At 62.6% G+C, this 55,905-nt stretch carries 55 protein-coding genes (1 of these 55 cut by a window edge); 27 read left to right on the top strand and 28 right to left on the bottom strand.

Going from position 1 to position 55,905, the window contains the following annotated elements; genetic code table 11:
- Positions 1–1,145 carry the 3' portion of a dihydroorotase gene (locus tag ACCO56_RS11545; RefSeq protein WP_433640692.1) on the top strand. It extends 190 nt beyond the left edge of the window, so 1,145 of the gene's 1,335 nt are visible here — the last part of the coding sequence; the start codon falls outside the window, past its left edge; it ends in the stop codon at positions 1,143–1,145.
- A gap of 130 nt (positions 1,146–1,275) precedes the next feature.
- On the opposite strand, the gene ACCO56_RS11540 is transcribed toward ACCO56_RS11545, so the two are convergent.
- From ACCO56_RS11540 to ACCO56_RS11525, 4 genes are all read right to left on the bottom strand, one after another.
- Positions 1,276–2,085 (bottom strand): hypothetical protein, encoded by an 810-nt coding sequence (locus tag ACCO56_RS11540; protein WP_433640691.1) that lies wholly within the window; start codon positions 2,083–2,085, stop codon positions 1,276–1,278.
- A 79-nt stretch (positions 2,086–2,164) separates the two neighbouring features.
- Complete coding sequence (locus tag ACCO56_RS11535) at positions 2,165–2,422, bottom strand: hypothetical protein (RefSeq protein ID WP_433640690.1); 258 nt, start codon at positions 2,420–2,422, stop codon at positions 2,165–2,167.
- Positions 2,423–2,605: 183 nt separating this feature from the next.
- On the bottom strand, positions 2,606–2,986 hold the full coding sequence (locus tag ACCO56_RS11530) for a TIGR02301 family protein (protein WP_433640688.1): 381 nt from the start codon (positions 2,984–2,986) through the stop codon (positions 2,606–2,608).
- Between the two features lie 50 nt (positions 2,987–3,036).
- Positions 3,037–3,441 carry an NUDIX hydrolase gene (locus ACCO56_RS11525; protein ID WP_433640686.1) on the bottom strand — a complete coding sequence of 135 codons (405 nt, stop codon included), beginning with the start codon at positions 3,439–3,441 and terminating at the stop codon, positions 3,037–3,039.
- Between the two features lie 255 nt (positions 3,442–3,696).
- On the opposite strand from ACCO56_RS11525, the gene ACCO56_RS11520 reads away from it, so the two are divergent.
- A complete protein-coding gene (locus ACCO56_RS11520) occupies positions 3,697–4,470 on the top strand; it encodes an SOS response-associated peptidase (protein WP_433640684.1) in 774 nt (257 codons plus the stop codon).
- Positions 4,471–4,477: 7 nt separating this feature from the next.
- Here ACCO56_RS11520 and ACCO56_RS11515 read toward each other — a convergent pair whose 3' ends face one another.
- Complete coding sequence (locus ACCO56_RS11515; RefSeq protein WP_433640682.1) at positions 4,478–4,627, bottom strand: transcriptional regulator; 150 nt, start codon at positions 4,625–4,627, stop codon at positions 4,478–4,480.
- 381 nt (positions 4,628–5,008) lie between these two features.
- Here ACCO56_RS11515 and cysS point away from each other — a divergent pair, with 381 nt between their 5' ends.
- The 8 genes from cysS to rarD all read left to right on the top strand — a co-directional run bounded on the left by cysS (position 5,009) and on the right by rarD (position 12,084).
- Positions 5,009–6,505, top strand: coding sequence for a cysteine--tRNA ligase (gene cysS, locus ACCO56_RS11510; RefSeq protein ID WP_433640681.1), 1,497 nt, complete (start codon positions 5,009–5,011; stop codon positions 6,503–6,505).
- A 235-nt stretch (positions 6,506–6,740) separates the two neighbouring features.
- A complete protein-coding gene (locus ACCO56_RS11505) occupies positions 6,741–7,145 on the top strand; it encodes an endonuclease domain-containing protein (RefSeq protein ID WP_433640679.1) in 405 nt (134 codons plus the stop codon).
- Positions 7,142–7,525, top strand: a complete 384-nt coding sequence (locus ACCO56_RS11500) for a VOC family protein (RefSeq protein WP_433640677.1) — start codon at positions 7,142–7,144, stop codon at positions 7,523–7,525. The genes ACCO56_RS11505 and ACCO56_RS11500 overlap by 4 nt, the downstream gene beginning before the upstream one ends.
- Positions 7,526–7,532: 7 nt before the next feature.
- The gene (locus ACCO56_RS11495) at positions 7,533–8,024 is read left to right on the top strand and encodes a GFA family protein (RefSeq protein WP_433640899.1); all 492 of its coding nucleotides are present in this window, start codon (positions 7,533–7,535) and stop codon (positions 8,022–8,024) included.
- Positions 8,021–8,503 (top strand): GFA family protein, encoded by a 483-nt coding sequence (locus ACCO56_RS11490; protein WP_433640675.1) that lies wholly within the window; start codon positions 8,021–8,023, stop codon positions 8,501–8,503. Before ACCO56_RS11495 ends, ACCO56_RS11490 begins: the two co-directional genes overlap by 4 nt.
- A complete protein-coding gene (pip, locus tag ACCO56_RS11485) occupies positions 8,500–9,483 on the top strand; it encodes a prolyl aminopeptidase (RefSeq protein WP_433640673.1) in 984 nt (327 codons plus the stop codon). Before ACCO56_RS11490 ends, pip begins: the two co-directional genes overlap by 4 nt.
- Positions 9,480–11,096 carry a citramalate synthase gene (gene cimA, locus ACCO56_RS11480; protein ID WP_433640671.1) on the top strand — a complete coding sequence of 539 codons (1,617 nt, stop codon included), beginning with the start codon at positions 9,480–9,482 and terminating at the stop codon, positions 11,094–11,096. Before pip ends, cimA begins: the two co-directional genes overlap by 4 nt.
- 82 nt (positions 11,097–11,178) lie before the next feature.
- Entirely contained in the window at positions 11,179–12,084 is a 906-nt protein-coding gene (gene rarD, locus ACCO56_RS11475) for an EamA family transporter RarD (RefSeq protein WP_433640669.1), read from the top strand.
- Between the two features lie 18 nt (positions 12,085–12,102).
- Here rarD and ACCO56_RS11470 read toward each other — a convergent pair whose 3' ends face one another.
- Positions 12,103–12,714, bottom strand: coding sequence for a TIGR00730 family Rossman fold protein (locus ACCO56_RS11470; protein ID WP_433640667.1), 612 nt, complete (start codon positions 12,712–12,714; stop codon positions 12,103–12,105).
- Positions 12,715–12,858: 144 nt separating this feature from the next.
- On the opposite strand from ACCO56_RS11470, the gene ACCO56_RS11465 reads away from it, so the two are divergent.
- The 5 genes from ACCO56_RS11465 to pssA all read left to right on the top strand — a co-directional run bounded on the left by ACCO56_RS11465 (position 12,859) and on the right by pssA (position 18,463).
- A complete protein-coding gene (locus ACCO56_RS11465) occupies positions 12,859–14,232 on the top strand; it encodes an Ig-like domain-containing protein (RefSeq protein WP_433640666.1) in 1,374 nt (457 codons plus the stop codon).
- A gap of 41 nt (positions 14,233–14,273) precedes the next feature.
- On the top strand, positions 14,274–14,642 hold the full coding sequence (locus ACCO56_RS11460) for an ArsR/SmtB family transcription factor (protein ID WP_433640664.1): 369 nt from the start codon (positions 14,274–14,276) through the stop codon (positions 14,640–14,642).
- Between the two features lie 7 nt (positions 14,643–14,649).
- Positions 14,650–16,530 carry an ABCB family ABC transporter ATP-binding protein/permease gene (locus ACCO56_RS11455; protein ID WP_433640662.1) on the top strand — a complete coding sequence of 627 codons (1,881 nt, stop codon included), beginning with the start codon at positions 14,650–14,652 and terminating at the stop codon, positions 16,528–16,530.
- Positions 16,531–16,826: 296 nt separating this feature from the next.
- Positions 16,827–17,525 carry a phosphatidylserine decarboxylase gene (locus ACCO56_RS11450; RefSeq protein WP_433640661.1) on the top strand — a complete coding sequence of 233 codons (699 nt, stop codon included), beginning with the start codon at positions 16,827–16,829 and terminating at the stop codon, positions 17,523–17,525.
- Between the two features lie 110 nt (positions 17,526–17,635).
- Positions 17,636–18,463, top strand: a complete 828-nt coding sequence (gene pssA, locus ACCO56_RS11445) for a CDP-diacylglycerol--serine O-phosphatidyltransferase (protein WP_433640659.1) — start codon at positions 17,636–17,638, stop codon at positions 18,461–18,463.
- On the opposite strand, the gene ACCO56_RS11440 is transcribed toward pssA, so the two are convergent.
- The 8 genes from ACCO56_RS11440 to ACCO56_RS11405 form a co-directional block, all read right to left on the bottom strand.
- Positions 18,460–20,688 (bottom strand): AMP-binding protein, encoded by a 2,229-nt coding sequence (locus tag ACCO56_RS11440; RefSeq protein WP_433640658.1) that lies wholly within the window; start codon positions 20,686–20,688, stop codon positions 18,460–18,462. The genes pssA and ACCO56_RS11440 overlap by 4 nt on opposite strands.
- 372 nt (positions 20,689–21,060) lie before the next feature.
- Positions 21,061–21,963, bottom strand: a complete 903-nt coding sequence (locus ACCO56_RS11435) for a DMT family transporter (protein ID WP_433640656.1) — start codon at positions 21,961–21,963, stop codon at positions 21,061–21,063.
- 88 nt (positions 21,964–22,051) lie between these two features.
- A complete protein-coding gene (locus tag ACCO56_RS11430; RefSeq protein ID WP_433640654.1) occupies positions 22,052–22,672 on the bottom strand; it encodes a hypothetical protein in 621 nt (206 codons plus the stop codon).
- A 207-nt stretch (positions 22,673–22,879) separates the two neighbouring features.
- Positions 22,880–23,626, bottom strand: coding sequence for an SDR family NAD(P)-dependent oxidoreductase (locus tag ACCO56_RS11425; RefSeq protein ID WP_433640652.1), 747 nt, complete (start codon positions 23,624–23,626; stop codon positions 22,880–22,882).
- An 84-nt stretch (positions 23,627–23,710) separates the two neighbouring features.
- A complete protein-coding gene (gene purF, locus ACCO56_RS11420; RefSeq protein ID WP_433640650.1) occupies positions 23,711–25,183 on the bottom strand; it encodes an amidophosphoribosyltransferase in 1,473 nt (490 codons plus the stop codon).
- 76 nt (positions 25,184–25,259) lie between these two features.
- The gene (locus ACCO56_RS11415) at positions 25,260–25,862 is read right to left on the bottom strand and encodes a CvpA family protein (RefSeq protein WP_433640649.1); all 603 of its coding nucleotides are present in this window, start codon (positions 25,860–25,862) and stop codon (positions 25,260–25,262) included.
- A gap of 45 nt (positions 25,863–25,907) precedes the next feature.
- Positions 25,908–27,308, bottom strand: coding sequence for a DNA repair protein RadA (gene radA / locus ACCO56_RS11410; RefSeq protein ID WP_433640648.1), 1,401 nt, complete (start codon positions 27,306–27,308; stop codon positions 25,908–25,910).
- A gap of 26 nt (positions 27,309–27,334) precedes the next feature.
- Entirely contained in the window at positions 27,335–28,822 is a 1,488-nt protein-coding gene (locus tag ACCO56_RS11405; protein ID WP_433640646.1) for a replicative DNA helicase, read from the bottom strand.
- A gap of 275 nt (positions 28,823–29,097) precedes the next feature.
- Here ACCO56_RS11405 and ACCO56_RS11400 point away from each other — a divergent pair, with 275 nt between their 5' ends.
- On the top strand, positions 29,098–29,928 hold the full coding sequence (locus ACCO56_RS11400; protein WP_433640645.1) for an AraC family transcriptional regulator: 831 nt from the start codon (positions 29,098–29,100) through the stop codon (positions 29,926–29,928).
- A 9-nt stretch (positions 29,929–29,937) separates the two neighbouring features.
- Here the strand turns inward: ACCO56_RS11400 and ACCO56_RS11395 are convergent, their stop codons facing one another.
- The 6 genes from ACCO56_RS11395 to rpsF all read right to left on the bottom strand — a co-directional run bounded on the left by ACCO56_RS11395 (position 29,938) and on the right by rpsF (position 34,352).
- A complete protein-coding gene (locus ACCO56_RS11395; protein WP_433640643.1) occupies positions 29,938–30,921 on the bottom strand; it encodes a small ribosomal subunit Rsm22 family protein in 984 nt (327 codons plus the stop codon).
- A 6-nt stretch (positions 30,922–30,927) separates the two neighbouring features.
- Positions 30,928–31,251: a YnfA family protein gene (locus ACCO56_RS11390; protein ID WP_433640641.1), complete on the bottom strand. Its 324-nt coding sequence runs from the start codon at positions 31,249–31,251 to the stop codon at positions 30,928–30,930.
- A gap of 128 nt (positions 31,252–31,379) precedes the next feature.
- A complete protein-coding gene (locus ACCO56_RS11385; RefSeq protein WP_433640640.1) occupies positions 31,380–32,663 on the bottom strand; it encodes a class I SAM-dependent methyltransferase in 1,284 nt (427 codons plus the stop codon).
- Positions 32,664–32,853: 190 nt separating this feature from the next.
- Positions 32,854–33,429 carry a 50S ribosomal protein L9 gene (gene rplI, locus ACCO56_RS11380; protein WP_433640638.1) on the bottom strand — a complete coding sequence of 192 codons (576 nt, stop codon included), beginning with the start codon at positions 33,427–33,429 and terminating at the stop codon, positions 32,854–32,856.
- A 213-nt stretch (positions 33,430–33,642) separates the two neighbouring features.
- Positions 33,643–33,891 (bottom strand): 30S ribosomal protein S18, encoded by a 249-nt coding sequence (gene rpsR, locus ACCO56_RS11375; RefSeq protein ID WP_072603868.1) that lies wholly within the window; start codon positions 33,889–33,891, stop codon positions 33,643–33,645.
- Positions 33,891–34,352, bottom strand: coding sequence for a 30S ribosomal protein S6 (gene rpsF / locus ACCO56_RS11370; RefSeq protein ID WP_433640637.1), 462 nt, complete (start codon positions 34,350–34,352; stop codon positions 33,891–33,893). Before rpsF ends, rpsR begins: the two co-directional genes overlap by 1 nt.
- A 406-nt stretch (positions 34,353–34,758) precedes the next feature.
- Between rpsF and ACCO56_RS11365 the strand changes: the two genes are divergently transcribed.
- The 8 genes from ACCO56_RS11365 (at position 34,759) to gmk (ending at position 43,182) form a co-directional block, all read left to right on the top strand.
- Positions 34,759–36,765, top strand: coding sequence for a putative bifunctional diguanylate cyclase/phosphodiesterase (locus ACCO56_RS11365; RefSeq protein WP_433640635.1), 2,007 nt, complete (start codon positions 34,759–34,761; stop codon positions 36,763–36,765).
- Between the two features lie 81 nt (positions 36,766–36,846).
- Positions 36,847–37,785, top strand: a complete 939-nt coding sequence (fabD, locus tag ACCO56_RS11360; RefSeq protein ID WP_433640633.1) for an ACP S-malonyltransferase — start codon at positions 36,847–36,849, stop codon at positions 37,783–37,785.
- Between the two features lie 57 nt (positions 37,786–37,842).
- On the top strand, positions 37,843–38,580 hold the full coding sequence (gene fabG, locus ACCO56_RS11355; RefSeq protein WP_433640631.1) for a 3-oxoacyl-[acyl-carrier-protein] reductase: 738 nt from the start codon (positions 37,843–37,845) through the stop codon (positions 38,578–38,580).
- Positions 38,581–38,767: 187 nt separating this feature from the next.
- A complete protein-coding gene (locus ACCO56_RS11350) occupies positions 38,768–39,004 on the top strand; it encodes an acyl carrier protein (protein WP_019170544.1) in 237 nt (78 codons plus the stop codon).
- 38 nt (positions 39,005–39,042) lie between these two features.
- Entirely contained in the window at positions 39,043–40,305 is a 1,263-nt protein-coding gene (gene fabF / locus ACCO56_RS11345; RefSeq protein ID WP_433640628.1) for a beta-ketoacyl-ACP synthase II, read from the top strand.
- A 99-nt stretch (positions 40,306–40,404) separates the two neighbouring features.
- Positions 40,405–41,571 (top strand): endolytic transglycosylase MltG, encoded by a 1,167-nt coding sequence (gene mltG / locus ACCO56_RS11340; RefSeq protein WP_433640626.1) that lies wholly within the window; start codon positions 40,405–40,407, stop codon positions 41,569–41,571.
- 63 nt (positions 41,572–41,634) lie between these two features.
- A complete protein-coding gene (locus tag ACCO56_RS11335) occupies positions 41,635–42,522 on the top strand; it encodes a YicC/YloC family endoribonuclease (protein WP_433640624.1) in 888 nt (295 codons plus the stop codon).
- A 3-nt stretch (positions 42,523–42,525) separates the two neighbouring features.
- Complete coding sequence (gene gmk / locus ACCO56_RS11330; protein WP_433640622.1) at positions 42,526–43,182, top strand: guanylate kinase; 657 nt, start codon at positions 42,526–42,528, stop codon at positions 43,180–43,182.
- A gap of 6 nt (positions 43,183–43,188) precedes the next feature.
- Here the strand turns inward: gmk and rsmA are convergent, their stop codons facing one another.
- The 7 genes from rsmA to ACCO56_RS11295 all read right to left on the bottom strand — a co-directional run bounded on the left by rsmA (position 43,189) and on the right by ACCO56_RS11295 (position 52,001).
- Positions 43,189–44,013: a 16S rRNA (adenine(1518)-N(6)/adenine(1519)-N(6))-dimethyltransferase RsmA gene (gene rsmA, locus ACCO56_RS11325; RefSeq protein WP_433640620.1), complete on the bottom strand. Its 825-nt coding sequence runs from the start codon at positions 44,011–44,013 to the stop codon at positions 43,189–43,191.
- Positions 44,010–45,020, bottom strand: coding sequence for a 4-hydroxythreonine-4-phosphate dehydrogenase PdxA (pdxA, locus tag ACCO56_RS11320; protein WP_433640617.1), 1,011 nt, complete (start codon positions 45,018–45,020; stop codon positions 44,010–44,012). Before pdxA ends, rsmA begins: the two co-directional genes overlap by 4 nt.
- A 34-nt stretch (positions 45,021–45,054) precedes the next feature.
- Entirely contained in the window at positions 45,055–45,993 is a 939-nt protein-coding gene (locus ACCO56_RS11315; protein WP_433640615.1) for a SurA N-terminal domain-containing protein, read from the bottom strand.
- A gap of 228 nt (positions 45,994–46,221) precedes the next feature.
- On the bottom strand, positions 46,222–48,648 hold the full coding sequence (locus ACCO56_RS11310) for an LPS-assembly protein LptD (RefSeq protein WP_433640613.1): 2,427 nt from the start codon (positions 48,646–48,648) through the stop codon (positions 46,222–46,224).
- Entirely contained in the window at positions 48,648–49,730 is a 1,083-nt protein-coding gene (lptG, locus tag ACCO56_RS11305; RefSeq protein WP_433640610.1) for an LPS export ABC transporter permease LptG, read from the bottom strand. Before lptG ends, ACCO56_RS11310 begins: the two co-directional genes overlap by 1 nt.
- Before the next feature lies 1 nt (position 49,731).
- Complete coding sequence (gene lptF / locus ACCO56_RS11300; RefSeq protein WP_433640608.1) at positions 49,732–50,934, bottom strand: LPS export ABC transporter permease LptF; 1,203 nt, start codon at positions 50,932–50,934, stop codon at positions 49,732–49,734.
- A gap of 182 nt (positions 50,935–51,116) precedes the next feature.
- A complete protein-coding gene (locus tag ACCO56_RS11295; protein ID WP_433640605.1) occupies positions 51,117–52,001 on the bottom strand; it encodes a phosphatase PAP2 family protein in 885 nt (294 codons plus the stop codon).
- Between the two features lie 175 nt (positions 52,002–52,176).
- Between ACCO56_RS11295 and ACCO56_RS11290 the strand changes: the two genes are divergently transcribed.
- Genes ACCO56_RS11290 through ACCO56_RS11280 form a run of 3 tightly spaced genes read left to right on the top strand, consistent with a single transcriptional unit; the run spans position 52,177 to position 54,791 of the window.
- On the top strand, positions 52,177–53,673 hold the full coding sequence (locus ACCO56_RS11290) for a leucyl aminopeptidase (RefSeq protein ID WP_433640603.1): 1,497 nt from the start codon (positions 52,177–52,179) through the stop codon (positions 53,671–53,673).
- A 31-nt stretch (positions 53,674–53,704) separates the two neighbouring features.
- Entirely contained in the window at positions 53,705–54,154 is a 450-nt protein-coding gene (locus tag ACCO56_RS11285) for a DNA polymerase III subunit chi (RefSeq protein ID WP_433640601.1), read from the top strand.
- A 16-nt stretch (positions 54,155–54,170) separates the two neighbouring features.
- Positions 54,171–54,791: a hypothetical protein gene (locus ACCO56_RS11280; protein ID WP_433640598.1), complete on the top strand. Its 621-nt coding sequence runs from the start codon at positions 54,171–54,173 to the stop codon at positions 54,789–54,791.
- A gap of 19 nt (positions 54,792–54,810) precedes the next feature.
- Here the strand turns inward: ACCO56_RS11280 and ACCO56_RS11275 are convergent, their stop codons facing one another.
- The gene (locus ACCO56_RS11275) at positions 54,811–55,617 is read right to left on the bottom strand and encodes a crotonase/enoyl-CoA hydratase family protein (protein WP_433640595.1); all 807 of its coding nucleotides are present in this window, start codon (positions 55,615–55,617) and stop codon (positions 54,811–54,813) included.
- Positions 55,618–55,905 lie beyond the last annotated feature (288 nt).

Raw genomic sequence — 55,905 nt, 5'->3', positions numbered from 1 at the left:
ATTTTCGTGAACCGGGACTGGAGCACAAGGAGGATCTCGAGACGGGCTCGCGCGCGGCCGTGCTGGGCGGTGTGACGGCCGTCTTCGAAATGCCCAACACCAAGCCGCTTACGACCAGTGCGGAAGCCCTTGCCGACAAGGTCTCGCGCGGCCGGCATCGCATGCATTGCGACTTCGCCTTCTGGGTCGGCGGAACGCGCGACAACGCAAATGATGTGGGCGAACTCGAGAGGTTGCCCGGAGCCGCCGGCATCAAGGTGTTCATGGGATCCTCTACAGGCGACCTCCTCGTGGAAGACGACGAGGGCGTCCATTCCATACTGAAGAACACGCGCCGCCGGGCCTCCTTCCATTCCGAGGACGAGTTCCGGCTGAAAGAACGGCTTGGCGAACGGATCGAAGGCGATCCCTCTTCCCATCCGGTCTGGCGCGACGAGACAGCGGCCCTGCAATGCACCCGGCGCCTCGTGGCGATCGCGCGGCGTGCGCGTGCGCGCATCCATGTGCTTCACATCTCGACCGCCGAGGAGATCGATTTCCTGGAGGCACACAAGGATGTCGCGACCTGCGAGGCGACACCGCATCACCTGACGCTGAGCGCCGACGACTATGCCTCGCTGGGCACGCTGGTCCAGATGAACCCGCCCATACGGGGGCAGCGACATCGCGATGGGGTGTGGCGCGGGGTAACGCAAGGCATCGTCGACGTGCTCGGCTCGGACCATGCTCCGCACACGCTCGAGGAGAAGGCGAAACCCTATCCGTCCTCGCCGTCGGGCATGACCGGTGTCCAGACGCTGGTTCCGATCATGCTCGATCATGTCAACAGCGGACGGCTGACGCTCGAACGATTCGTGGATCTCAGCAGCCATGGTCCGCAGCGTATCTTCGGCATGGCGCGGAAGGGGCGCATCGCCGCCGGCTATGATGCCGACTTCACCGTCGTCGACATGAAGCGTCGCGAGACGATCCTCAACGAACAGGCGGGATCGAAGGCCGGCTGGACGCCGTATCACGGCCGGCAGGTTACCGGCTGGCCGGTGGGCACGATCATCCGCGGCAAGAGAGTCATGTGGGAGGCGGAGATCGTCACGGCGGGGCAGGGCGAGCCCGTGCTCTTCTCCGAGGCTTTGCCGGCCGCCTGACCGGCTCGTTGGTGCGTCCTTCGAGGCTCGCTTCGCTCGCACCTCAGGATGAGGGAGATCGGCGCCACGTCCCCTCATCCTGAGGTGCGAGCGAAGCGAGCCTCGAAGGACGCAGGGCGGGGCAGCCGGTTCAATCGCCGGCTACGAAGAACTCCCAACGGCCGTCCGGCGAGATGGCGGTGCGATAGAACGTATAGGCGCCGGAAGCCTTCATCTCTTCATAGTCGTAAGCCGTGACGATCTTGAAGAGTTCCACGCGCTGGCGCGAATCGAGGCGCTCCAGCGGGACGGCCACGAAATAGGGCCAGACATAGAGCTCCTCCGGCTTGCCGGCATCGAGATGCACGTAGCCGGCGTTCAGCACCTCTTCGAGTATGGCGAGAAGCTCTTGCCCGTCGCTGTCGCTGTAGCCTTCCTTGAGGAATTCGATCGGGTCGCCTTCGACTCCGCCAAGCGAGAGCAGGGTGCCGTCCGAGCCATTGCCGATCAGCGGGCGCAAGGCTTCGATATCGCCGCCCTTGGCGGCCTCGATGATCAGATTGCGCATGCGCTTGACCGGTTCCGGCAGCCGGTCGACGTCATACATGATTTCCGGCAGCGGCGCGTTCGGATCGATCTCCGGCCTGCCGAGTTGTTGCTTGCCGGCCTCATCGTCGCCGCTTTCCGCGCCCTCCTCGGATGGCACCTCGGGCTCATCCGTCGCGGGCGGAGTAGCTTGTGCCGGATCGGAAGAGGGCGCCCCATCTGCCGGCGGGAGAGGCTGCTTCTCGACCGCTTCATCGGTCGGCGGCGTCACCTGTTCCTGCTTGATTTCGCTCAGGGCCGAAGCATCCACGGTCGCCGACAGGACCGCGCTCGAAAGCAGAAAGGTGCCGGCTAGCAGCCGAACGGCCGCGCTGCCTGCATTGAAGTGCGATGCGCCGAAAATGTGACTTGCCATGCTTATCCAACCTGTATGGGCGGGCGAACACCGCCCTGCCTTCGGGACCATATACAGGAGAAATCGGCCGGCAGGTGTGTCAATGACGCCGCAGCAGCGGCTCAAATTCTCCGGCGATCACCTTCTCGCGCATACGGTCGAGAAGCGCGAGGGCAGCGGATTCGCCGCTGGCGCGAAGCAATTCGCCGAACGCAGTGGAAAGCGCGGCCTCGGCTATGATCTCAGGTTCGATACCGGCCGAGAGGCCCTCTGCCCAGGCTTCGTTGTGGCTCTCCACGGCCGTCAGGCGCTTTTCCTCGCGCACCAGTGCATCGATGTCGTTGATGCCCCGTTCCATATACTGCCTTCCACCCTCTTCAAGCGGCGATCCTGACAATGCGGATCAACTTGAGTCGTCCCGATTAATGCCCCGTTAAGGCTTTCTACCACAGCCCATCACGCTTGTGCGCCGTGCTTGGCGAAAAAGTTAACAGGTCCTTACCCCTCTCTTTCGCCATCAATCCGTCAATAAAAAGGCGGTTCAGTTGCCAAAACGCGAGGCAATGTCTCGGCTTAGCGCCTCGCCTTCCTTCATATAGCGGCTGATCGCCTCGGTGGCCGAGGACGTGCAGTTCGCGTAGATCCCGTCGAAAGAGCGGTAGCCCCGGTTGAAGTTGGCCACGAAACGGGCGCGCCGCGCAGGATCGGGATTCTCCGCGGCCAGAAGCTTTTCCATTTCGTCGCGCCATTGATTGCCGCGCTCGCCGCACAAGTTCCTGAGATAATGGAGAGAGCCCAGAACCTCGGCGAGACGCATCAGCTTGGGTTCGAAAGGAGCTTCCACCACGGGAGCCTGCGCGACGGCGCCGCCCGCTCCGAGGAGGAGGGCCAGAGTGGCTGCTATGGCGGGTCGAAGGATCATGGGCCCTTGTGACTGATAGCGGGAGCGCTCGCAAGCGGTCAGGCAGCCGATCAACATTCCAGAACTTCGCTCGCCACATCCAGCACGAAGTCGGAGAGAAGCATTGCCCTCATCGCCTCGAGGTCGAACCAACCGGCTTCCTCCGCATCGTCTCCGGCAACCGCTTCGCCAGCGCCGTGGCTGGCGGCAAAGACGTGAAGCCGGTAGCGATGCAGTCGATCACCGTGCCTGCCTTCGATGAGGTAGTCCCGCACGAGTTCGAGGTCATGAACGTGGAGCCCGGTCTCTTCGTGAAGTTCGCGGCGAGCAGCGTCTTCCAGACTTTCACCCGGTTCGACACGCCCGCCGGGAAAAGCATAATAGCCGCGGGACGGCTCACGCCCGCGTTTTACCAGAAGCACCGTGTCGCCGCGCCGAACCGCCACGGACACGGCGGGAATCTCGTCATTTTCCATGGGATCTTCCAAGCGGGTTCAGACAAGCGTCACACGGTTTTCCGACAAAAGCTGCGGCAAGAGAAGGGCTCGCAGGTGAAGCAACGGCGAAAAACCCCAACTTGCTAAGCCACGACCGGCATTTCTGTGGAAGGTGCCAAGCGCGACTTTCGATTGAGGGTTGCGAGATCGATGCCGGCACGACACCATCCGGCGCGGGGGCGTGCGCCGCCCGAACATCATTTAAGGACAGGAACGGGCTTCGAGGAACCAGATATGTGCGGACGATTCGCGCTGACAGCCACGCCCGATCAGACGGCTGCTTTCGCCGGCCTGGCCGAACTCGAGGATTTCCCGGCTCGCTACAACATCGCTCCGACCCAGCCGATCCTGACCATAATCGCAGGGGAGCCGAGGGCACCGGGCTCCAACCTGCCGGATCGGCGGGCAGTTCTGGTGCGCTGGGGACTCATTCCCGCCTGGGTCAAGGACCCCAAGGATTTTCCGCTGCTGATCAATGCGCGTTCGGAAAGCGCTGCCGAAAAAGCTTCTTTCAAGGTCGCCATGCGCCATCGTCGGGTCCTGATCCCGGCGTCGGGGTTCTATGAATGGAGGCGCAGCGGATCGAACCAGCTTCAGGCCTATTGGGTGCGGCCCAGGCGCGGCGGCCTCGTTGCCTTCGCCGGGCTGATGGAAACCTGGAGCGAACCAGGAGGCTCCGAGATCGATACGGGAGCCATCTTGACGACGTCCGCCAATGCCGACGTCGCTCATGTTCACGACCGCATGCCTATCGTCATCGAGCCCGACAGTTTCTCGGCCTGGCTCGACTGCCGGAGACGGGAGCCGCGCGACGTGGCCTGCATGCTCCGCCCTGCGGAGGAAGGCTTGTTCGAGGCGATCCCTGTCTCGGATCGCGTCAACAAGGTCGCCAATGTCGGGCCGGACATCCAGGAACGCTTCGACGCGCCGGTCCAACCAGTCGTCTCGCGGGCAGATTCCGCGAAAGCCGCCAGAAACGTGCCCGACGGCCAGATGTCTCTCTTCTGATCCGCTCTCAGCCGGCCTTCGAGGGCTTCGCCGCTTTGCGCTTCTTAGTGTGCAGGAGCGCTGCAACGATAGCGGCCGGTCCGATCGCGCGATAGTGGCTGGCGAGAGCCGCGTGCTGGCTACGCGCGCGTTCGGCTTCGCTCTTGGTCCGGGTCATCTTTCTCTTCCCTTGGGTAAGCGTTGCTCTGAAAGCTGCAAATGGGTATCGAATTCGACCAAATCGTGACTTTTGGCCGGTTCGGGCATTCTTTTGCCGATCCCGTTTTGTGGACATGTTTAATAAAAGCTTAGCGGAACGATCCTCCGCCTTCGGCGTTGCGCTCCTTCGTGACATTGCAGCTTGACGGCCGTAGGGGGCGGGAGCGATAAAGCGGGCCATGAAAACGTCCTTCGCCATTATCGGCATTTGCATTATTGACTAGCGCACGCGCTGGTCCGGACGTTTTCGCCCCTTTTCCGAAAGACAAGCAAACGCCCAGGCCAGCAGGCCGGATTGCGTGCGTTCGACGCACGCCCGGAAACAAAGGCTTGGAGATACATGTCTGACACGTCCAAGGGGTTGCGGCTCTACAACACGCTGACGAGGGTGAAGGAAGACTTTGTCCCGATCGATCCCCGCAATGTGCGCATGTATGTCTGCGGCCCCACCGTCTACGACTATGCGCATATCGGAAATGCCCGGCCGGTGCTCGTCTTCGACGTGTTGTTCCGCCTGCTTCGCCACCTCTATGGCCCGGAGCACGTCAACTATGTCCGCAACATCACCGACGTCGACGACAAGATCAACGCCCGCGCCGCGCGCGACTTTCCGGACCTGCCGCTCAACGAAGCGATCCGCCGGGTGACTGAGAGGACCGCGCGGCAGTTCCACGAGGACGTGGCCGCGCTTGGCTGCCTGCCGCCGACCGACGAGCCGCGAGCGACTGAATATATTGATGAAATGCGCGCCATGATCGAGCGGCTGGTCGCGCGGGGTGTTGCCTATGTTGCCGAGGACCACGTGCTTTTCTCGCCGTCGGAGATGAACAAGCGCGCCGGCCCCCGCTATGGATCTCTGGCGCGTCGTTCTCTTGACGAGATGCTTGCCGGGGCCCGTGTCGACATTGCTTCCTACAAGCGCGACGAGATGGATTTCGTGCTGTGGAAGCCGTCGAAGGAAGGCGAACCCGGTTGGCCGTCACCTTCCGGCATTGCCGTGCCGGGCCGTCCGGGATGGCATATAGAATGCTCGGCCATGTCCATGGCGAAGCTGCTGGAGCCCTATGGGGGCGGATTGCAATGCGACGATCCACTGAAGAACATCTTCGATATCCATGCCGGTGGCATCGATCTCGTCTTTCCCCATCACGAGAACGAGATCGCGCAATCCTGCTGCGCCTTCGGGTCGGAGCGCATGGCGAATGTCTGGATGCACAACGGTTTCCTTCAGGTCGAGGGGCAGAAGATGTCCAAGAGCCTTGGGAATTTCGTGACCATCCACGAACTGTTGAGGATGGAGACGTTCGGTGGACGACAATGGCCGGGCGAAGTGCTGAGGCTGGCCATGTTGATGACCCATTATCGGCAGCCGATCGATTTCACGGCGAGCGCGTTGTCGGAGGCGGAGCGGACGCTCGATGCCTGGTACCGTGCCGTCGGGGATACGCAGGTCTCGGACGTATCCTGCGAGGAGACTGCCGATGCCCTGCTCGACGATCTGAACACGTCCAAGGCAATCGCCGCGCTGCACGAACTGCGCGCCGAAGCATCGAAAGGATCGCCCGAAGCGAAAGTCCGGCTCAAGACGAGCGCGGCTTTGCTGGGGCTGCTGGGGCAAACCGAAACGGAATGGCTGGCCGGTAAGGCCGAGACCGCTCACATAGACGGCAAAGAGATCGAAGCGCGCATAGCGACACGGCTTTCCCTGATCGCTGCCAGGAATTGGCCCGAGGCCGACCGGATCCGCAATGAACTGCTCGCCCAGGGAGTGCAACTGAAGGACGGCAAGGATCCCACCACCGGAGAGCGTGTGACGACGTGGGAGGTGAGAAGGTGAGGGGAATTGCGTTCATGGTCGGGTTGGCGGGACAGCACCCCCCTCTGTCCTGCCGGACATCTCCCCCTCAAGGGGGCAGATCGGCTGGCTGCTCGATCGGCTCCAGGTTAAGAAAGCTGCCCCGCAACCCAGGCTGGCGCGGTGGGCAACCGCCGCTAATCTCCCCCCTTGAGGGGGAGATGCCCGGCAGGGCAGAGGGGGGTAGGTCCACGACGCCCCTACTCGGGAGAAATAAGTGAGCCACGCCTCTGTCCCGAGCACGCATCGCCAGTTTGCACGAAAAATGCGCAAATCTATGACCGATGCAGAACTCAAGCTGTGGAACGAAATTCGTGCCCACCGGCTCATGGGATTGGGTTTCCGCCGCCAATTGCCCGTTGCCGGATACATTGTCGACTTCGCCTGTCCGGCGAAGAAACTAGTTGTTGAGGTCGACGGCTCCCAGCATGGCACCTCAGACCAGGCCGAAGCTGACCAAACACGCACCGCAAAACTCGAGCGCCTTGGCTGGACGGTCCTGCGTTTCTGGAACGACGACATCCTTCGCGACATTGACGGCGTGTGCCAGCATATCGTCGCTACGGCCGGGCTTGGCGATCCTCGGCCGCTAGAACTCAACAACAAGGAGACAGCAGCATGATCGATCATATCGGCATCACCGTTTCCGATTTCGATGCCTCCAAAGCCTTCTACGACAAGGCGATGGCACCCCTGGGCGCATCGCTTCTCCATATGGTTCCGGCTGAATATACGGGCGGGAGCAAGGTGGGTGGTTATGGGCGTGATCGCCCTGTTTTCTGGCTGCATGAGGCTACGCCGACGGGCCCCGGCCGGCATTACGCCTTCACGGCCCGCAGCCGGGCGGAGGTCGATGCGTTCTATGCCGCCGCGATCGCTGCCGGCGGCAGGGACAATGGCGCGCCGGGGCCGCGTCCGCACTATCACCCCGATTACTACGGCGCCTTCGTTTTGGATCCGGACGGCAACAACGTCGAAGCCGTTTGCCACACTGCGGAGTAGGGCAATGATGAGTCTCGACAACAGGCCTGTCTATTCCGGTGGCTGCCAATGCGGTTGCGTGCGCTTCCATGTCGAAGGCGCGCTAGGGGACGCCTCCGTCTGCCATTGCCGTATGTGCCAGAAGGCGAGCGGCAGTTTCTATCTGCCGCTCGTTTCCGTTCGCGGCGCGAAGCTCACCTGGACACGAGGCACGCCCAGGAAATTCCAATCCTCCAACTTTGCGTTCCGCGGTTTCTGCGGGGATTGTGGCACGCCGCTCTTCTATGAAGCGCCCGATGGCATCGCGCTGGCCATCGCGACCTTCGATCATCCAGAGGAGATAGCGCCCACCATCCAGTGGGGCATCGAGGCCAAGCTTCCCTATGTGGATCAAGTGCCCGGCCTGCCGGGCGAGGAAACGATGGCCGACGCGGCGGAGGCTCCATTCCTCGCCGAACTCGTTTCCTACCAGCACCCCGACTACGACACCGAAACCTGGCCTCCGAAGGAAAGATCATGAGCGAGCCCCAGACAGTGAGGACCGGCGGCTGCCAGTGCGGCGCAGTCCGTTTCCGCATTCATGGCGCCCTCGGTCGGCCTTCCATTTGCCATTGCCGCATGTGCCAGAAGCAGTTCGGCTCGTTCTTCTCGGCCCTGGTCACGGTTCCCCCTGAGGGTGTCGAATGGATCCGCGAGGCGCCCAGCTACTTCCAGTCCTCCGTGAATATCGACCGCGGCTTCTGCAAGGAATGCGGCACGCCCTTGACCTATCGCCATCCCGGCGGGCTGGAGATTGCCATCGGCGCCTTCGACGATCGTTCCGACCTCGCGCCGCAGATCCAGGTGAATCATGCTGCGCGTCTGCCCTGGGTCGACAAGATCTTCGACGCGCCGGTCCACGAGGATCCCGACTACTACGGGAGGCAGGAAGAGATCATCTCTTTCCAGCATCCCGATCACGAGACGACCAACTGGCCGGCACAAGGCTTGAAACTATGACTGACGTTTTGCGCACCCTCTATCCCGAGATAGAACCCTTCGACAGCGGCATGCTCGATGTGGGAGAGGGGCATCGCATCTATTGGGAGCGTGTCGGCACCAGGGGCGCCAAGCCTGCCGTCTTCCTGCATGGCGGGCCGGGTGGGGGCATCTCGCCGAAGCACCGGCGGCTCTTCGATCCGAGCCTTTACGACGTCATTTTGTTCGATCAGCGCGGCTGTGGACGCTCGACGCCGCATGCGGAGTTGGAAGCCAACACGACCTGGCACCTCGTCGCCGACATCGAACGGCTGCGCGAAATGGCCGGGCTCGACAAATGGCTGGTGTTCGGCGGCTCCTGGGGCTCGACGCTCGCGCTCGCCTATGCCGAGCAGCATCCGCAATCCGTCAGTGAACTTGTGCTGCGTGGCATCTATACGCTCACCAGGGCCGAGCTTGCCTGGTACTATCAGTTCGGCGTCTCGGAGATGTTCCCGGACAAATGGGAGCGTTTCGTCGCGCCGATCCCCGAGGCCGAGCGTGGCGACCTGATCGCGGCTTACCACAAGCGTCTCACCGGTGCCGACCGCAAAGCCCGGGTCGAGGCCGCGCGCGCCTGGAGCCTCTGGGAAGGCGAGACGATAACGTTGCTGCCGGAGCCGGAGACCAGCGACAAATTCGGAGAGGACGATTTCGCCATCGCCTTCGCGCGCATCGAGAACCACTTCTTCGTCAATGCAGGCTGGCTGGAGGAGGGACAGTTACTTCGGGACGCGCATCGGCTGCGCGATATTCCAGGCGTCATCGTGCATGGCCGCTACGACATGCCGTGTCCGGTCCGCTTTGCATGGGCGCTGCACAAGGCCTGGCCCGAGGCCGAGTTCCATCTGATCGAAGGCGCCGGCCATGCCTATTCCGAGCCGGGGATACTGGATCGGCTGATCCGGGCGACGGACAAGTTCGCCGGCAAGGCGGAACCGACTGTTTCGGTGTCGCGATGAGCAAGCAACGTCTTTATCTCTTCGACACCACCTTGAGGGATGGGCAACAGACTCCGGGCATCGATTTCTCGGTGGAGGACAAGATCGCCGTTGCCGGCATGCTGGATGCGTTCGGTATCGACTATGTCGAGGGCGGCTACCCCGGCGCGAACCCCACGGACACGGCCTTCTTCGCCGAAAGACGCACCGAACGGGCCCGTTTCGTCGCCTTCGGCATGACCAAGCGTGCCGGGATATCCGCCTCCAACGATCCGGGGCTCGCTGTCCTGGTTCAGGCGAAGTCCGACGCAATCTGCTTCGTCGCCAAGAGCTGGGACTATCATGTTCGCGTGGCGCTGGGCTGCACGGAGCAGGAGAATCTCGACGCTATCCGGGCTTCGGTCGAAGCGGCGCGTTCCGCCGGCAAGGAAGCGATGGTGGACTGCGAACATTTCTTCGACGGCTTCAAGGCCAACCCTGCCTACGCGCTGGCCTGCGCAAGGACGGCTTACGATGCCGGCGCGCGGTGGGTGGTGCTGTGCGACACCAATGGCGGCACCTTGCCGTCCGAGGTGCATTCCATCGTCGGGGAGGTGATCGCGTCCGGCGTATCCGGCGAGAATCTCGGCATTCACGCGCATGACGACACCGGCCAGGCCGTGGCCAACTCTCTGGCCGCTGTGGAAGCCGGCGCGCGTCAGATCCAGGGAACGCTGAACGGTATCGGTGAACGTTGCGGCAACGCCAACCTCGTCTCGATCATTCCGACGCTCGTCTTGAAGCCGGCTTTCGCCGAACGTTTCGAGACCGGTATCTCGCCAGAGGCGTTGGCAGGAATTTCGCGCCTGTCGCGCGCCTTCGACGAATTGCTGAACCGCGCGCCGGAACACCAGGCCCCCTATGTCGGGGCGTCGGCCTTTGCCACCAAGGCCGGCATTCACGCTTCGGCGATCGCCAAGGAGCCCCAGACCTACGAGCACGTGCCGCCGGAATCGGTCGGCAACCGTCGCAAGGTGATGGTGTCCGACCAGGGCGGCAAGGCGAATTTCGTTGCCGAGCTCAAGCGCCGCGGCATCACGGTGCCGAAGGACGACCGGCGGCTCGATGCGCTCATCGCGCTGGTCAAGGAACGTGAGGCCGAAGGCTACGCCTATGAAGGGGCGGATGCGAGCTTCGAACTGCTTGCCCGCCGGATGCTGCACATCGTTCCGGAGTTCTTCCATGTCAGCTCTTTCCGCTGCATGATCGAACGGCGCTTCGACGCCAACGGCAATCTGAAGACGGTGTCGGAAGCGATCGTGAAGGTATCGATCGACGGCGAGGAAAGGATGTCCGTGGCGGAAGGCCATGGTCCCGTCAATGCCCTCGACATCGCGCTGCGCAAGGATCTCGGCAAGTACCAGGGCGAGATAGGCGATCTCACGCTGGTCGACTACAAGGTGCGCATCCTCAATGGCGGCACCGAAGCGATCACGCGGGTGCTGATCGAATCGCATGACTCAACTGGCGCCCGCTGGTGGACGGTCGGCGTATCCGACAACATCATCGATGCTTCCTTCCAGGCACTGATGGATTCGATCGTCTACAAGCTGATGAAGAACCGCGAGCTGGCCGGGCTGGTGGCTGCCGAATAGGCAATGATCCATCAGGCAAATTGCGATGAGCCATCAGAAGTTTTGGATAGCGCTTTGAAAGAGGCGGGGCCATAGACCCTTCATGACTATTCAGACTTCATCGGACAACGCTGAAAGGGCAGCCACGCGCGGTTTCCTGTTTGCTCTTGGCGCCTATACGCTCTGGGGCGTGCTGCCGATCTTCATGAAGATGGTCGACCATATTCCCGCTGTGGAAGTGGTTGCCCATCGTATCGTCTGGTCGGTGCCGCTCGCCGGGCTTGCGCTTCTTCTCCTCGGCAGGACGGCAGACGTCAAGGTGGCGATCAGGTCGCCGCGCGCCTTGCTGATGGCTGCGGTGACAGCGTCGATCATCACGCTCAACTGGGGCATCTATGTCTGGGCGATCGCTGTCGATCGGGCAGTGGAAACGGCACTCGGTTACTACATCAATCCACTGATGAGCGTGGTCATGGGATCGGCGTTGCTTGGCGAAAAGCTGAACAAGTTGCAGATCCTTGCAGTCGGACTGGCAACGTTGGCCGTGGTGATCCTGACGATCTATGCGGGAGGCCTGCCATGGGTTTCGCTAGCCCTGGCGCTGACCTTCGCCGTCTATGGTTACCTGCGCAAGACGCTACCCATCGGCCCGAGCCAGGGCTTTTTCCTCGAGGTGCTGATTCTGTGCCTGCCGGCGCTCGCCTATATCCTGTGGCTGCAAGGGCGCGGTGAAGGGCATTTCAACGTGTCTTCACCCGATGACGTCACGTTGCTTCTGCTCTGCGGCCCGGTCACGGCGATCCCGTTGCTGCTTTATGCTTTCGGCGCCAAGCTGCTGCGTCTTTCGACGTTGGGCCTGATGCAATATATCGGCCCGTCGATCGTGCTGTTGATCGCGGTCTTCGTCTTCGGCGAACCGTTCGGCGGAGTGCGGGCTGTGGCTTTCGGGCTGATCTGGGCGGCGCTGGCGATCTATACTTGGTCGATCTTTCGCGGCCGCTCCGCCTGAGGCGGATCGCCCAGCCCGCTACATCTTGTCGATGACCGAGCTTACTCCGCTGGATGGGACACCGTCAGCCACGGCCTCCGCCAGTATGGCCGCGATCACCGCATCCGGGTCGTCGACGACGATCGGCTGGACGAGGTGGCTGCTATGGACGAAACCCTCCGTGCGCATGTGGTCCAGCAGCGCCAGCATCGGGTTCCAGAACCCGCGCACATTGACGAAGACGATAGGCTTGCGGTGGCGCCCGAGCTGCGCCCAGGTCATGATCTCGACGATCTCCTCGACTGTGCCGATGCCGCCGGGCAGCGCCACAAAGGCGTCGGATTTCTCGAACATTGTATGTTTGCGCTCGTGCATGTTCTCGGTGATCACGAGTTCGTCGAGGCGGGAAAGAGCAGCTTCAGTCGCTTCCTTGCTGATGAGGAAGCGGGGAATGATACCGGTGACCTTGCCGCCGGCTCTGATCACTCCGTCAGCGACGGCGCCCATTATGCCCTTCGTGCCGCCGCCATAGACGAGGCGCAGGCCCGCTGCGGCGATGGCCCGACCGAGTGCCTGGCCCGAGCGGACATATGCATCGTCCTGGCCAGGCGAGGAGCCGCAATAGACGCAGACGGAACGGATCGTGTTCATGAGTTCTTCGGACCCTCGCCACGGGATTGGACAATTCCATCTGAGTTCATCTTGGGACGGGGTCAAGGGCTCGGCGGCTTTTCTTGTCGGTTTTCGGAAAAGACTGTAGAGCAAGGTGAGGTGGCTAATGGGGCTTAGGACGGAATGGTCGTAAATCCATGGAAGGCGTTTCTCTTTCTCGCCGGCGGCACGGTCGCGGCGGGTGGGACCGCCTATGTGTCCGGGGCCCTTGACCCTTATCTTTACACCCGATCGGGGCAATTGGTGGCGGTGCCCCAGCCGGATGCAGCGACGACGGCTGGACGCCTGTCCGCTCCCGAGCAGCCGGCCACGCCTGCAAAGCCGTCAGACAAGCAGACGCCGCCAGCCAGCGGGCCTGTCGTCCCCGCCTTCGACGTGGTGAGGGTCGAGCCCGATGGTTCGGTGGTCGTTGCGGGCAAGGCCGACCCAGAGGCGTCAGTCGAGATGCTCGTCGGCGAACAAGTCGTCGGCACGGCCAAGGCTGATGCGAGCGGTGATTTCGCGATCGTTCTCGACAAGCCGCTGAAACCGGGCGACTACCAGTTCACCTTGCGCTCCACTGCCCCCGGCGCGTCGCCCCTGGCATCGGCTGAAACGGCGATTGTATCCGTTCCTGAAACGTCTAGCGGCCAGGTGCTTGCAATGGTCGAGACGCCCGGCAGGGCGTCGGAGGTGGTTACCGCTCCGAATCCTGCGCCTCAGGCGACGGCGCCCCTCAAGCAAATTGAACCTTCGAGGCCGGAGGAGCCTGCGAAGTCCAGCCAAAGCGCGCCGACGTCCGAGCCGCCGGCTCAGCAGCAAGCTGCTGCAGCACCTTCCGATGCGACAGCAGCGGCTAAGCCGGAAAAGGCTGTGGCGCCTGCCGTCGCGGTGCAGGCGGTGGAGATCGAAGGAAAGAAGATATTCGTGGCTGGCAGGGCCGAGCCTGGGCGGAGCGTACGGGTCTACGCCAACGAGATGCTGTTGGGCGAAGCCAAGGCTGCACCCAACGGGCGTTTCCTCGTGGAGGCCGAGCGGGAACTGCCGGTCGGCAACTATATGATACGAGCCGACGTCTTGGGCGACGACGGACTCCAAGTCATGGCGCGCGCTGCAGTGCCGTTCGAGCGCGAGCCGGGTGAGACGATTGCGGCCGTCGCGCCAACGGACGAGCCAGCTCAAGCGGCGCCACCGGTTCACGATCCCAATGCAACGCTGAAGGCAGTGCAACCGGCTCGGGAGGCGATTGTTTCTCCGGAGGCGACTGCACCAAAGCTTGAAGCTGTTGCAAGCGCAGTCATTATCCGGCGGGGCGACTCGCTGTGGCGCATTTCGCGTCGGGTCTATGGACGGGGCATCCGCTACTCCACGATCTACCTCGCCAACCAGGACCAGATTGCGAATCCTGATCGGATCTGGCCCGGCCAGGTTTTCTCTGTCCCCGAGCGTACAAAAGAGGGCGAAACTGCCGACATGAAGGCCATGGGCGAGCAGATGACCGCCAAACCCTCCCAATAGCGATTGCAATTCCGCCGTTCATCTTATATCGGCGATGGACGATGGAGTTGTCAGGCAGCGCATTTTTCGAGCACGACCCAGCAGAGCCGGCGGATAGCCTCGCTGCCAAGCTCGCGGCGCTCGCGCATCCGGCGCGCATCGCCATCCTTCGCCATCTGTCGTCGCAGGGTTGTTGTTGCTGCAAGGATGTCGTCGACACCCTCGATCTTGCCCAGTCGACTGTTTCGCAACATTTGAAAGTGCTGGTCTCTGCGGGGCTGGTGCGTTACGCACCGGAGCGACAACGCTCGCTTTATGCCGTGGATCGCGATGCTGCGGCGAGGCTGTTCCAGGCCGTCTCAACGCTCCTTGAGACCTGCTGCGTGGCGCCGTCGGGTTGCAGTGTTCCGGAAAACCATAAGAAGAAGTGACAGCGACGTGGCCAAGACTGTTTCTGCCGAATCCGGCTCGACGCTGAGGACCATCGCCAATCTCTGGCCCTATATGTGGCCGGCAGATCGCGCCGACCTGAAGGCACGCGTGGTGTGGGCGACGGTGTTCTTGGTCGCGGCGAAGCTCGTCCTCGTGACGGTGCCCTACTTCTTCAAATGGGCGACCGACGGCTTGGCCAATGACGCCAAAAGCCTGCCCGCGCTCCCGGCTGTCCTGCTCGCGCCTGTGATGCTCGTCGTGGCCTACAATGGCGTGCGTATCGTCCAGCTGGGCCTCAATCAGCTCCGCGATGCGCTTTTTGCCCGGGTCGGCCAGCACGCAGTCCGGCAACTTGCTTATCGGACCTTCGTGCATATGCACGACCTGTCGCTGCGCTTTCACCTGGAAAGGCGAACCGGGGGCCTTTCGCGCATCATCGAGCGCGGTACCAAGGGCATTGATTCGATCGTCCGTTTCACGATGCTGAACACGGCGCCGACCGTGCTCGAATTCGCCCTTACCGCCGTCATATTCGCGGTTGCCTATGGCTGGCTCTATGTCGCGGTAATTGCGGCCACTGTCTGGCTCTATACATGGTTCACTGTCCGGGCCAGCGATTGGCGCATCGCGATCCGGCGCGAGATGAACGATTCCGACACCGACGCCAACACCAAGGCGATCGATTCGCTTCTCAACTTCGAGACCGTCAAATATTTCAACAATGAACGTATGGAGGCTGAGCGCTTCGATCGTTCGATGGCGCGTTACGAGATTGCCGCCACGAAGACATGGACGTCGCTCGGCTGGCTGAACTTCGGCCAGGGCCTTATTTTCGGCATCGGCATGACGATCATCATGGTGATGTCGGCGCTGGAAGTACGGGCCGGTACCCAGACGGTGGGCGACTTCGTCTTCGTCAACGCCATGCTGATGCAGCTTTCCATTCCGCTGAACTTCATCGGCATGATCTATCGCGAGATCCGCCAGGCTCTAACCGACATCGAGAACATGTTCGACCTGCTCGACGTGCCGCAGGAGGTGACCGACCGCGCGGATGCCAAACCGCTGGTCGTCAGCGAGGGCAAGGTGGAGTTCCGCGATGTTTATTTCGCCTACGATCGGGCGCGCCCGATCCTCAAGGGAGTCTCCTTCACGGTACCGGCCGGCAAGACCGTCGCCGTGGTCGGGCCGTCCGGGGCAGGCAAGTCGACGATTTCGCGCCTTCTCTACCGTTTCTACGACATCCAGAAGGGTTCCATCCTCATCGACGGGCAGGATGTCCGGGACGTCACCCAGGCAAGCCTGCGCTCCGTGATCGGCATGGTCCCTCAGGATACCGTCCTGTTCAACGATACCATTGCCTACAACATCCGCTATGGAAGGCCGGATGCGGGCGAGGAAGAGGTTTCTAAAGCCGCCGAACTGGCGCAGATATCCGGCTTCATCGAGCGTCTTCCCGACGGCTACAAATCGATGGTCGGCGAGCGGGGGCTGAAGCTCTCGGGCGGCGAGAAACAGCGCGTCGCCATCGCGCGCACCATCCTGAAGGCGCCACCGATCCTGATGCTCGACGAGGCGACTTCGGCGCTCGACACGCACACGGAACAGGAGATCCAGGCGGCTCTCGATCTCGTCAGCCGCGGGCGGACGACGATCGTGATCGCACACCGTCTCTCGACGGTGATCGGCGCCGACGAGATCATCGTCTTGCAGGACGGAACCATCGCCGAACGCGGCACGCACCAGAGCCTGCTGCGCGCCCGAGGCCTCTATGCGGCCATGTGGGACCGCCAGCGCGAGGCGACGGAAGCCGAGGAGCGGTTGCGGATCGCCCGCGAGGCGGACGAATTAGGGGTCGTGGTGCGGCGCCGGACCGCCGAGGTTTGAAAGATTGGCGGTTGGAGCGCGCGACTGCGCGCCGCGCCTGGCAGAGCGCCGCGTGTCCATTCGGACGCGCAAGAACGCTCTGCCGCTTTGAGTGAACGCATCGTGCTTTCCGAACTTTTGGTTCGGGCCGATGCGTGGTGCGAAGCCAAGCGGCCCGGATGGCCATGTCGGCGCCTGAGGCACTCTGGATGTTTCAGCATCCAGGGTCGTTGGTATGAGCAGGACACTGTGCCATCCTGCGTTGCGGCATTGGGCCATATCGGTTAATCAGGCGCGAATTCCTCACGGAGCCGGTCATGAGCATTGCCGATACGATCCGCAAGACATTTGTGCCGATCCACCGCGAGGGCTACCCGTTCATCGCCGCCTTCGCCGCGGCTACGCTGGTGCTGGCGCTGCTTTCCTATACGCTCTTCTGGATCGGATTGATCCTGACTGCCTGGTGTGCGTATTTTTTCCGTGATCCGCAGCGCGTCACTCCGGTCGACGATCGCCTCGTCATCAGCCCTGCCGATGGCGTGGTCTCGGCCGTCGGGCCGGCCGTTCCGCCGCGCGAACTCGGTCTGGGCGGAAGCGAGATGACTCGCATTTCCGTCTTCATGGACGTGTTTTCCTGCCATGTTAACCGCGCTCCCGTGCGTGGGCGCGTGATCAGGGTCGAACATCGGCCGGGCAAGTTCCTCAATGCGGATCTCGACAAGGCGAGCACCGAGAACGAGCGCAACGGCGTCGTCATCGACAGCCCGAACGGAACAGTCGCCGCCGTCCAGATCGCCGGACTCGTGGCGCGACGAATCGTGTGCTGGACGGAAGCCGGGGGAAATGTCGGCGTTGGCGAACGCTTCGGCCTCATCCGCTTCGGCTCGCGCGTCGACGTTTTCCTGCCGCCCAATGCGGCGCCGCGCGTCGCAGTCGGCCAGACGGCCGTGGCTGGTGAGACGGTCATCGCAGAGTTCGGCGGGGATGTCGCCGCACCCCTCGTCACGGTTTCATAGAGCTGGATGCGCTCAGGTAGAACGGTCCCTCCGGCTCTAGTATTTGTTCAGCCGCGTTTGTGCAGCGCCAAGTGATTCCACTTGGCTGCAAAAATGCTCTAGGAGAGTTCATGGCGCGTCCGCCCTTCAAACCATTCCAGCCGCATGGACAGGGCGGGCCGCGTATTCATGAGATACCACTCAGGCTGATCATTCCCAACCTGATCACGGTGCTTGCGATCTGCGCGGGCCTATCAGGCATTCGGATGGCCTTCGAAGGCCGCTTCCAGACGGCGGTGGTGCTTGTCCTCATCGCGGCTCTGCTCGACGGCATCGATGGGCGCATCGCCCGTGCGTTGAAGGCGTCGTCCAAATTCGGCGCGGAGATGGATTCGCTCGCCGACATCGTCAATTTCGGGGTGGCGCCCGCGCTTGTCCTTTACGCTTATCTGCTCGATGTGGCGGGATCCCCGGGCTGGATAGCGGCACTGCTCTTCGCCATTGCTTGCGGCTTGAGGCTTGCCCGCTTCAACGTCCTGCTCGGAGACGAGGAGCGGCCGGCCTGGCAGGCCGATTACTTCGTGGGCGTTCCGGCGCCGGCCGGGGCGGCGCTCGTGATGCTGCCCGCCTATCTCGGCTTCCTCGGCGTCGAGAGCAGCCGTATTTTCGCCTTTGCCAGTTCGGCCTACACGATCCTGATAGCCATCCTGCTGATCAGCCGGGTGCCCGTCTTTTCCGGCAAGAAATTCGGCGTGCGCGTGCGTCGCGATCTGGTGTTGCCGCTGATCCTGGGCGTCGTGGCTTATGTGCTGCTGCTTGCGGCCTATCCCTGGTACACCTTGACTGCCTCGGTCCTGGCTTATCTGGTCTTCCTGCCCCTGAGTGCGGCGGCCTATGCGAGGACGGCACGAAAGGAGGCCGAGCATTCGGCCGCGGCTGTCGTTCCGCCTGAGGTCTAGGCCGCGGCGTTCAGGCCCAGGCGTTCAAGGGCTAGCCGGCGAACTGCCGCATAGTCGGTCTTGCCCGTACCGAGCATCGGTATCGCGTCGACTTTTATGATGTCCTGCGGGATGAGCAGGGCATCGGCGCCGACCTCCTTGCCATATTGGCGAAGCGTGCTGGCTTCGGCCGCCTCGGCGGTCGTCACGAGCACGACGCGTTCGCCGCGCCGCTGGTCGGGCACGGCAACCACGGCATGCATGTCTTCCGGCCAAAGCGCCTGAACAAGCATTTCGATCGCGCCGAGAGACACCATCTCTCCAGCTATCTTCGCGAAGCGTTTGACCCGGCCCTTGATCGTCATGAAGCCTTCGCGGTCGATCGTAACGATATCGCCCGTATCATGACTGGCGTCGGCGGAGGATTGCAATTCGCCGGGGCGCTCCGCTGTCATGTAGCCCATCATCACGTTAGGTCCGGAAACCCATAGGCGTCCGCCATCGCCGATGCCTTCGACCGACTCCAGGCGCATGCGCATGCCAGGCAAGAGCCGCCCCACCGTGCCGTCGCGATTGTGCAGGATGGAGTTCACGGCGACGACCGGGGCCGCTTCGGTAAGGCCGTATCCCTCGATGATCTCCGCTCCGAACCTTTCACGCCAGATGCGGCGGGTTTCCCCTCTTACAGGTTCGCCGCCGGCGACGACCAGACGCAGGCTGGAGAAGTCGCTGTCCGACGCGGTCCGTGCGTAGCCTGTCAGGAAGGTGTCGGTGCCGAAGAGGATCGTGGGCTTCACCCGGGCAGCGACGCCTGGGATGAGCTTATAGTGAAGCGGGGAGGGATAGAGAAACAGGCGCACGCCTGTCAGCATGGGTAACAGGGTGCCGCCGGTGAGCCCGAAGGAATGGAACGCCGGAAGCACGTTGAGCAGCGTATCCAGCGGTGAGATCGCGATCCGCGCCTCCGCCTGCATGGCATTGGCCAACAGGTTGCGATGTGACAGCACCACCGCCTTGGGAGAGCCTTCGGTGCCGGACGTGAACAGGATGATCGCTGGCTTTTCCGCGTCCTGGCGGGCCAACGGCAGGCGCCAGAACAACGTTGCTGCCATCTTCTCGATGATTGTCGCGCCGGCGCTGATGTCTTCCAGCCAGATGAACTTGGCGCCGCCTTGCTCGGCCGCAAGGACGATGTCGGCGAGACCGGCCTTTTGGACGAAGGCGCGGGACGAGACGATCGTTCTGACGACGGCGGTGCGTACCGCCGATGTTACGCTGGCTGGACCGGCCGTATAATTGATAAGGGCCGCGACGCGGCCGGCCGAGAACAGACCGACAAGTGAAACGACGAGTGCATTGGCGTTCGGCAGCATGAGGCCGACCGCTTCCCCTGGGGCGGTCGTAGAGGCAAAGCGGTTGCCGAGCAGGCGAGCCTCGACGAACAGTCGGCGCCAGTCAAGACGGCCACTGGCGACATCTTCCAGCGGGCTTCGGTGGATGCCGAAGCGGAAGGCGGCCTCGCGCAAAGCAAGGAACAGGCTGCGCGATCGATCGACGCCTGCCAAGCGTGCCTCGGCGACCCGATCGAACAACGTGTTCGACAGGGTCGATTGCGGGGTTCCGCGCCGCTCTGCCAATTCGGAAAGCGTCGCCGGCTCCAGAACGCCCACCCGGAGGGTCGGGAACCATCGGCGGGGCGCCCGCTCGGCTGTCGCCAGGGAGAAGGGGAGATGGCGGGCACCGCCGATAAAGATAGGTACGATGCTGGCTTCGGCTTTTGACGCGATCCGGGCAACGGCCCTGTAGAGGCGGAACGTCTTTGTGTCCGGCTCGACCGCGTCGGGAAAATAAACCGCCAGCCGCCCCTTGCCGCGCAGATGGCGAACGAGCCGGCGGCTGACGAAAACGTGCTCGGCGTTGAAAGCGATGGTGCGCGCAAGCTCGCGCCACGGCTCGAGCCAAGCCGCCGACGCCGAGTCGGGGTCGAGTATGTGGAGCGTGTCCTGCGGGAGCAGGGCCAGCATCATCGCCGGATCTATGCGGGACTGATGGACGACAGCATAGATCACCGGCGGTTCGGCTTGCCGGGCGACGAGGACCCGGCGATCGGCGATCGGATAGAGGAACTTGAATGGAACATAGAAGAACGCTTGCCGGAAGCTGATGCCGAGCCGCATCACTTCGATCGCCGCGATCGCCAGATAGGCAGCCACGAGGCCGAGGAGCAAAGTAACGGTCAGGATCATTCCGAACCTCCCAGCCTCTCGCCGCGGCTCTCAATCCGACCGCTTCCTCGAAAAGGGTAGCCGAAGCAGCGGGAAGGTCAATGCGGCTCTACAAGCTCCTATCTCCAGAGCTGCCGCGCCAGAGTTTCGGATGATCCGTCAAGAAGCCCCTCTCCGGGACCCCAGAATTTCGTCGTAACGATAAAGCAGCGCGGAATCCGCGTATAGACCCTCGCCAATGTGTTGTTCCTCATCATGGCACCGAAAGAAAAGCCGGCCCTGCTGGGCCGGCCGAAGTATAGGGACGGGCCTGAGGGGGTAAGGGGGGGTGGGGGACAGCCCGTCCAGCCACACAAACGTGAGAAGCGTAAAAAGGTTCCCAGGACGGTCGAACTATTTTTTAAGCGGCAGATCTCGCCTGCGGAAATGCTCGCCGGCGATGATCAAAAAGCCCGCACCCATGATCAGCGCGGCGCCAACAAAGACCTCACGGCGTGGGACGTCGGCCCAGATCAGATAGCCCAGCAGGAACGCCCAGATCAGCGACGTGTATTCGAAGGGCGCAACGACCGATGCTTCCGCCCGCTTCATTCCTTCGAACAACGTGAATTGGGCCAGGCCGGCGATGATCCCTGCGCCGAACAGCAGCAATGTCTCGTTCCAAGACGGCGTCTGCCACAGATAAAAAAGCGGCAGCCCCGCCGTGACGAGGAAAAAGATGTTGTTCAGGATCATCTGGATGATGGTCTTCTCGCGAAGCGCGATCTTGCGCAGAAGCACTATGGCAAGGCCCCAAAGGAAGGCCGCGAGAAGCACGAGCAGCACCGGCGCGGAGAAGCCGAGCGTCGCGGGGTTGCAAGCAAGATAGACGCCAACAAAGCCGATGAGCACGGCCGCCCATCGCGGCAACGGCACCTGCTCCTTCAACAGAACGACCGACAGCACGGTGACGATCACCGGCGCGGCGTAGTAGATCGTGGTGAGTTCGGCGAGCTGCAGGTCGCGCGCGGCTGTATAGTAGCATAGCCAGGCGCCGAGGATCAGGAAGGATCGCAAGAACATAGACTTGATGATCGGCGAGCGAAAGGCTTCCGCATAGACATCTCGTCCGCCGAAAACCACGCAGCCGATCAGGATCGTGATGCTGCGGAAGAACAGGACCTGCCATACGGGAATGGCCGCAACCAGAAGCTTCACGGCCGCGTCGTGCACAGTAAACATGAAGTAGGAAATGCTTGTCAGCAGGATGCCCGCGTAGACGTGGCTCCGGGACGCCGGGAGAGACAGGGCGGACATGGGGTGGGATTCCTGGCTGCGAACCCTTCTATGGCGCGCCGATCGCCCGGCGCGCTATACCCAAATCCGGGAGAATATTGGCTCAGCCTCAGTTCGCGGCGAAGCAGTAGAGCAGGCCGTCGCCGCCGGTGCCGCGCAGGGCTTCCTGACCGCAACCACGCGATGGATGCGACGAGTTCCACGACTTGGCAGCCGCCGAATCGTCGAGGCCCATTCGGTCGTGGTGACCGACCATCGCCGCGCCTTCCCCGTCGCTTGCCCAGTTATTGCAGGTCTGATCCGCCGCCGTTCCGTCCGGAAGCGAGCCGGTCAGGATGTCGTGGCGATTCGGTTGATCCCCCCGACCCTGGACGACATTGCCTTTTTCATCGAGCGCTGTCTGCTTGGTAATCCCATTCTGATCCGAATGGAGCGCGGCGACATCATCGGCGATTTTTTCGCCTTTGGCGTTGTGCCATGGACCTGAACCGATCCGGTCGCGCGCGTTGGTGTTGTCTGTCGACAGGTAGGCACGCCAGGTCTTGCCCGAAACGCCCGCGGCCTCGGCCAGCGATTGGCAATGCGCGTCCGCGCCCTCCAACCCACCCAGATCGGCGCCCTTGCCCGGGCCCTGACTGGTCACGAAAAAGCTCATGGACGCATCCTGTGCGGCAGAGGTTCCTGCCATGCCCAGGAGCGCGTATGACGCCAAAAGAATGGTGCGCTTCATCTAGGTCCTCCGCAATGTCCCGCCTTCTACAAAGGCTAGAGCGAGGCAGAGTCCCGGCCAAATCACGACTGCGTGCGGCGCAGCGATTGGCCACTGTCACGCGGTGACAGGAAGGGCATGGCAAGAGGCTCGTTGAATATTACTTTTTTGAGCCTGCAGCGCGGAGCTCATCGTGGACTGCGCAGCGAGGGGTGAACCTGGCGATGGCTATTCCGGGATCCGATAAGTCGTGAAACGTTCCTGCCTGGCATTGTAGATCAGGCCGGTCTCCGTCAATGAAGGGCTTGCGAGCCCGACGATCCGCGCCGCGATTTCCGAGGGATGCGGCAAGCTGGCGGGGTTTTCGCCTGGGACGGCCTGCGCCCGCATGGCCGTGCGTGTCGGACCGGGGTCGACCGCATTGATACGCAGCGGCGAGTTCCTGGTCTCGTCGGCCCAGGAACGGGCAAGCGCCTCGACGGCAGCCTTCGAGGCGGCGTAAGGGGCCCAGAAGGCGCGCGCCGAATGGGCGGCAGCCGAAGACATGATGATAGCCCGGCCGGCATCGGACAGGCGCAGCAGCGGATCGACGGACCGGATCAGCCGCCACGTGGCCGTGACGTTGATCGCCATCACCTTGTCGAACACCTTGGCTTCCACATGACCGATCGGCGATATCACTCCAAGGATGGCCGCGTTCGCCACCATCACGTCAAGCTTGCCCCAGCGATCGTTGATGGCGCCGCCGAGGCGGTCGATCCCGGCCATGTCCGTGAGGTCGAGCGGCACCAGCGTCGCCTGGCCGCCGGCGGCCTTGATTTCATCGTCCAGCTCTTCCAATCCACCAACAGTTCGGGCCACGGCCACGACATGTGCTCCGGCGGCGGCAAGCTCCTTGGCGAGGAAATAGCCGATCCCGCGCGAGGCGCCTGTGACAAGCGCTATACGCCCGGTGAGATCGAGGGAGTTGGTCATTTCCGAAGCGTCCTAATCGGTTGCACCCTGTCCTCTACCGGACAAGGCAGGAGCAGCGCCTGAGCCTGGCATGAAGAGTTGCCGTTAGCCGCTATTGGCCAACAGCGACAGAGTCCGCACATTGTCGGAACCTTCGGTGTCGGTCAGTTGCGTGGGATATTCGGTGGTGAAGCAGGCGTCGCAGAATTGCGGGTCGCCGTTTTCGCGAGCGGCTTCGCCGACAGCGCGATAGAGGCCGTCGATCGATAGGAAACCGAGTGAATCCACGCGGATGAAATCCGCCATTTCGGCGATCGACATGCGCGAAGCCAGCAGCTTCGCCTTCTCGGGCGTGTCGACCCCATAGAAACAGGACGAGCGCGTCGGAGGCGATGCGATGCGCATATGCACTTCCCTGGCGCCGGCGTCGCGAACCATCTGCACGATCTTCTGACTGGTCGTACCGCGCACAATGGAATCGTCGACCAGCACCACGCGCTTGCCTTCGATCATGCGGCGGTTGGCGTTGTGCTTCAGCTTCACGCCCATATGGCGGATGGAGTCGCCAGGCTGGATGAAGGTGCGGCCCACATAGTGATTGCGGATGATGCCGAGCTCGAAGGGGATTCCGGCTTGCTGCGAGAAACCGATTGCCGCGGGCGTTCCCGAATCCGGAACCGGCACGACGACATCGGCCTCGACCGGGCTCTCTATGGCGAGCTCGGCACCGATGCGTTTGCGGACATCGTAGACGTTTCGGCCTTCGACGGTGGAATCCGGGCGCGCGAAATAGACATACTCGAAGATGCAGAAGCGCGGCTTCTGAACCTCGAAGGGGAATACGCTCTCGATGCCCTTGGAGGTTACTATGACCATCTCGCCCGGCTTGATATCGCGCACGAAGCGGGCGCCGATGATGTCCAGCGCGCAGGTTTCCGACGCCAGGATCCATGATCCGTCGAGATCGCCAAGCACCAGGGGCCGTATGCCGAGCGGATCCCGGCAGCCGATCATCTTCTTCGATGTCAGCGCAACCAGCGAAAAGGCGCCTTCGAGCTGGCGGATCGCCTCGATGAAGCGCGAATTGATGTCACGCTCCTTGCTGGTGGCGACCAGGTGCAGGATCGTCTCCGTGTCCGAAGTCGAGGAGAAGATCGCGCCTTGTTTCTGCAGCATGCGCTGCACGGTGAGGGCATTGGTGATGTTGCCGTTATGGGCGATGGCCAGACCGCCTTCGGAGAGTTCGGCAAAGAAGGGCTGGACGTTGCGCAAGCCCGCTCCGCCGGTGGTGGCATAACGCGTATGGCCGATCGCGCGGTTGCCCGGCAGCCGATCGATGACGGACTGTTTGGTAAAGGTGTCCCCGATCAACCCGACATGTCGCTCGACGTGGAACTGATTGCCGTCATACGACACGATACCCGCGGCTTCCTGGCCTCGATGCTGAAGGGCGTGAAGCCCGAGCGTGACGATGGCGGCCGCGTCCTGGCGACCATAGATGCCGAACACGCCGCACTCGTCGTGGAAGTGATCGTCGGCTTCGGCGGGAAATGTCTTGTCTGCGGTGGCGTCCGGCATGGGGACTCGCTGCCTCTCATCCTGTTACCGCTATATAGGGCCTGGAATCCGGCCCACCAAGCAGATCGGTCTCCGATCAGTTGCCGGTACCTTCGGCGGGAGGCGACTCCGCGTCGCCTGTCGTCGGAGCTGTTTCGCTACCCGCCTCGGGAGCAGGCTCGCTCGCGCCCGGTGGCGAAAGCTTCTTCAATATCGAATTTTCCGGATCGTCGGGAAGCATGGCTTCCAGCCGCGTACCGATGTCTTCCAGCAGGGGCCGCGACTTCGCCTGGCTGATCCAGGCCGGCGGATTGGAGCTGACCAGCCAGTTGAAGAACATCATTCCGACGGCCACGACAAGGATCCCGCGCGCCGCGCCGTAGAGGAAGCCGAGCGTGCGGTCGAGCGCGCCGACACGTGAATCTATGATGAAGTCAGCGATCTTCATCGTGATGACGGTGACCACGATAAGGGCGATCACGAAGACGATGCCCGCCGCCGCTGCCATTGCCAACTGCGGGTGGTCTATGTAGGGCTGCACATAAGGCAGAACTTGCGGGAAGAAGAAGTAGGCCGCCGCCGCTGCGGCGATCCAGGAGGCGATGGAAAGGACCTCGCGGGAGAAGCCGCGCACCATGGCGAGCATTGCCGAAACCAGTGTGAAGCCGACGAGAATTCCGTCAAGCAGCGTAATCGGCATGTCGTTCCCACTCCATGATGCGACCTTCTGGCCGCCGGCGCCGGCTCAATCTTCTTCCGTTCGTCGCAGCCGGGACCCTGCGATACGGGCCACGAGATCGGCGAGCACTGCCGGCTGGAACGCCCTGGCTCCCGACCCTCCTGCCAGCTCGTCCGTTCCACGCGGCAGAACCGCCTGTGCGAACCCAAGCTTTTCGGCTTCCTTCAGGCGCTGGAGTGCGTGTGCCACCGGCCGTATGGCCCCCGAAAGGCTGATTTCGCCGAAATAGACGCAATCGGCCGGCAGGGCAAGTCCGGTGAGCGACGAAACAAGGGCGGCCGCGACGGCCACGTCGGCAGCGGGTTCGGAGATGCGATAGCCGCCAGCGACGTTGAGATAGACGTCATGGGTAGCGAAGCGCACGCCGCAATGGGCTTCAAGCACGGCAAGCACCATCGAAAGGCGTGCCGAATCCCAGCCGACGACGGCACGCCGCGGCGTGCCGAGGGGGGAGGGGGCAACAAGGGCCTGAATCTCCACCAGGACGGGTCGGGTGCCCTCCATGCCGGCGAAAACGGCGGCTCCGGGCGCCGCCGCGTGCCGTTCGCCGAGAAACAATTCGGATGGATTGGTCACCTCGCGGAGGCCGCGATCAGACATTTCGAAAACGCCGATCTCGTCGGTCGGGCCGAAACGGTTCTTTACCGTCCGCAGGATGCGATAGTGATGACCGCCTTCGCCTTCGAAATAGAGCACGGCGTCGACCATATGCTCCACCACGCGCGGCCCTGCGATCTGGCCTTCCTTGGTAACGTGGCCGACCATCACCACGGCGGCTCCCGTCGACTTGGCGTAGCGGATGACCGTCTGAGCAGAGGCGCGGACCTGGGTGACGGTGCCCGGTGCGGAATCGGCAACGTCGGTCCACAGTGTCTGGATGGAATCGAGAATAACCAGATCCGGCCGGCGTCCCTCGGCAAGAGTCGCCAATATGTCTTCGACGTTCGTTTCCGCGGCCAGTTCGACCGGCGCGTTCGCCGCGCCGAGGCGCTGGGCCCGCAGGCGCACCTGCGCCACCGCCTCCTCGCCCGAGACGTAGACGATGCGATGCCCGAGCCCGGCCAGCGCCGCCGCCGCCTGCATCAGCAGCGTGGATTTGCCGATGCCCGGATCGCCGCCGACGAGAAGCGCAGAACCGCGCACGAAGCCACCGCCGGTGGCGCGGTCGAGCTCGCCAATGCCGGAAGCGATGCGCGGCGCGTCTTCGATCTCGCCGGAAAGCGTCGTGAGCGCGACTGGCCGGCCCTTGCGCGGCGAGCGCAGGCCGGGAGGGCCGGCGGCGATGCCGCCACCCGTGCCTTCTTCGACCAGCGTGTTCCATTCACCGCAAGAATCACACTTCCCCGCCCAGCGCGTGTGCACGGTACCGCAGGCCTGGCAGACGAACTGGACGCGCGGCTTGGCCATCAGGAAACGTCTCTGATCATCGCGCCTTACTCGAATCTTTCAGGCAGATGGCTATCCTCGGCGAGGTCGAAGAAGCGCGTGAACTCGCCTTGGAATCCGAGCGGGACAGTGCCTGTGGGCCCGTGGCGCTGCTTGGCCACGATGACCTCGGACTTGCCTCGGGCCTCGTTCATGTCGGCTTCCCATTTGATGTATTCGTCCGTGCCGGGCTTAGGCTCCTTGTTCTTGAGGTAATATTCCTCGCGGTAGACGAAGAGCACCACGTCGGCGTCCTGCTCGATCGAGCCGGATTCGCGAAGGTCGGAAAGCTGCGGCCGCTTGTCGTCCCGGTTTTCGACCTGACGCGAGAGCTGGGAGAGCGCGATGATCGGGACGGCGAGCTCCTTCGCCAGGGCCTTCAGCCCTGTTGTGATCTCGGTAATTTCCTGCACGCGGTTTTCCCCCTTCTTGGAGGAGCCGCTCATGAGCTGGATATAGTCGATGATGATCAGGTCGAGGCCGCGCTGTCGCTTCAGTCGGCGCGACCGGGCCGCGAGCTGCGCGATCGAGATGCCACCGGTCGAGTCAATGAACAAGGGCAGCTTCTGCATCGTCTGCGAGCAGGCAACGAGCTTCTCGAAATCATACTCACTGATCTCGCCGCGGCGGATCTTCGAGGACGGGATTTCCGTCTGCTCGGAAATGATACGCGTGGCGAGCTGCTCCGACGACATTTCGAGCGAGAAGAAGCCCACGACACCGCCATTCTTTGCCTTGAAGGAGCCGTCGGCCTGCTGGGCCGGCTCGTAGGCATGGGCGATGTTGAAGGCGATGTTGGTGACCAGCGACGTCTTGCCCATGCCAGGACGGCCGGCGAGAACGATCAGGTCCGATGGCTGCAGCCCGCCCATGCGCTTGTCGAGATCGCGCAGGCCCGTCGAAATGCCCGAAAGGCCGCCATCGCGCATGTAGGCGGCGTTGGCCATGTCCACGGCGAGCTTGACCGCGTCGGTGAAGCTTTCGAAGCCGCCGTCGTAGCGGCCGGTTTCCGCGAGCTCGAAGAGACGCCGCTCGGCGTCTTCGATCTGGTCCTGCGGCGCCATGTCGACAGGCGCGTCGTAGGCGATGTTGACCATATCCTCGCCCACTGTGATCAGCGCGCGGCGTGTGGCCAGGTCGTAGATGGCGCGGCCGTAGTCGGCGGCGTTGATGACGGTGACGGCTTCAGCCGCAAGGCGCGCCAGGTAATGCGCCACCGTCATGTCGCCGACCTTCTCGTCCGCCGGGAGGAAGGTCTTGATGGTCACAGGATTGGCCATCTTGCCCATCCGAATCAGCTCGGACGCGACCTCGAAGATCTTGCGGTGCAGCGGCTCGTAGAAATGCGCGGGCTTGAGGAAATCGGAGACCCGATAAAAAGCGTCGTTGTTGACCAGCATGGCGCCGAGCAGGGCTTGCTCGGCCTCAATGTTGTTCGGCGCCTCGCGATAGAGCGGGGTTTCCGCCACGCCGATCTTCCGTGCTGCCTCTGCCATGTCGTCCCCGTCACCCGCGCCCTGCTTCTCGGTACCAGACACTGATTGCGGCCGGGCAAAAAATCGTATCTTGCAGCTCCTTGTGCGCGGGATTCACAGAAGTCCACAGGCGCGAGCAATTCATTCGCGATCCAACGTTGACGCGAATCGCTATTAGCGTAGCGCCGGACAAACGAGAACAAAACAGGAAAAGTTTGTCTGGCAGGACAGCAAGCTCGATCAAACGAAAGGTCTCCTGAAGGAGCAAGGATAGTCTCGCTTGAAGGGAGTGATGCATGGATCCCGTGGCCAAAGCGCTCTGGTTCATCGAAAGCCATATGGGAGGCGAGGTCACCCTCGATGAAATCGCGGAGGCGTGCGGCGTCTCGCGATTCCATCTGTCGCGGGCTTTTTCCGCGACGCTCGGCCTGTCGATCATGCGTTATCTGCGTGCCAGGCGATTGAGCGAAGCCGCTCGCGCGCTGGCCGGCGGAGCGCCCGACATCCTGTCGGTTGCGCTGGGCGCCGGCTACGGCTCCCATGAAGCATTCACCCGAGCCTTTCGGGATCAGTTCGGCGCGACGCCCGAGCAAGTGCGCGCGCAGGGGCAACTGGAAGGCATCGAACTTGTGGAGCCGATACTGATGGAACAGAACTTCAACGCGAAACTTGAACCACCCCGCTTTGTCGATGCAGCGGCCATGCTGATCGCCGGTCTTGGACAACGCTACGAATACGAAGAGATGGACGGAATACCGGCCCAGTGGGAGCGCTTTCAGGCTCATATCGGGCACATTCCAGGAGAGATCGGCGGCACCGCATTCGGAGTCATTGCTAACAGCGACGACAAGGGCTTCGACTATGTTTGCGGCGTGGAGGTCTCCGGCTTTTCCGATATCGATCCGGCGCTGACACGATTGCGGCTGCCGCCGCAGAAATATGCCGTCTTCGCCCATCGCGGCCATGTCGCGTCCGTCCGCAACACGATGCATGCGATCTGGCGAGACTGGCTCCCCAAATCCGGGCACGCAGCGGCTGATGCGCCGTCGCTCGAGCGCTACGGAAAGGGGTTCGACCCACGCACTGGGCTGGGTGGACTGGAACTGTGGCTGCCGATCGGGAGTTGAAAAGGAGCGTCAGCCGAGGTCGCCGTCAGTTCCGACCGAATCGCCCCAGTCGAGCCGCCGGGCCGCCCGGAATGCCAAGCCTTCTCGCTTGGTCACGGTCCGGTCGGCCACGCTTGCGTCGGCCCGGCACAGCTTGAGCGTGATCATGCCTTTGGCCGTACGGGGTGGCGCGAGGACGCGCGCCGCGGCGGGTTCGCCCGGCTGGCGGGAGGCGGCCAGGAAGATGTACTTTTCGTCCTCCCAAGGAACATCTCCGCCCTTCGTCAGCCGATGCAGCCGCGAGCGGGCGACGCGTCGCGCGAAGTGGCACCAGTCCGGTGGCGCGAGAGGACAGGGCGCGGTATGGGGGCAGGGAGCCAGTAGATGGGCGCCCGAGCGGGTGAGCCGCTCCCGTGCCGCCAGGATCCGCCGCCAGCCGGCCGGAGTGCCCGGCTCGATGACGACGAGCACGCCCGCGGTCAGGGACCAGAGCCGGTCGACAAGGACGTCGGCCTCCGCCGGCGCGATTTCATCGAGGACATAGGAAAGCGTCACCAGATCCGCCTGGGGAAGCTTCGGCAGGCCCCGGGTGATGTCGGCGGAGAGCCAACGCGTCGTGGCCACGGGGGCTGTATCGCCAAGTTGCTCGCCAACTTCTCGGGCGGCTGCGCTCGCCTCGAGCATCAGCGCGTCGGTCAATGTCGGCCAGCAGTCTGCGGCCGCCCACAGGACTGAGCCAGGCCCCGCCCCGACATCCAGCAGGGCGCGGGGCGAGAAATTCGGATGAGCATAGGCGATCTCGTCAAGGCTGGCACGAATGGCCGCATAGGTGGCGGGCAGGCGTGTCGCCAGATAGGCTTTGACGGCGAGCCGATCGTCGAGATGCAGACGACCGTCGCGAATCTCCGCCCGGTATCGGCTGGAGAGAAGGCGGGCGGCCTTCTGCAGTTCCGAGAGAGAGGTTCCTTCGAGCAGGCGATCGACCGCCTGGCGGAGCGCTGGGGGCAATTCCATCCGGCTTCAGGTTCCGCGCGGCGCAAGAAGTATCAGGGAAGCACCGAGCACGCAGGTAGCGGCGCCCGCCAGATCGAAGCGGTCAGGCCGGACGCCTTCGAACGACCAGAGCCATAGCAACGATGCGGCGACGTAAATGCCGCCATAGGCTGCATAGGCGCGGCCGGCCGCGTCGGTAGGCGCCAAGGCCAGCAGCCAGGCGAAGGCGACGAGGGAGATGATGCCGGGAACGAGCCACAGCGGCGATTTCTCGAGCCGCCACCAAGCCCAGAAGGCAAAACACCCGGCAATCTCGGCGAGGGCAGCCGCGGCAAACAGGGGATAGGTCATCAAAAACCGAACCTCGCAATCCAGCGGGACGAGTGTCCGGCCGATTCGATGGAAACGAACCGTCGGGGTCTCTATCCCTTGCGAGACGTTCTTGCCCGCAGCAATGGTTCGTTCAAGAGGCTATTCTTCTATACGACTTTCTTCCGGCTGCGCTTCGGCTTCGGCTCCGCCGTTGCACCATGCGCGATCTCGTGCATTGAGAGCGCCTTCTCGCATTTGCCGATATAATCCCGCGTGATCGGCACGGCATCGTTCCTGCGTGCGAGCTGGATTTGGAAGACCATCATGTCCTGCCAGCGGAATGCCGCCTCGGAACCCGCCAGGTAGAACTCCCACATCCTGCAAAAGCGCTCGTCGTAAATGTCCTTGGCCCGCTCCCGATTGGCAAGGAAACGCTGGCGCCAATGCTTGAGCGTCTCGGCGTAGTGCAGCCGCAGGATCTCCACATCCGTGACGAACAGGCCGGCTTTCTCGATGTGAGGCAATACCTCGGACAGGGCCGGAATATAGCCACCCGGGAAGATATGCTTGCGGATGAATGGATTGGTGGCGGAGGGCGGCCCGGCCCGGCCGATCGCATGGAGCAGCATCACTCCATCGGGCTTGAGGAGCGTAGCGGCCTTGTCGAAGAACGTCCGGTAGTGATTGACGCCGACATGCTCGAACATGCCGACCGAGACGATCCGGTCGAAGCGTTCCGAAAGGCTGCGATAGTCGCGCAGTTCGAAATGCACCCGGTCGTCGAGGCCCTCGGCACGCGCGCGCTCGGTCGACACGGAGTGCTGCTCCGTCGACAAGGTGACGCCCAGAACCTCCGCGTCGAAGCTCTTTGCCAGATAAAGCCCCAGGCCGCCCCATCCGGAGCCGATGTCCAGAACGTTCTGGCCCGGCTTCATCTTCAGCTTCGCTGCGATGTGGCGCTTCTTGGCGAGTTGGGCCTCCTCGAGCGTCATGTCTCCACGCTCGAAATAGGCGCAGGAATATTGCATGTCCTCATCGAGGAAGAGCCGATAGAGCTCGCCCGAAAGATCGTAATGGCGTTCGACGTTGCGCTTGGCGCGGCCGGCAGTGTTGATTTGCTGCAGTCTGCGGAAAGCTACCCGCAACCCCTCGATGGCGCGCGCCCAGGCAGCATCGACGCTGCCCGTAGGCCCCATGTTCTGATAGGCGATCTTGAGCAGCGCAAGCACGTCGCCTTCGACCATGTCCAACTCGCCTTCCATATAAGCCTCGGGCAGCGCCAGAGTCGGGTGGAAGGTGATGGTCCGCTCGGCGTGGCGCGTTTTGATCCGCACGTGAACGGGCTCGCCGGAGCCATCTCCGAATCGAACCGTAGTCCCGTCAGGGCCTGTAATCTTGAGATTTCCGATTCTCACGAGACGTTCGACGATATGTCTCAGAAGGATATTCATGGCCACGGCACCCAAATGAAATCGACGCTTCGTGGGAAGCGGCGACATTCTGCTTCAAATCGGCGCGGCTTGGAAAGTTCCAACTGGCACAAAATCTGCTTTGACTATTGAGGCAGAATGGGCAGTCCCTTCAAACAAAAGGCCCGGGCGTTGCCGCCCGGGCCTTGATTGCTGAAGGCAAAAAACGGGATCAGACCTCTTCGGCCTCTTCAGCGTTCGGATCGAAGAAGTTGTCCGGACGCGCGTTCTCATTGATGTCCTCGCCATAGATGGCTTCGGCGGTGGTGAGCGTTTCGCCCCTGGCCTGGCGATCGGCTTCGTCGGCCGTGCGCGCGATGTTGAGGGTGATCGTCACCTCGACCTCCGGATGCAGCGCGATCGCTACATTGGTGAGGCCGATGGCCTTGATCGGATGGTTGAGCTCGACCTGATTGCGGGCGATCGTAAAGCCCTCGGCAGTCAGCAACTCGGAAATGTCGCGGGTCGACACCGAACCGTAGAGCTGGCCGGTTTCGCCGGCTGAACGGACGACCACGAAGCTCTTGCCGTCCAGCTGTTCGGCAACGGCCTGGGCTTCCGACTTGCGCTCCAGATTGCGGGCCTCGAGTTGGGCGCGCTGGCCCTCGAACTTCTTCTTGTTGGCCTCGTTGGCGCGCAGCGCCTTGCCCTGCGGCAGGAGGAAGTTGCGGGCAAACCCGTCTTTGACCTTGACGGTGTCACCCATCTGGCCGAGGCGAGCGATACGTTCGAGAAGAATGACTTCCATATCCGTGTTCCCTTGCGGTTAGGCGCATGCGCCGAAAAGGTGGAACAGTCAGGAAGCGGAGAAGTGGCTTGTCGCCGGCGTCGCTGTCCTGCCTGTCGCGGCAGTTAGGGTTCCGGCTGTCCGGAAGACCCAACTCGGGTTTTTCATATGACTTGATCTCTCCGCACCCGAAGCGGAAAGGGGCCGGGCGGCGAGCCGTCCGGCCTTTTTCGATCACTTCACTACGTAGGGCAGCAGGCCCAGGAAACGGGCGCGCTTGATCGCCTGGGCGAGCTCACGCTGCTTCTTCTGGCTTACGGCGGTGATGCGCGACGGAACGATCTTGCCGCGCTCCGAGATGTAGCGCTGCAGGAGGCGCACGTCCTTGTAGTCGATCCGCGGCGCATTGGCGCCGGAGAACGGGCAGGTCTTGCGACGGCGGTGGAATGGACGCCGAGTCGGGATCTGGTTGATGTCGACCATTATTCTGCAGCTCCTTCAGCGGCTTCACGCGGGCGGCGCGGGCCACGGTCGTCCCCGCCGCGCGGGCCGCGGTCGCGGTCGCCGAAACGGGACGGGCGGTCGCCGCGATCACCGAAGCGATCGCCACGCTCGTCGCGGTCGCGCTTCTGCATCATTGCGGACGGGCCTTCCTCGTGCTTTTCGACCTTGATGGTCAGGAAGCGGAGGACGTCTTCCGACAGGCCCTGCTGGCGCTCAAGCTCCTTGACGGCATCGGCCGGAGCCGTGATGTCCATCAGGGTATAGTAAGCCTTGCGGTTCTTCTTGACGCGGTAGGTGAGGGACTTCAGTCCCCAGTTCTCGACCCTGCCGACGGAGCCGCCGCCAGCGGTGATGACGCCCTTGAAACGTTCAACGAGCTCATCGACCTGCTGCTGCGAGAGGTCCTGCCGGGCAAGGAACACATGTTCGTAAAGAGCCATTGTCTTGCCTTTCTTCGTTCTCTCTCCCGGTTCCCGACGGCTAAGCCTCTGCAACTTCTCTTGACCCGATTTTCGGGGAAGAAAGGAGCATGACGAGACGGTCGAGAGCGGAGACACGGGAGGCGGAAGAGCTTTTGCCTTCGCGACGAGCCCTGGGATCACTCCCGGCGGCCCGGCCCTCCGTTCAGCCCCCAGTCGGGACCGGCAGATAGGGCGGCTGATATAGGGGAAGGTCGAAAAAGGCAAGGGGAGAAGAGCTTCTATAAGGCGACGAAACCGCGCAGCAGGCGGAGGCAATATCGCATTTGGTATAAAGCCTACCTTAAGCAGTCGCGTCTATCGTGCGGCGACCAGCGCGGGAAGGGGCGGCAGGGCGGGTGGCGAGAAGGTGAGTTTTCGAGGAGGCATGCACCGCCAGCCGTTGAAGGTGATCTTTCGGCCGGCCCGCATACATGCGGCACTAGCGCTGCTCATACTGGTGGCAATTGGCTGCGCGGCTGGCTTCGCCGAGTTCCAGACGGACGATCTCTGGCTCCTGCGTGGCCTGGTGATCCTCTGCGGGGCACTTATCGTCATTCCGTTGCTCGCAACCGGCCGCCTAGTCAGCGAGCGCAAAAACCATATCGAGGAACTCTGCCGCCGCGAGCAGGAGCTCGGTCAGCTTTCCCAGCGCCTCTCCCTGGCGCTGGACACATCGAAGATTGGCGTGTGGGACTACGACCCCGCGAGCCGTGAGCTTGTCTGGGACAGGCGGATGGATGAGCTTTACGGTATCGAGTCTGGTGAGCAGCCGCGTGGCTATGAGACCTGGAGGAATGCGGTTCATCCCGACGACCTCGAGCGGGTCGAGCGAGCGTTCGACGACGGCATGGTTTCGGACGGCAGGTACGACGCCAACTATCGTGTCTTCCTGCCAGGCGGCGCCATCCGCTATGTGCGCGCCGTCGGAGCGTTCTACCGGGACGTCGACGGCAACGCCAAGGTGATCGGATTGAACTGGGATGTTTCCGCCGATGTCGCCCTCAATGAAGACCTTCGGCGGGCTAAGCGTCAGACGGAGGCCCGCAACGCCGAACTGCTTGTGGCCAAGGCTCGCATCGAGCTTACCGCGTTGCACGATTCGCTTACAGGCTTACCCAATCGCCGGTATCTGGACGAGAAGCTGGCGTTGAGGGCCTCGTCGGAAAAAGGGAAGACGAGGCGCACCGCTCTCCTTCACGTCGATCTCGATCGCTTCAAGCAGATCAACGATACGCTTGGGCATGCCGCCGGCGACGCCATGTTGGTGCACGCGGCCGATATCCTGAAATCCAACGTGCGTGCGGGAGATTTCCTGGCTCGTGTCGGAAGCGACGAGTTCGTGGTGCTTTGCCAGCTCGACGGTCGGGATGAAGGCGGCCATGCCCAGTACTTGGCCGCTCTCGCCGATCGCATCATCACGAAGATGCGGCAACCCGTGGTGTACGAAGGGCATGAGTGCCGCTTCGGCGTGAGCGTCGGCATCGCTCTCGAAGACGGCTCGGGCGAGGGGCTGCGCAACCTGCTCGTGAACGCCGACATCGCACTTCATCGAGCCAAGTGCAGTGGCCGCAGCCGGCACCAATTTTTCAACGAGGCGCTCCAAGCCGACATCGTCAGGGCCAAGCAGATGGCCGACGAGATATTGACCGGTCTGGAGCAAGGGCAGTTCATCGTCCATTACCAGCCCCAGTTCGACGCTTCCACGCTGGAAGTGGCGGGTGTCGAGGCGCTGGTTCGCTGGAACCATCCGGCTCGGGGCATCCTCGGCCCCGATATCTTCCTGAAGGCGGCTGAAGAACTGAACGTACTGTCGATCATCGATCGCACCGTCTTGCATCAGGCCCTGGCCGATTTCGAGGATTGGAGGAGCGTCGGGTTGGCTGTTCCCAGGATCGCGGTGAATGTCTCCGCCAGCAGACTGGGCGACGAGGAACTGATCCAAAGCCTGATCGGGCTTGGCATCCAGCCAGGTGCAGTTTCTTTCGAGCTGGTGGAGTCGATCTTCCTTGACGACAACGACACCTCCGTCGGCGCCAATGTGGAGCGCATCAAGGCTCTCGGCATCGATATCGAGATCGACGATTTCGGGACGGGATATGCCTCCATCGTCAGCCTTCTGAAGCTGAAGCCCAGGCGCCTGAAGATCGATCGGCAACTCGTCACGCCGATTGTAACTTCGGCCGCGCAACGCGGCCTTGTCCAATCGATCATCGAGATCGGCAGGTCGCTCGGCATCGAAGTCATCGCCGAAGGCGTCGAGACCGCGGAGCACGTTCGCATCCTCAGGAAGCTCGGCTGCCATGGGCTTCAGGGCTATGTTTTTGCGCGGCCGATGGCGGCGGGGCCCTTGAAGGCTTTCATTGGGAGCCGAAGCTGGCGGGCGGCCACATAGGAAGCGACCCAAGCCGCGGCCCTTGACACCGCGGCCTTCCTTGCTCCACACGCTGCCCGAAAGAAAAGGCCGGAGAGCGCCATGTCGATTGCATTTACGTTTCCGGGGCAGGGCAGCCAATCGGTCGGCATGGGCAAGGAACTTGCCGATGCCTTCCCCGAGGCGCGGGCGGTCTTCCACGAGGTGGACGAGGCGCTGGCACAGAACCTGTCCCGGATCATGTGGGAAGGACCGGAAGAGACGCTGACCTTGACCGCCAATGCTCAGCCTGCGTTGATGGCGGTGTCGCTGGCGGCACTGCGCGCGCTGGAAGCGCGCGGCTTCTCTTTGGCCGGCAAGGTCGCCTACGTCGCCGGCCACTCGCTTGGCGAGTATTCCGCGCTGGCAGCGGCGGGAACGTTTTCGATTGCCGATACGGCACGGCTTCTGCGTATCCGCGGCAACGCCATGCAGGCGGCGGTACCTGTCGGCGAAGGGGCGATGGCTGCTATCCTGGGGCTCGCCCAAGAGGAGGTGGAGGCGGCTTGCGTGGAAGCGGGGCGAGGCTCCGTCTGCCAGATCGCCAACGACAATGGCGGCGGGCAGCTTGTCATTTCAGGTGCCAAGCCGGCGGTCGAGCATGCGGCAAGGCTCTGCACAGAGAAGGGTGCCAAGCGGGCTTTGATGCTGCCGGTGTCCGCGCCTTTCCATTGCGCCCTGATGGCGCCGGCGGCGGAAGCGATGCGCGCAGCGCTCGCGGACGTCACGAAGAACAGGCCCGCCGTTCCCGTTGTGGCAAATGTCGCGGTGCAGCCGCTTACCGACACGCAACAGATCGCCGCGAGCCTCGTGGAGCAGGTCACGGGCCGCGTGCGCTGGCGCGAGACTGTCGAGTGGTTCGGTTCGAACGGGGTGACGACTCTCTATGAGCTCGGCTCGGGCAAGGTCCTGTCCGGCCTCGCTCGCCGTATCGACAGGGAGATCGCTACGGCTTCGATCGGCAACCCAGCCGATGTGGAAGCGGCGCTGGCTTCACTGTAAATCTTGGATTTGACCAACTCCCACGCAGGGAGCTCCGAACATCAAAGGAGCATTGCCATGTTCGATCTGACCGGCCGCAAGGCGCTCGTCACGGGCGCGACCGGAGGTATCGGCGAAGCCGTTGCCCGCGTCCTGCATGCGCAGGGGGCGATTGTCGGCCTGCACGGCACGCGGATGGAAAAGCTGGAAAGCCTGGCTGGGGAGCTCGGCGAGCGGGTGAAGCTCTTCCCCGCCAACCTTTCGGACCGCGACGAGGTGAAGGCACTGGGCCAGAAAGCGGAAAGCGAACTGGAAGGCGTGGACATACTGGTCAACAACGCTGGCATCACCCGTGACGGGCTCTTTGTGCGCATGTCGGACGAGGACTGGGATGGGGTGATCGAGGTCAACCTCACCGCCGTTTTCCGCCTCACCCGCGAACTCGCCCACCCCATGATGCGTCGCCGTTTCGGCCGCATCGTCAACATCAGCTCCGTCGTCGGCGTGACGGGCAATCCCGGCCAGGCCAATTATTGCGCCTCGAAGGCCGGCATCATCGGCTTCTCGAAATCGCTGGCGCAGGAGATCGCGAGCCGGAACATAACAGTCAACTGCGTTGCTCCCGGCTTCATCGAATCGGCCATGACAGACAAGCTGAACGACAAGCAGAAGGATGCCATCATGGGCGCGATCCCCATGAAACGCATGGGAACCGGCGATGAGATCGCCTCGGCCGTGGTATATCTCGCCTCGAACGAGGCCGCTTACGTGACCGGCCAGACGATTCATGTGAATGGCGGCATGGCCATGATTTAGTCCTCACGGGATAACGGCGTTTTCGCCTTGGACAGCCGCGATTTTTCGTGTAATGCGGCCTCCAACCCGGCGGGAAGGGTGGAAAAACCTGCTCCGCTGCACTGTTCCGCCAGGAACATCTTTCAGCTTGATAAGCGGCAATCGGGCCGCTAACGAAGACAGACAATTCACAGACGAGGATGCCCACATGAGCGATACCGCAGAACGCGTCAAGAAGATCGTTGTCGAGCATCTTGGCGTCGAAGCCGACAAGGTCACGGAGGCGGCGAGCTTCATTGACGATCTCGGTGCCGACAGCCTGGATACTGTCGAGCTCGTGATGGCGTTCGAGGAGGAGTTCGGCGTTGAGATCCCGGACGACGCGGCCGAGACGATTCTTACCGTCGGCGACGCCGTGAAGTACATCGACAAGGCGTCGGCCTGACGTCTTCGATGCCGTATCGTGCCGGGGAGAGTTGAGCCATGAGACGCGTCGTCGTCACGGGCCTGGGGTTGCTCTCCCCATTCGGGTACGGAGCGGAACATTCCTGGCAGCAACTGCTCACTGCACGCAGCGCTGCCAGCCGTATCAAGACATTCGAGATCGAGGATCTGCCCTGCAAGATCGCGCACGTGATACCGCGCGGTGACGGCAGCGAGCATACCTTCAATCCGGAAGCTGTCCTTGAGCCCAAGGAACTCCGCAAGATCGGCGATTTCGTCCTCTTTGGGATCGCCGCTGCCGACGAAGCGCTAAGGGATTCGGGCTGGGAGCCGCGTACCGAGGAAGATCGCTGCGCGACCGGCGTCATGATCGGCTCGGGCATCGGCGGCATCGATGGCATTTCCGACAGCTCGATCACGCTACACGAGCGCGGACCGCGCCGCATCAGCCCGTTCTTCATTCCCGGCAACATCATCAATATGGTGTCCGGCCAGGTTTCCATACGCCATGGGCTGAAAGGGCCGAACCATGCCGTCGTGACGGCTTGTTCGACCGGGGCCCATGCGATCGGCGACGCGGCGAGGCTGATCATGTTCGGTGATGCCGAAGTGATGCTCGCCGGCGGTGCCGAGGCCCCGGTCGGCAGGCTGTCGCTGGCCGGCTTTGCCGCCTGCAAGGCCCTGTCCACGGCACGCAATGACGCCCCCGAACAGGCCTCTCGCCCTTACGACAAGGACCGGGACGGCTTTGTGATGGGCGAGGGCGCTGGGGTCGTGGTGCTGGAGGAGCTCGAACATGCCAGGGCTCGCGGCGCCAAGATATATGCCGAAATCACCGGCTACGGCATGTCAGGCGATGCATATCATATCACCGCTCCGGCGGAGGATGGCGACGGTGCGTTCCGCTGCATGAGCGCTGCCTTGAAGCGAGCCAAGCTGTCGCCGTCCGATGTCGACTACATCAATGCCCATGGCACCTCGACGATGGCCGATACGATCGAACTCGGCGCGGTCGAGCGGTTGGTCGGCAACGCGGCGTCCAAAATCTCCATGTCGTCCACCAAATCGTCGATAGGCCATCTGCTCGGCGCAGCGGGGGCGGCCGAGGCGATCTTCTCCATCCTCGCCATTCGCGACAACATCGCGCCGGCGACGATCAATCTCGACAATCCCGAGCGCGAGACGGCGATCGACCTCGTGCCCAACAAGCCGCGCAAGCGCCAGATCGATGTCGCCCTGTCCAACTCCTTCGGTTTCGGTGGCACCAACGCCTCGTTGATCTTTCAACGCTACAATGGTTAGCCTGCTGATCGCTTCGGCGGGCAAGATGCCGCGATTTTCGCCATATTCGCGTCTAGGCTCCGCAGCGACTCGGGAACGGCCAGCACGGGTACAGGCGAGATGAACACCAATCCAGAAAGCGAGAACGCGACCACGCCGAAGCCGATCGTGCCGAAAAGCGCTACCGAAGCCCTTCGGCCGGAGGCGGGAACCCCGCCACCAAAGCGATCACGCCAGTCTCGCAACCAGTTCGTCGTCTTCCTGAACTTCCTGGTTTCGACGATCTTCCTCGTTACCCTGGCCGCCGGCGCCGGTTTCTATTTCGGCAAGCGAGCCTTCGACGGCCCGGGCCCGTCGGAGACCGCAGCCACCATTCTCGTCAAGCCCAATACCGGGGCGCAGGAAATTGCCAATCAGCTCGAGCGACGGGGCTTGATCTCCGACGCGCGCATCTTTCAGCTTGGATTGCGCGCTTACGGCAACGAGGGCCAGCTGAAGGCTGGCGAGTACGAGATCAAGGCGCAGGCATCGATGCGCGACATCATGGAACTGCTGAAGAGCGGCAGGTCGGTGCTTTATTCGTTCACGATCCCGGAGGGGGCGACCGTCGATCAGGTATTTCAGCGCATCGCCGAGAACGATGTGCTGACCGGTGACATGCCGACGACGATCCCGCCGGAAGGGAGTCTCGTGGCCGATACCCAGCGCTTTACCCGCGGCACGACGCGTCAACAGCTCATCGACAAGATGATGGCCGATCAAAAGAAGCTCGTGCAGGAAATCTGGGAACGCCGCGCCGACGACCTGCCGCTCGCGTCCGTCGATGAATTCGTGACGCTGGCGTCGATCGTTGAGAAAGAGACCGGCAGGGGCGACGAGCGGTCACGCGTCGCGTCCGTCTTCGTCAACAGGCTGAGCAAGGGCATGCGCCTCCAGTCCGACCCGACGATCATCTATGGCCTGTTCGGGGGCAAGGGAAAGCCGGGCGATCGGCCGATCTTCAGGTCCGACATCGACAAGCCGACGCCATACAACACTTATGTGATAAAGGGACTGCCTCCCACGCCCATCGCCAATCCCGGTCGCGCTGCGCTCGAAGCGGTGGCCAACCCGTCCAAGACAGACGATCTCTACTTCGTTGCGGACGGTAGCGGCGGTCACGTCTTCGCGACCACGTTGGAAGAGCACAACCAGAACGTGGCGCGCTGGCGGGCAGTCGAAAAGAAACAGGCGGAGGAAGCCGCCAAGGCGGCTACCGAAGAGGCCGAACCGACCGAGGCGCAATAGGCGACGGGCAGGAAGAGCCCTGGGGCTCCTCATGCTCCACGCGCAAGGGAAGTGAGCGGGGCGATGAAACTACAGAGCATGACCGGCTTCGCCCGGGCCGCCGCCGACCACGACGGGACGGCGCTGGCTTGGGAAGTCAAGTCGGTAAACGGCAAGAGCGTCGACGTTCGTCTCAGGCTGCCACCCGGTTTCGAACGGCTGGAGCAGCCAGCGCGCCAGGCAGTGCAGAAGCGTTTCGCACGCGGCAATGTTCAGGCCGTGCTCACCGTTTTGCGCGGTGGCCTGTCCATCCACCCCGTCGTCAATGAAGCCTTCCTCACCGAAGTGGCAGCACTGGCGAAGCGACTGGAGCAACAGTTCGGTGTCGCACCCGCCACGGCAGACGGACTGCTGTCGCTCCGCGGCGTATTGGAGATGCCCGAGGCGCAGGAAAGCGAAGAAGAACGCGCGTCGCTCGATACGGCCATTCTTTCCGTCCTCGGCGATGCGCTCTCCGGCCTCGAGAATGCGCGCCGGGCCGAGGGCGATGCTCTACGCATGGTCCTCAGCGGCCATATCGATCGGATCGAAGCCTTGACCCTCGCTGCAGAGGCGGATCCGTCGCGCGAGCCAGCAGCGATCCGACAGCGCGTCGGGGAGCAGTTACGTCTGCTGATGGATCCGGCCGCTGCGCTCGACGAGGCGCGCCTCCATATGGAGGCAGCCTTTCTGGCCGCCAAAGCGGACATTCGTGAGGAAATCGACCGGCTGAAGACCCACGTCGCTTCCGGCCGCGCGCTTATCGCCGCGGGTGGAGCGGTCGGCCGGAAGCTCGATTTCTTGTCACAGGAGTTCAATCGCGAAGCGAACACGCTCTGCTCGAAATCCAACGCGGCGGCGGTCACGGCGATCGGTCTCGAATTGAAGGCCGTGGTCGATCAGTTCCGGGAACAAGTCCAGAATCTGGAGTAGGGGATGGCGGACGAGCGTCCATCGCATTCAATCAAGCGGCGCGGCCTGATGCTGGTGCTGTCCTCGCCATCGGGCGCGGGCAAATCGACGATCGCACGCAGCCTCATAGAGAGCGACCCAGGCTTCGAGCTATCGGTCAGTGTGACGACACGCCAGCGGCGCGGCAGCGAGATCGACGGCGTCCATTATCATTTCAGAAGCCGGCGAGAATTCGATTCGCTGCGCGACAACGATGCCCTCCTGGAATGGGCCGAGGTGCATGGCAATTTCTACGCCACCCCGCGCGAACCGGCCGAACAGGCCATGGCCGAAGGCCGCGACATGCTGTTCGACATCGACTGGCAGGGTGCCAAGCAGCTCAAGGAGAAGATGCGAGGCGATATCGTCTCGATCTTCATCCTGCCCCCGTCCATGAACGAGTTGAAGGCCAGATTGCAGCGGCGCGCCGAAGATTCCGCCAGCACGATAGACACCCGCCTCAACAATGCGCGAGTCGAGATCGAGCACTGGCGGGAGTACGATTACGTCGTGATCAACCACGATCTCGATAGAGCGTTCGCCGAGGTGCGCGCGATCGTCACTGCGGAACGGCTGCGCCGCGACCGCAGGCCAGGTCTGTTCGATTTCGTGTCCGGCTTGCTGGACGAAACGACGGACTGAGGGATCCTACATCGCGTTCGCCAGTGCCACGAATTCCGCGACATTCAGCGTCTCCGCCCGTCGCGTGCCGTCGATGCCGGCTGCGTCGAGCAGTCTTTCACCGCCGACGCTTTTAAGGCTCTGCCGCAACATCTTGCGACGCTGGCCGAACGCTGCCTCCGTGATGCGACCCAGTTTGGCGACATTTGCCGCCAGCGGCGCGCTTCGCGGCACGAGGTGCACGACCGACGAAGTGATTTTTGGAGGTGGGACGAAAGCCTGGCGCGGAACGTCGAACGCAATCTTCGCTTCCGTACGCCAGCCCGCGAGGACGCCCAGACGACCATAGGCACTGTCGCCAGGAGCGGCCACGATGCGCTCGGCGACCTCGCGCTGGAACATGAGCGTCAAGGAACCGTAGAACGGCGGCCATTCGGCCGGCGTCAGCCAGCGCACAAGGAGTTCGGTGCCGATATTGTAGGGCAGGTTGGCGACGATCTTGACCGTTTCGCCAGGTGCAAGTTTCGAGAAGTCGGTCTTCAGCGCATCGCCCGGGACGACTTCCAGTCGTCCGGGGTAATGGGCGGCGACTTCCGTAAGGGCGGCAAGGCAACGGTCGTCGCGCTCGATCGCAACGACGCGCGCCGCGCCGTTCATGAGCAGCGCTCGCGTCAGCCCGCCTGGCCCCGGTCCGACTTCAATGACGGTGACGCCTTCGAGATTCCCCGCCGCTCGCGCGACCTTGCCGGTGAGATTGAGGTCGAGAAGGAAGTTCTGACCGAGCGACTTCTTCGCCGCGAGGCCGTGACGTTCGATGACGTCGCGAAGCGGCGGAAGGCCGTCGATGCTCATGCGGGCGCGAATCGGCGCGCACCGAGCCGCGCAGCGAGCTTCAGGGCGGCGACGAGGCTGTCCGGATGGGCAACGCCCTTGCCGGCGATGTCGAATGCAGTGCCGTGGTCAGGAGACGTGCGCACGAAAGGCAAGCCGAGCGTGACGTTTACCGTGTCATCGAAGGCGAGCGCCTTCGCTGGGATCAGCGCCTGATCGTGATACATGCACAGAGCCGCATCATAGCGGGCGCGCGCTGACGCATGGAACATGGTATCGGCGGGAAGCGGGCCGACGGCATCGACGCCTTCGGCGCGCAGGCTTTTAACAGCCGGGCGCACGATGGCCTCGTCTTCCCTCCCTATGGCGCCATTCTCACCGGCATGCGGATTGAGGCCGGCGACGGCCAGGCGAGGGCGGTCAATGCCGAATCGTTCCCGCATATCCCGCGCAACGATCCGCCCGGTCTCGACGATCAGCTCGCTGGTCAGCGCCTTGGGGACCTCGATCAACGGGATATGGATCGTGACGGGTACGGCTCGCAGATCGGGGCCTGCCAGCATCATGACCGGCCTGATCGGCCGCCCGACCTGGCGCGAGGCGAGCTCGCCGAGATACTCCGTATGGCCGGGAAAGATGAAGCCGGCGTCATAGAGGAGCTTCTTGGCGATCGGCAGGGTGACGATTGCCGCGGCACGTCCGGCGAAGACGTCGTCCACCGCGCGGTCGATCGCCTTAACGATGCCAACGGCATTTTCGGTGTGCGGAACCCCCGGCGTGTCCTGGCATGGCGTATCCAGCGCCACGACTGGAAGCGAGGTAGGGAAAACCGCAGCGGCTTCGTCCGGTTGGACGATGGCGACGGGAAGCTTCAGACCGATGAGTTTCGCCCGAGCCACTAGCAAGTCGGGATCTCCGATCAGATAGAACGGCGGCAGGTCGAGGCCGGAGCGCGACGACCAGGCGGACACGGCGATTTCCGGTCCTATCCCGGATGGATCGCCCATCGTCAGCGCAAGCGGGAGCAAGGAAGCTTCAGGCAAAGTGCACGCAAATGGTTGGTCAGCGTTCGACGATACGGGCCTTCTTCTTCAGCTCAGCCATGTACTTCTTGGAGAACTCCTCGGCTTCGCCGCCCTCTTTGGCCGCCTCGCTCTGGAAGACCATACGAGCGACTCGGTCGTCCGACACTTCCTTGGAACTGCAGATGCCGATGAACTCGATGCCGCGCTCGGTCTCACGCACCGCCGTGGCGGAGCCTGCCTTCGTGCTCTTGATGAGGTCGGCCCAGTCCGGCGGCAGCTCCGGCGCAAGGATACGGCCGAGATCGCGCACGGTTACGTCGACCAGGCCCTTGGCAAATTCCCGCGTCCTGTCGCAGCCGGAGAAGCGTGCCCGCAAAGCCTCGGCTTCACGCTTGCGCTTGCCCAGTAGCGCGCCACGCTCGGCCGCCGGCACGACGAAGACGATCTGCTGGAGCATGTATTCGGTGGCTCTAGGCTTGTCGCCGCCTTTCTGGAGCATGCGCTGCACGACATCCTGTTCGCTCATCGTACCCGACGCGCGATACTTTGCCTGAAGCGCTTGGCTCCAGCCCATCTGGGTGCGGATGAAATCCTTGAAATGAGGCTTGGTGACGCCGGTCTGGTTAAGGATCTGGTCCATCTGCTCGGGTTTGAGCTTGTTCGAAGCGGCGAAGCGGGCGTAGGCGTCATCGACCTGCTGATCGGTGATCCGCACGCCTGCGCGCTTGATCTCGGCCGTGCGAATGGCCTGATCGATCATCTCCTGAGCCGCTTCCTTCGTACCGCCATTGCGGCGCTGGAGCTTGAAGAAGGCGACCCGGCGCTGGATGTCGTAGCTCGTGATCGGGATGTTGTTGACCACGTATTTGATCTCGCTCGCGTGAGCGACTCCGCCATAGGGCATCGCGGTTGCTGCGAGCGCGCCCATGGCGAGAGCGAAACCGGATGCGACGAGACGCTTTCTGATCGCGATCATATGCTGTTATCCCCGATTGCAGTGCGCGATGAGATCAGGGCCGGTCCTGTTTCCGGCGTGACAAACCTCGCGTCGAGATTGAAACGGCCGTGCTCCTACCACAGCCGCATGTTCCGACGCCATAGGCGTGAGCCGCCTGGGAAACAGAGCCTTTTCGGTCATCCATCTCGCTCTGGCGCTGAGCTTCAAAGACGCATGCCGCCCTTATGCGGCGAAACGATGACGCATTCACTCCGTAGACCCGAGCGAACTCGACCCGAAGTCGCCGATAGTGCGGAACGAGATATTGAAACCGACTGTTTGCGTGGTTTCGCGCGTGTCGCGGTTATGGCTCTGATAGTACGTCATCGAATAGGTGAAGCATTCGTCGTCGTAGGAGAATCCGAAGGAATCGCGGACGACCATGCTCCTCTCGAAGTCGTAGGTGCCTGATCCGAAGAGGCTCCAGTTTTCGTGAACCCTCGTTGTACCGGCGAGCGTCATCTCATGACGATCTTCGGGGAAACCATAAAGCGGCTGGGCCTGGATGAAAGCGTACCTCGCCGAGACGGAGCCTCGGCTCATGTTGAGGCCGGCCCTCAATTCGGAGCGGCGCACCTCCAGCGACTGCTCGTCGAGGCGGGCGCTTGCCGATGCCGAGAGGCCGAAGGGTGTGGAGAAGCCCACGAGACCGACATAGTCGGAGGTCGAGGTCTCCAGACCTGAAAAGGCACCCGCATTGACCAGGTCGGGCTGAGCGAAGGAGTTTTCTCCCATCAACTGATAGGATTGCCCCACTATGGCATTGGTGGTCCAGCCGCTGGCGAAGGTGCCCGAATAGCGGAAGCCGATATTGGCGCGCGTGCCGCCCTCGATACGGTCGTAGCCCGAGAACTTGTCGCGATCAAAGAGCGTCGTGGCGTCGAACACAAAGCTTTGTGCATCTTCGTTCGGGATGCCCAGCCTGTCGGCGGACTGCTCGTCCGGACGTGCGAACAGCTGGGCGACCGGCTCGAGGATGTGGCTCGACGAGGTCAGCGAGAACAGCACCGGCCAGCGAAGGTCGAGCCCAGCGGTGGCCATGTAGCGATAGTAGGCCGAGCGAATATCGGTGCCGGCATCGATCTGCGGATTCGTGGCCATGGCGTTTATGGCCTGCACCGATGAGGCAGATTGATTGACGAACGTCGAGTCCGCCTGGAAATGCAGGAGTGGCGTCACCTGGAGGCCGGCGTCGGCGAGATAGGTGCGCTTCCACTCCGCCTCTGCGGTAATCCGGCCGCTGGTGCCTTCGATGCCGCGCACCGCTGTCACGCGTTCTACTGGGGTCCCATTGACGAGTTCGGTATGCGCCGCGACATCCAGACTGTTCCGGTAGATGGTGCGCGAGTTGATGTCGATGTTGAGTTCCCCGCCCGCGACCGGTTCGTCGGAGGTGAAGGAATAGTCGAAGCTTGGCAGAACCCAGGGCTGTTCCTCGTTTCGCGCTCCGGGGAAGCCATCCTGGATCTCTTCTTGTACCTGGAAATGGTACGCGCGCAGGTCGAAGAAGTTACGATCGCCAAGGCCTGTCAGGTATAGCTGCGAGGTGTGCACGAGGTCGGCGTAGCCCCCGATGCCGTAAGTTCTGGAAAAGTCCTTGTCCGACTGGAGCATGATATCCCAGCCGGCGGTCCAGCGCGGGTTGATATAGAAGTCGCCCTTCGTGGCAACCATGCCGCGGAAACGGTTGGGATCGATCAACTGACCGCCCACGTCGACGCCACGATCGACCGAGTTGAGGTCGAATGCGGCGGGGTCGTTCTGGCGGATTCCCGCAATCTTGAGATTGTACTGGCCGTTGTTGAAGCGCTGCCGCCACTCCGCCTGCCCGAGGAAACCCTGCCGCGAATAATAACGGCCTTGGAGCGTCAGATCGTAGGTGTCGGACAGCGCGACGTAGTAGGGTACGATCACTCCTACGCCAAGTTCGCTTTGATAAGTGATACCCGGCATCAGGAAGCCGGACTTGCGCCTGACCGTTGGGTCGGCCACCTCGAACGCCGGTAGATAGGCGATCGGGAAACCGAACATTTCGAATCGCGATCTTTCGAAACGAACTGTCTTGGCCTTGCCGTCCCAAATGATCTTGCGCGCCTTGATGCGCCAGACGGGAGCCCTGTCGGGTTTGTCCTCACAAGGTTCGCAGGCCGTGTAGACGCCGTTGTTGAACGTGGTCGTGACGCCGCTCTCGCGATCCGCGCTCTCCGCCGCGAAATAGGTCTTGTCCGTAGTCTCCACGCGCAGCGCGTTGACGAACCCGTCCCGGAAATCGTCGGTGATGTCGATCTCTTCGGCGAAGATCTTGTTGCCGTCCCTCTCGATGATCTGAACGTTGCCGCTGGCGACCAGCCGACCCGAGTCGCGATGATAGGTAACCCGCTGCGCGACCAGGCGATTGTCGTCATACTCGATCTGGACGCCGCCGACCGCCGTCACGGTACGCTTGTCGTTGTCATAGACGAGCGTATCGGCTTCGAGCAGCATCTGGGCGGTGGGGGAAACCTCAGGCTCCAGGCCGATCGTTTGCGCAAAGCTGGTATGAGGGATAACAGCGAACAGGCAAGCCAAGGCCGTTGCGCCCATAAGGCGCTTAAGACGGACGAGCTTGGACCCCTCAGTTAGCGCGACCGCCACTAACCGTCCTCCTTGTACAACAGGAACGTCACCCCGAAGAACATTGCCACCACAACCGGAAGCCAGGCCGCGATTGCCGGTGGGACGAATCCCGCTGTGCCGAACGCTTTGACTAAAACCGAAACAACATAAAGCAGAAAGCCGGCTACGACGCCACCCAGAATCATCGTGGCGGACTGTCCCAAGCGTGTGAAACGCATGGATACCGTAGCGGCAATAAGGGTCATCGCAACAAGCAAAAGCGGCAGCGCGACGAGAGAATGGAACTGCATGGCAAAGGCGTTGGCCTTCAAGCCGAAGGAGCGCGCCACTTCGATTTTCCCGGGCAGCTCGAAGAAGGGGATCATATCGGGTCTTGCGAGCCGCTCCTGTACGAATTCCGGCCGGAGATTCGTCTTGATCTGCATGGTTCCCACAGCCTCGGGACGGGATCCATCGCGCATCCGCGAGGCGCCGTTCAGCTCCCAGTAACCATCTTTTAAATGGGCGCTCTGCGCATCGATTCGCTCGGCGATGTTGCCGGCCTTGTCGATTCGAAAGAATACGGCGTCGACCAGCTCCAGCCCCTGCTGCAGCGTCGTGCGGGCCCCGATGATCGTCTCGCCTTCCTCCTGGGTGGTCTGCTTGATCCAGGGGGTGCCGGCCACCGCGCTGTTTTTGGTTGCGCGGTATGACGCTTCGATCGCCTCGGCCTGCGAATAGCCTGCGGCGGCGATCGGATTGAGCACTCCCAGGGTGAGGAGGCCGAGGAGCAGCGCGCCGAAGCATGCGGGTCTGAGGAATTGCCAAGCCGAAACGCCGACGGAGCGTGCCACGACGAGCTCGTATTTGCGATTGAGTGACACCAGCGTCGCCATGGCCGCGAACAGTGCGATGAACGGGATGGTCTGCTGCATCACCATCGGCACCCGCATCGCCGAAACGCTGAGCGCCATCCCTGTCGAGAAATTGGCGATGTCGGATGTGCGCGAGGAAAGCTCGGTAAAGTCGATGATGAAGACCAGCGCGGCGATTCCGAGGAAGAACCACGTGGTGATCGTGACATAGCGGAAAAAGAAATAACGGCTGAGCGTCCAACCCATTTCAGGCCGAGCCTCCGCCTGGGGCCGAGGCGCCGAACAGGCGCATCCTGAACAAGGTGAAGCGCTCGCCGACGTGCCGGAACGTCGCGCCGATGCGATCCGTCCATCTCACCGGGAGTTCCATCGGCTTGTTGGTGGCGAGATACCAGATCGAGATGGCGGACGAGACGAGCGGAATGACATAGAGGAGCGGAACGTAGGACGCATCGGTCTCGGCCTTGCCGCCGACGAAGAAGCTCATCCAGCGCACCAGAAGCGCGATGACCAGCGCTGTGATCATTGGATGTACGCGCGCTTCGCGATGCGAACGGGCATCGCCCGCCACCGCCAGTGCGATCAACGCGAAGACCAGCGGGTAGAGCCACTCGGTCAGGCGCTGATGAAAGACGGTGTTGAACTCCTGGGGAGCCTCCTTGAAAAAAGGATCATTGGGATCCGGATTGGCCAGATAGCTCAACGGCCGATCCTTCGCGTACATGACCATGTAGGCACTCGCCGACGTGAATACCGAAAGGTCGAGCACATAGGAGGTGAAGCGAATCACCGATACTTCCTGCCCCGGCGTCTTACGGTGGACGACGCCGTCGCTCATGATGAGCATGGCCCGCTCGTCTCGCGTCGTCAGCAGGCCCTCCTTTGCGTAATAGACGAGGTCGACGTCCTTCTGACGGGAATCCGCCACAAAGATGCCGCCGAGACGCCCGTCAGGCAGCCGCTCGCCGATCTGCACATAGAGACCTTCGTCGATTCTTCGGAAGGTGCCTTCCTGGACCACGGTCGAAATCAGATCCGCGCTGGCCTTGGCGACAAGCGTGCGCAAGGCGAGCCGCGCGGGCGGATCGATGACGTTCTGAACGAAGAAGGACAGGAAACAAGCGCCGATTGCCAGTACGAGGGCTGGCCGGATTGTCGTCAATCGGGAACTGCCAGCCGCATTGATCACCACCAGCTCGGAATCGCTGTTCATCATCGTCAGCGTCTGACTGATTCCGATTGCAATGGCGAAAGGCAGGATAACCGGAATGATGGAGGGCAACACCAATGTCGCCATGTGGAAGAAGGTCAATGCCGACTGACCTTTGTCCGTAACGAGATTGATGCGGGCCAAGGCTTGGACCGTCCACACGACCGCGAGAGTCCAGAACAACGCGGCCAGCGCGATGGTGAACGTTCGGCGCAATATGTAGCGTTCGACGATCTTCATCCGCAGGACTGTTCCATGTTTGCCGGCGCCGAATGGCGCCTGGTTGGGCAAGCCGAAATCATCCGCCTGCGTGCCTTGGTTGACCGCACCCGCCCGTCATCCAGGGCGCCGTTCCACCTGAGCCATCAAATAGTTGGGTCTCATTGGCTAAAAAAGGGCGAACGGGTTAGGTTAACAAATTCCTAACAGATCGCCGCCGTCTGCGGAAGCTCACGTTTTTGTGGGTGCAGCCAGGCTGCGGCGGTGGCCAAAATAGAAAAGGTCAGCATGGTGACGACGCCGGCGATCACGACGTCCGACAGATAATGGGCGCCGAACGACATGCGCAGGAGCGAGGTGCCCAAGGCGAGCGCGACTGCAATGCCATAGGCCGCCGGTTTCAGCGAGGCGTATTGCCGAGGGAGCAATGCGACAAGGCAGACCAGCCACGCCGCTGCCGCGGCTTCCCCGGAGATGAAGGAGCAGTTTCTGGCGCAGTAGTTGCTTATCTCGCCTGCCGGCACGAACGGAAAATCCCCGCCGAACAGGTCGGTCTGAACGGGCCGCGGTCGGCCCCAGAACTCCTTGAAGACGCCGTTGACCAATAGTCCGACTGACACGACATAGGTCCAGAATACGGCCGCCGCCTGCACCGAGCGGCGGGCGCCGAGCAGCCTTCCCATGCGGAGCCTTGTTATCGAAGCGGCGGCCAACGCGGCCGCCAATGTGATGGGCAGATATTGCAGGAACTGTCGTAGCGCCATGAATGGCGGGCTATGCCTCAACGGAAAGTCGCCGCAAACCGATCTTGCCGGTTTTCCCGGGCCGCATTGGTTTTCGACGAAGAACCATGCCGCGACGGTTCGATCGATCAGGGGAAAGCGATAGAAGACGACCACCGCGACCGCAAGCAGCGCGCTCAGCATCATCAGTGTGGCCACGCCCGAGAAGGGGGAGAGATTTGGCAGTTCCGCCACTGCCGCATCCGGCAGCATGCTTGGCGCTTCCACGACGATAGTGTCCGGGACCGATACCGGAAGTTCAACTACGGGATGTGGCATGATATCGATGCCGGAATGCTGGCTCATAGGTTTCAAAATCCCCCCTGGTTGTTGGATTGTGAAATTCCACTTTAACGAGCACCAGTCAAGCATCCGAGCATTGCGACTGCGTGACATTCCGAAGGAAAATGTGCTTGCAGCTTGCCAAAGCTCACAAAACCGCCAAAGGTCGGCCGCGAGTTTCACGCGCAGCAGGATTCCCATGACAGTGACGCCGACGATCGCCTTTGCTCGACTCGCAACACCGAAGAAAGGCAGCGTCGTCCTGCTGTCGGCGGAAGAGGAGGGCGGCCTGAGCGAGGCGGCCCGCGCCTGCGATCCCGCCAAGGTGCTCGAGCGGGCGATTCCGGTAGCGGAATTCAAGGGCAAGGCTGGGACCAGCCTCGAACTGATCACGCCGGAAGGAACGTCCTACGATCGTCTCGTCGTGATCGGCGCTGGAAAAGTCTCGGCATTGTCAGAGTACGGTTGGCTGCGCTTGGGCGGTGCAATATTCGCCGCGCTGCGCAAACCTGCCGAGGTTGCTGTCGTTTTGGATCTTCCTGGCGCCACGGTGGGTGCGAGCGACGCGGCGAATGTGGCGTTTGGCATCCTGCTCCGGGCCTATTCTTTCGATAAGTACAAGACCAAGAAAGAGGACAATGGCGGCAAGGCAGCCGCCCGCTCGGCGAAGATCACCATTTACTGTTCGAACCCGACCGCCGCGAAAAAGGCCTTCGCGAGCATCGAGCCGGTTGCGGGGGGCGTCGCCGTTGCTCGCGACCTCGTCAATGAACCGGCAAACGCGCTCGGCCCGGTGGAGTTCGCTGCTCGTGCGAAGGAATTGCAGTCCCTTGGCGTCAAGGTCGACGTGCTTACCGAGAAGGAAATGAAGAAGCTCGGCATGGGCGCTCTGCTCGGTGTCGCCCAGGGATCGGCGCGTCCGCCCCGGCTGGTGGTCATGCAGTGGAACGGAGGCAAGCCGAAGGACAAGCCGATCGCCTTCATTGGCAAGGGCGTCACCTTCGACACCGGCGGCAATTCGATGAAGCCGGCCGCAGGCATGGAGGACATGAAAGGGGACATGGGCGGCGCGGCCGCCGTTACAGGTCTCATGCAGGCACTCGCCGGCCGCAATGCCAAGGCCAACGTCGTCGGCATCATCGGCTGCGTGGAGAACAACGTCGACGGCAACGCACAGCGGCCGGGCGACATCGTGACCTCCATGTCGGGACAGACCGTCGAGGTGCTCAACACGGACGCCGAAGGCCGGCTCGTGCTCTGCGACGCGCTGTGGTACTGCAACGAGAAGTTCCAGCCCAAATTCATGGTCAATCTTGCGACGCTGACGGGCGCGATCATGGTCGCTCTGGGCCAATACCATGCCGGCTTGTTCTCGAACAACGACGAGCTGGCCGCACGCCTGTTCACTGTCGGACAGGCGACGCAGGAGCGCGTATGGCGCCTGCCGTTAGGAGCCGATTACGACAAGCTGCTGGATTCCAAGAACGCCGATATGAAGAACATCGGCGGCCGTTACGGCGGTGCCATCATCGCGGCTCAGTTCTTGCAGCGTTTTGTCAAGGACACGCCCTGGGCGCATCTCGACATCGCCGGCACTGCGATGGGCGTCCCCGTCAATGAGATCAACCAGTCCTGGGGCTCCGGATTCGGCGTGCGGCTCCTCGACCGCCTTGTGCGCGATCACTACGAGGCATGATCCGCCGATTGCGCGTGCCGGGATCCTAGATATGGCTGAGGTGCTGTTCTATCACCTGACCGAATCGACACTCGAGGATGCTCTTCCCGGTCTCCTCGAACGCAGCGTCAAGCGTGGCTGGAAGGTTGTGGTCCAGACGGGAACCGAGGAACGGCGCGACGCGCTGGACACGCATCTGTGGACCTATCGCGACGATTCCTTCCTCGCCCACGCCACCGACCGCGAGTCATATCAGGCGGATCAGCCCATCCTGCTCACCATCCGGCCCGACAATGCCAATGGGGCCGAGATTCGTTTCCTGGTCGATGGCGCGTCACCGCCCGATCTCGCCGCCTATTCGCGGGCAGTCTTCATGTTCGACGGTCACGACGCCATGCAACTCGAAGGAGCGCGTGAGCACTGGAAAGCGATGAAGGCGGCTGGCCATGAGGTCACCTATTGGCAGCAGACGCCGGATCGCCGCTGGGAGCGGAAGGCGTGACCAGGTCCAACTCTTGATGCGTATCCTCTTCCTCCTCGTCTTTCTTGCCGGGCTCGCCCTCGGCGTCGGTTACCCGTTGATGGTGGGGAATGTGCCGCGGCGGGAGATCGGCTCCTGGACGGTCTATGACATTGCCGCAGGTTTCCGGCCGGCCGAAGCGATGCTCTCCGCTGATGATGCGCCCGTGCACATCGTTCTCGACATCACGACCGTGGGCGCGCCGAGCTTTTCCAGCGACCGGACAGTCTTGACCCTCACGGCCGACTTCGGCAGCCGTAGCGTCCTCGCCAAGACGCTGAGTTTTTCCCGCGTGACCCCGCAGTTGGAAAGTCCTCAGAGCGGCGGGCGACTGTTCCGTGAGGAGGCTGGCGTGCTCCCTGAAGTCCGCGATGGCGCCTATGTCTTCACGGTTGGCCCGGGCGATGCCGAAGGTGTGGAGATCGCGTCGGCACGCTTGATCCTGCAGGGCGGAGGAGCCGCCTACGACGATCGTGTGCAGCCGACGGGCTTTATGCTGATGGCGATCGGCTTCATCGGTTTTGTGATAGGGATGCGACGCGGTGGAGGCGGTCCGCAGAACCCGAATTCCCAGCCCCCGCCTCCGCGCTGGGGCAGGAATGCCGGAAACCACCAGTAGATGCCGATGGCGCCGCGGCTCAGATTTCCTCGAAATCGCCTGAACGGCCCTTGCCCGCGGCAAAACGTGCGGCGCCCGCAGCTCCTTCCATGCGGAAGGTTTCGGCGCTCCGCCACTCGTTGACCAGTGCCTCGGCCGAGTCGAGCGACCATTGCTGCATGGCCGAGCGGCGATCCGCGCGCATGCAGGCCTGCGGAAACCGGGTCAGTTCACGGGCAAGCTCGAGAGCTGCATCGAGCGAGGTTCCGTCCGCCACGACACGGCTGGCGAGGCCGATGGCGAGGCATTCCTCGGCCTCGACCTTGCGGCCGGTCAAGATGAGATCCATGGCGCGTCCGTGCCCGACGATGCGCGGCAGGCGAACCGTTCCGCCATCGATAAGCGGCACGCCCCAACGGCGACAATAGACACCCATATAGGCGGATTGCTCCATAACGCGCAGGTCGCACCACAAGGCCAGTTCCATACCGCCCGCGACGGCTGGCCCGGAGATCGCGGCGATGACGGGTTTCGTCAGGGAAAGACGGGTGGGGCCCATCGGCCCTTTGCGCGGATGGTCGCCGCGACCGTCGAAGCTTCTATCGAGATCGTGCTCGGCGAACCATTTGTCGTCAGCTCCCTTGCTCGCCCATTTCAGGTCGAAACCCGCGGAAAAGACGCCGGGAACCCCGGTGAGTACCGCTATTTTCTGTCCCTCGTCGCGGTCGAAGGCCAGAAACGCGTTGAAAAGCGCCAGCGCCATCTCGGGGTTGACCGCGTTGCGGGCTTCGGCCCGATCGATCGTGACGATGGTTATCTCGCCATCCTGTGCGACCTTGATCGTCATTCGGCTATCCTTTCCTGTTCGCCGGAAGGGCTGGCCAGGTTCTTTCTTGGCCGACACTGCATTGGACAGGTCCGCGCACGGCTTGGCAAGCGGCATGGCCGCTGGATCCGCAGATTGACGGCGGCGGGAGGAAACTCTACCTAGCGGAACTCGATCCACCAGGTCCGCGCGTCGCGCCGGTGTCTGTCCTATGTCTGACTTTCGTCGCACGGCCCAACGAGTTGCCTACTACGCCCGGAATTTTGCCCGGGACACCGTCCCCCAGATCGTGTTCCGCCGTCGTTTGCA

Source organism: Mesorhizobium sp. 1B3, from assembly GCF_050958605.1.
In the GTDB taxonomy this organism is placed as follows: domain Bacteria; phylum Pseudomonadota; class Alphaproteobacteria; order Rhizobiales; family Rhizobiaceae.
Note: the sequence above shows the minus strand (reverse complement) of the source record. Positions and strands in the feature narration are given on the sequence as shown.

Coding starts and splice junctions, on each gene's coding strand:
- ACCO56_RS11540 (WP_433640691.1), bottom strand. CDS start 2,085: ATGGCAAGTCACATTTTCGGCGCATCGCACTTCAATGCAGGCAGCGCG.
- ACCO56_RS11535 (WP_433640690.1), bottom strand. CDS start 2,422: ATGGAACGGGGCATCAACGACATCGATGCACTGGTGCGCGAGGAAAAG.
- ACCO56_RS11530 (WP_433640688.1), bottom strand. CDS start 2,986: ATGATCCTTCGACCCGCCATAGCAGCCACTCTGGCCCTCCTCCTCGGA.
- ACCO56_RS11525 (WP_433640686.1), bottom strand. CDS start 3,441: ATGGAAAATGACGAGATTCCCGCCGTGTCCGTGGCGGTTCGGCGCGGC.
- ACCO56_RS11520 (WP_433640684.1), top strand. CDS start 3,697: ATGTGCGGACGATTCGCGCTGACAGCCACGCCCGATCAGACGGCTGCT.
- ACCO56_RS11515 (WP_433640682.1), bottom strand. CDS start 4,627: ATGACCCGGACCAAGAGCGAAGCCGAACGCGCGCGTAGCCAGCACGCG.
- cysS (WP_433640681.1), top strand. CDS start 5,009: ATGTCTGACACGTCCAAGGGGTTGCGGCTCTACAACACGCTGACGAGG.
- ACCO56_RS11500 (WP_433640677.1), top strand. CDS start 7,142: ATGATCGATCATATCGGCATCACCGTTTCCGATTTCGATGCCTCCAAA.
- ACCO56_RS11495 (WP_433640899.1), top strand. CDS start 7,533: ATGAGTCTCGACAACAGGCCTGTCTATTCCGGTGGCTGCCAATGCGGT.
- ACCO56_RS11490 (WP_433640675.1), top strand. CDS start 8,021: ATGAGCGAGCCCCAGACAGTGAGGACCGGCGGCTGCCAGTGCGGCGCA.
- pip (WP_433640673.1), top strand. CDS start 8,500: ATGACTGACGTTTTGCGCACCCTCTATCCCGAGATAGAACCCTTCGAC.
- cimA (WP_433640671.1), top strand. CDS start 9,480: ATGAGCAAGCAACGTCTTTATCTCTTCGACACCACCTTGAGGGATGGG.
- rarD (WP_433640669.1), top strand. CDS start 11,179: ATGACTATTCAGACTTCATCGGACAACGCTGAAAGGGCAGCCACGCGC.
- ACCO56_RS11470 (WP_433640667.1), bottom strand. CDS start 12,714: ATGAACACGATCCGTTCCGTCTGCGTCTATTGCGGCTCCTCGCCTGGC.
- ACCO56_RS11465 (WP_433640666.1), top strand. CDS start 12,859: ATGGTCGTAAATCCATGGAAGGCGTTTCTCTTTCTCGCCGGCGGCACG.
- ACCO56_RS11460 (WP_433640664.1), top strand. CDS start 14,274: ATGGAGTTGTCAGGCAGCGCATTTTTCGAGCACGACCCAGCAGAGCCG.
- ACCO56_RS11450 (WP_433640661.1), top strand. CDS start 16,827: ATGAGCATTGCCGATACGATCCGCAAGACATTTGTGCCGATCCACCGC.
- pssA (WP_433640659.1), top strand. CDS start 17,636: ATGGCGCGTCCGCCCTTCAAACCATTCCAGCCGCATGGACAGGGCGGG.
- ACCO56_RS11440 (WP_433640658.1), bottom strand. CDS start 20,688: ATGATCCTGACCGTTACTTTGCTCCTCGGCCTCGTGGCTGCCTATCTG.
- ACCO56_RS11435 (WP_433640656.1), bottom strand. CDS start 21,963: ATGTCCGCCCTGTCTCTCCCGGCGTCCCGGAGCCACGTCTACGCGGGC.
- ACCO56_RS11430 (WP_433640654.1), bottom strand. CDS start 22,672: ATGAAGCGCACCATTCTTTTGGCGTCATACGCGCTCCTGGGCATGGCA.
- ACCO56_RS11425 (WP_433640652.1), bottom strand. CDS start 23,626: ATGACCAACTCCCTCGATCTCACCGGGCGTATAGCGCTTGTCACAGGC.
- purF (WP_433640650.1), bottom strand. CDS start 25,183: ATGCCGGACGCCACCGCAGACAAGACATTTCCCGCCGAAGCCGACGAT.
- ACCO56_RS11415 (WP_433640649.1), bottom strand. CDS start 25,862: ATGCCGATTACGCTGCTTGACGGAATTCTCGTCGGCTTCACACTGGTT.
- radA (WP_433640648.1), bottom strand. CDS start 27,308: ATGGCCAAGCCGCGCGTCCAGTTCGTCTGCCAGGCCTGCGGTACCGTG.
- ACCO56_RS11405 (WP_433640646.1), bottom strand. CDS start 28,822: ATGGCAGAGGCAGCACGGAAGATCGGCGTGGCGGAAACCCCGCTCTAT.
- ACCO56_RS11400 (WP_433640645.1), top strand. CDS start 29,098: ATGGATCCCGTGGCCAAAGCGCTCTGGTTCATCGAAAGCCATATGGGA.
- ACCO56_RS11395 (WP_433640643.1), bottom strand. CDS start 30,921: ATGGAATTGCCCCCAGCGCTCCGCCAGGCGGTCGATCGCCTGCTCGAA.
- ACCO56_RS11390 (WP_433640641.1), bottom strand. CDS start 31,251: ATGACCTATCCCCTGTTTGCCGCGGCTGCCCTCGCCGAGATTGCCGGG.
- ACCO56_RS11385 (WP_433640640.1), bottom strand. CDS start 32,663: ATGAATATCCTTCTGAGACATATCGTCGAACGTCTCGTGAGAATCGGA.
- rplI (WP_433640638.1), bottom strand. CDS start 33,429: ATGGAAGTCATTCTTCTCGAACGTATCGCTCGCCTCGGCCAGATGGGT.
- rpsR (WP_072603868.1), bottom strand. CDS start 33,891: ATGGTCGACATCAACCAGATCCCGACTCGGCGTCCATTCCACCGCCGT.
- rpsF (WP_433640637.1), bottom strand. CDS start 34,352: ATGGCTCTTTACGAACATGTGTTCCTTGCCCGGCAGGACCTCTCGCAG.
- ACCO56_RS11365 (WP_433640635.1), top strand. CDS start 34,759: ATGCACCGCCAGCCGTTGAAGGTGATCTTTCGGCCGGCCCGCATACAT.
- fabD (WP_433640633.1), top strand. CDS start 36,847: ATGTCGATTGCATTTACGTTTCCGGGGCAGGGCAGCCAATCGGTCGGC.
- fabG (WP_433640631.1), top strand. CDS start 37,843: ATGTTCGATCTGACCGGCCGCAAGGCGCTCGTCACGGGCGCGACCGGA.
- ACCO56_RS11350 (WP_019170544.1), top strand. CDS start 38,768: ATGAGCGATACCGCAGAACGCGTCAAGAAGATCGTTGTCGAGCATCTT.
- fabF (WP_433640628.1), top strand. CDS start 39,043: ATGAGACGCGTCGTCGTCACGGGCCTGGGGTTGCTCTCCCCATTCGGG.
- mltG (WP_433640626.1), top strand. CDS start 40,405: ATGAACACCAATCCAGAAAGCGAGAACGCGACCACGCCGAAGCCGATC.
- ACCO56_RS11335 (WP_433640624.1), top strand. CDS start 41,635: ATGAAACTACAGAGCATGACCGGCTTCGCCCGGGCCGCCGCCGACCAC.
- gmk (WP_433640622.1), top strand. CDS start 42,526: ATGGCGGACGAGCGTCCATCGCATTCAATCAAGCGGCGCGGCCTGATG.
- rsmA (WP_433640620.1), bottom strand. CDS start 44,013: ATGAGCATCGACGGCCTTCCGCCGCTTCGCGACGTCATCGAACGTCAC.
- ACCO56_RS11315 (WP_433640615.1), bottom strand. CDS start 45,993: ATGATCGCGATCAGAAAGCGTCTCGTCGCATCCGGTTTCGCTCTCGCC.
- lptG (WP_433640610.1), bottom strand. CDS start 49,730: ATGGGTTGGACGCTCAGCCGTTATTTCTTTTTCCGCTATGTCACGATC.
- lptF (WP_433640608.1), bottom strand. CDS start 50,934: ATGAAGATCGTCGAACGCTACATATTGCGCCGAACGTTCACCATCGCG.
- ACCO56_RS11295 (WP_433640605.1), bottom strand. CDS start 52,001: ATGAGCCAGCATTCCGGCATCGATATCATGCCACATCCCGTAGTTGAA.
- ACCO56_RS11290 (WP_433640603.1), top strand. CDS start 52,177: ATGACAGTGACGCCGACGATCGCCTTTGCTCGACTCGCAACACCGAAG.
- ACCO56_RS11285 (WP_433640601.1), top strand. CDS start 53,705: ATGGCTGAGGTGCTGTTCTATCACCTGACCGAATCGACACTCGAGGAT.
- ACCO56_RS11280 (WP_433640598.1), top strand. CDS start 54,171: ATGCGTATCCTCTTCCTCCTCGTCTTTCTTGCCGGGCTCGCCCTCGGC.
- ACCO56_RS11275 (WP_433640595.1), bottom strand. CDS start 55,617: ATGACGATCAAGGTCGCACAGGATGGCGAGATAACCATCGTCACGATC.